Annotated in this window: 54 protein-coding genes and 1 pseudogene (1 of these 55 running past the window's edge); 23 read left to right on the top strand and 32 right to left on the bottom strand. The window is 66.1% G+C overall.

The annotated features are described in order from the left end of the window. The 3 genes from der to AWJ14_RS21240 form a co-directional block, all read right to left on the bottom strand. On the bottom strand, nt 1-469 hold the 5' portion of the coding sequence (gene der / locus AWJ14_RS21250) for a ribosome biogenesis GTPase Der (protein ID WP_066184421.1). Its footprint begins 1,031 nt before the window's first position; the window shows 469 of its 1,500 coding nt (coding positions 1-469); its start codon is at nt 467-469; the stop codon falls past the left edge of the window. A gap of 49 nt (nt 470-518) precedes the next feature. After that, the gene (locus tag AWJ14_RS21245) at nt 519-1,190 is read right to left on the bottom strand and encodes a tetratricopeptide repeat protein (protein WP_066184418.1); all 672 of its coding nucleotides are present in this window, start codon (nt 1,188-1,190) and stop codon (nt 519-521) included. A 130-nt stretch (nt 1,191-1,320) separates the two neighbouring features. Then, nucleotides 1,321-1,908, bottom strand: a complete 588-nt coding sequence (locus tag AWJ14_RS21240) for an NnrU family protein (RefSeq protein ID WP_066184416.1) — start codon at nt 1,906-1,908, stop codon at nt 1,321-1,323. A gap of 233 nt (nt 1,909-2,141) precedes the next feature. Here AWJ14_RS21240 and AWJ14_RS21235 point away from each other — a divergent pair, with 233 nt between their 5' ends. After that, nucleotides 2,142-3,191 carry a polysaccharide deacetylase family protein gene (locus AWJ14_RS21235; RefSeq protein WP_139112742.1) on the top strand — a complete coding sequence of 350 codons (1,050 nt, stop codon included), beginning with the start codon at nt 2,142-2,144 and terminating at the stop codon, nt 3,189-3,191. 61 nt (nt 3,192-3,252) lie between these two features. Here the strand turns inward: AWJ14_RS21235 and sbmA are convergent, their stop codons facing one another. Next, complete coding sequence (gene sbmA / locus AWJ14_RS21230) at nt 3,253-4,590, bottom strand: peptide antibiotic transporter SbmA (RefSeq protein WP_066184415.1); 1,338 nt, start codon at nt 4,588-4,590, stop codon at nt 3,253-3,255. A 184-nt stretch (nt 4,591-4,774) separates the two neighbouring features. Continuing rightward, a complete protein-coding gene (locus AWJ14_RS21225) occupies nt 4,775-5,974 on the bottom strand; it encodes a YbfB/YjiJ family MFS transporter (protein WP_066184412.1) in 1,200 nt (399 codons plus the stop codon). A 178-nt stretch (nt 5,975-6,152) separates the two neighbouring features. Between AWJ14_RS21225 and AWJ14_RS21220 the strand changes: the two genes are divergently transcribed. From AWJ14_RS21220 to xdhC, 5 genes are all read left to right on the top strand, one after another. Continuing rightward, a complete protein-coding gene (locus AWJ14_RS21220) occupies nt 6,153-6,926 on the top strand; it encodes a 3-hydroxybutyrate dehydrogenase (RefSeq protein ID WP_066184410.1) in 774 nt (257 codons plus the stop codon). Then, nucleotides 6,923-8,032 (top strand): patatin-like phospholipase family protein, encoded by a 1,110-nt coding sequence (locus AWJ14_RS21215; protein WP_066184407.1) that lies wholly within the window; start codon nt 6,923-6,925, stop codon nt 8,030-8,032. The genes AWJ14_RS21220 and AWJ14_RS21215 overlap by 4 nt, the downstream gene beginning before the upstream one ends. Nucleotides 8,033-8,130: 98 nt before the next feature. Beyond that, a complete protein-coding gene (gene xdhA, locus AWJ14_RS21210) occupies nt 8,131-9,615 on the top strand; it encodes a xanthine dehydrogenase small subunit (RefSeq protein WP_066184403.1) in 1,485 nt (494 codons plus the stop codon). Nucleotides 9,616-9,617: 2 nt separating this feature from the next. Continuing rightward, nucleotides 9,618-11,972 carry a xanthine dehydrogenase molybdopterin binding subunit gene (gene xdhB / locus AWJ14_RS21205; protein WP_066184398.1) on the top strand — a complete coding sequence of 785 codons (2,355 nt, stop codon included), beginning with the start codon at nt 9,618-9,620 and terminating at the stop codon, nt 11,970-11,972. Continuing rightward, entirely contained in the window at nt 11,972-12,799 is an 828-nt protein-coding gene (xdhC, locus tag AWJ14_RS21200) for a xanthine dehydrogenase accessory protein XdhC (protein ID WP_066184396.1), read from the top strand. Before xdhB ends, xdhC begins: the two co-directional genes overlap by 1 nt. Here xdhC and AWJ14_RS21195 read toward each other — a convergent pair. Then, nucleotides 12,784-14,400: a GMC family oxidoreductase gene (locus AWJ14_RS21195; protein WP_066184394.1), complete on the bottom strand. Its 1,617-nt coding sequence runs from the start codon at nt 14,398-14,400 to the stop codon at nt 12,784-12,786. The genes xdhC and AWJ14_RS21195 overlap by 16 nt on opposite strands. 203 nt (nt 14,401-14,603) lie before the next feature. Between AWJ14_RS21195 and AWJ14_RS21190 the strand changes: the two genes are divergently transcribed. Genes AWJ14_RS21190 through AWJ14_RS21180 form a run of 3 tightly spaced genes read left to right on the top strand, consistent with a single transcriptional unit; the run spans nt 14,604 to nt 17,770 of the window. Beyond that, a complete protein-coding gene (locus AWJ14_RS21190; protein WP_066184669.1) occupies nt 14,604-15,074 on the top strand; it encodes a MarR family winged helix-turn-helix transcriptional regulator in 471 nt (156 codons plus the stop codon). Nucleotides 15,075-15,130: 56 nt separating this feature from the next. Next, the gene (locus AWJ14_RS21185) at nt 15,131-16,210 is read left to right on the top strand and encodes an HlyD family secretion protein (RefSeq protein ID WP_139112741.1); all 1,080 of its coding nucleotides are present in this window, start codon (nt 15,131-15,133) and stop codon (nt 16,208-16,210) included. Between the two features lie 24 nt (nt 16,211-16,234). Beyond that, complete coding sequence (locus AWJ14_RS21180; RefSeq protein ID WP_066184383.1) at nt 16,235-17,770, top strand: DHA2 family efflux MFS transporter permease subunit; 1,536 nt, start codon at nt 16,235-16,237, stop codon at nt 17,768-17,770. Between the two features lie 16 nt (nt 17,771-17,786). Here the strand turns inward: AWJ14_RS21180 and AWJ14_RS21175 are convergent, their stop codons facing one another. The 4 genes from AWJ14_RS21175 to ugpB form a co-directional block, all read right to left on the bottom strand. Further along, nucleotides 17,787-18,809 carry a sn-glycerol-3-phosphate import ATP-binding protein UgpC gene (locus AWJ14_RS21175; RefSeq protein ID WP_066184380.1) on the bottom strand — a complete coding sequence of 341 codons (1,023 nt, stop codon included), beginning with the start codon at nt 18,807-18,809 and terminating at the stop codon, nt 17,787-17,789. Nucleotides 18,810-18,815: 6 nt separating this feature from the next. Further along, nucleotides 18,816-19,652, bottom strand: coding sequence for a sn-glycerol-3-phosphate ABC transporter permease UgpE (ugpE, locus tag AWJ14_RS21170; RefSeq protein ID WP_066184377.1), 837 nt, complete (start codon nt 19,650-19,652; stop codon nt 18,816-18,818). An 8-nt stretch (nt 19,653-19,660) separates the two neighbouring features. Continuing rightward, complete coding sequence (ugpA, locus tag AWJ14_RS21165) at nt 19,661-20,542, bottom strand: sn-glycerol-3-phosphate ABC transporter permease UgpA (RefSeq protein ID WP_066184374.1); 882 nt, start codon at nt 20,540-20,542, stop codon at nt 19,661-19,663. Between the two features lie 61 nt (nt 20,543-20,603). Beyond that, nucleotides 20,604-21,914 carry a sn-glycerol-3-phosphate ABC transporter substrate-binding protein UgpB gene (gene ugpB / locus AWJ14_RS21160; protein ID WP_066184370.1) on the bottom strand — a complete coding sequence of 437 codons (1,311 nt, stop codon included), beginning with the start codon at nt 21,912-21,914 and terminating at the stop codon, nt 20,604-20,606. A gap of 299 nt (nt 21,915-22,213) precedes the next feature. Between ugpB and AWJ14_RS21155 the strand changes: the two genes are divergently transcribed. The 3 genes from AWJ14_RS21155 to AWJ14_RS23150 all read left to right on the top strand — a co-directional run bounded on the left by AWJ14_RS21155 (nt 22,214) and on the right by AWJ14_RS23150 (nt 25,295). Further along, nucleotides 22,214-23,452, top strand: a complete 1,239-nt coding sequence (locus tag AWJ14_RS21155; protein WP_066184368.1) for a urate hydroxylase PuuD — start codon at nt 22,214-22,216, stop codon at nt 23,450-23,452. Next, on the top strand, nt 23,449-24,738 hold the full coding sequence (guaD, locus tag AWJ14_RS21150; protein ID WP_066184365.1) for a guanine deaminase: 1,290 nt from the start codon (nt 23,449-23,451) through the stop codon (nt 24,736-24,738). The genes AWJ14_RS21155 and guaD overlap by 4 nt, the downstream gene beginning before the upstream one ends. A gap of 320 nt (nt 24,739-25,058) precedes the next feature. Beyond that, entirely contained in the window at nt 25,059-25,295 is a 237-nt protein-coding gene (locus tag AWJ14_RS23150; protein ID WP_139112740.1) for a zinc ribbon domain-containing protein, read from the top strand. Nucleotides 25,296-25,332: 37 nt separating this feature from the next. Here the strand turns inward: AWJ14_RS23150 and uraH are convergent, their stop codons facing one another. From uraH to AWJ14_RS21125, 5 genes are all read right to left on the bottom strand, one after another. Continuing rightward, nucleotides 25,333-25,707 (bottom strand): hydroxyisourate hydrolase, encoded by a 375-nt coding sequence (gene uraH / locus AWJ14_RS21145; RefSeq protein WP_066184357.1) that lies wholly within the window; start codon nt 25,705-25,707, stop codon nt 25,333-25,335. Nucleotides 25,708-25,763: 56 nt separating this feature from the next. Beyond that, a complete protein-coding gene (locus AWJ14_RS21140; RefSeq protein ID WP_066184354.1) occupies nt 25,764-26,261 on the bottom strand; it encodes an ureidoglycolate lyase in 498 nt (165 codons plus the stop codon). A 6-nt stretch (nt 26,262-26,267) separates the two neighbouring features. Further along, nucleotides 26,268-26,765, bottom strand: coding sequence for a 2-oxo-4-hydroxy-4-carboxy-5-ureidoimidazoline decarboxylase (uraD, locus tag AWJ14_RS21135; protein WP_066184352.1), 498 nt, complete (start codon nt 26,763-26,765; stop codon nt 26,268-26,270). Next, on the bottom strand, nt 26,762-27,685 hold the full coding sequence (gene puuE, locus AWJ14_RS21130) for an allantoinase PuuE (protein WP_139112739.1): 924 nt from the start codon (nt 27,683-27,685) through the stop codon (nt 26,762-26,764). Before puuE ends, uraD begins: the two co-directional genes overlap by 4 nt. A gap of 97 nt (nt 27,686-27,782) precedes the next feature. Further along, nucleotides 27,783-28,979 carry an NAD(P)/FAD-dependent oxidoreductase gene (locus tag AWJ14_RS21125; RefSeq protein WP_066184349.1) on the bottom strand — a complete coding sequence of 399 codons (1,197 nt, stop codon included), beginning with the start codon at nt 28,977-28,979 and terminating at the stop codon, nt 27,783-27,785. Between AWJ14_RS21125 and mnmC2 the strand changes: the two genes are divergently transcribed. Then, entirely contained in the window at nt 28,978-29,730 is a 753-nt protein-coding gene (gene mnmC2 / locus AWJ14_RS21120; protein ID WP_066184346.1) for a tRNA (5-methylaminomethyl-2-thiouridine)(34)-methyltransferase MnmC2, read from the top strand. The two genes, AWJ14_RS21125 and mnmC2, sit on opposite strands and share 2 nt — an antisense overlap. Here mnmC2 and AWJ14_RS21115 read toward each other — a convergent pair. Continuing rightward, nucleotides 29,721-33,692 (bottom strand): PAS domain-containing hybrid sensor histidine kinase/response regulator, encoded by a 3,972-nt coding sequence (locus tag AWJ14_RS21115; protein WP_139112738.1) that lies wholly within the window; start codon nt 33,690-33,692, stop codon nt 29,721-29,723. The genes mnmC2 and AWJ14_RS21115 overlap by 10 nt on opposite strands. A gap of 264 nt (nt 33,693-33,956) precedes the next feature. On the opposite strand from AWJ14_RS21115, the gene AWJ14_RS21110 reads away from it, so the two are divergent. Beyond that, entirely contained in the window at nt 33,957-35,555 is a 1,599-nt protein-coding gene (locus AWJ14_RS21110) for a trimethylamine methyltransferase family protein (RefSeq protein WP_066184342.1), read from the top strand. On the opposite strand, the gene AWJ14_RS21105 is transcribed toward AWJ14_RS21110, so the two are convergent. Next, nucleotides 35,556-36,443 carry a DMT family transporter gene (locus AWJ14_RS21105; protein ID WP_066184340.1) on the bottom strand — a complete coding sequence of 296 codons (888 nt, stop codon included), beginning with the start codon at nt 36,441-36,443 and terminating at the stop codon, nt 35,556-35,558. A 266-nt stretch (nt 36,444-36,709) separates the two neighbouring features. On the opposite strand from AWJ14_RS21105, the gene AWJ14_RS21100 reads away from it, so the two are divergent. From AWJ14_RS21100 to AWJ14_RS21085, 4 genes are read left to right on the top strand one after another with little or no spacing between them, the layout of a single operon-like run. Then, nucleotides 36,710-38,104 (top strand): circularly permuted type 2 ATP-grasp protein, encoded by a 1,395-nt coding sequence (locus AWJ14_RS21100; RefSeq protein WP_066184665.1) that lies wholly within the window; start codon nt 36,710-36,712, stop codon nt 38,102-38,104. Nucleotide 38,105: 1 nt separating this feature from the next. Beyond that, the gene (locus AWJ14_RS21095) at nt 38,106-39,050 is read left to right on the top strand and encodes an alpha-E domain-containing protein (protein WP_066184338.1); all 945 of its coding nucleotides are present in this window, start codon (nt 38,106-38,108) and stop codon (nt 39,048-39,050) included. A gap of 4 nt (nt 39,051-39,054) precedes the next feature. Next, on the top strand, nt 39,055-39,849 hold the full coding sequence (locus AWJ14_RS21090; protein WP_066184334.1) for a transglutaminase family protein: 795 nt from the start codon (nt 39,055-39,057) through the stop codon (nt 39,847-39,849). Between the two features lie 36 nt (nt 39,850-39,885). Further along, complete coding sequence (locus AWJ14_RS21085) at nt 39,886-40,620, top strand: proteasome-type protease (protein ID WP_066184331.1); 735 nt, start codon at nt 39,886-39,888, stop codon at nt 40,618-40,620. A 49-nt stretch (nt 40,621-40,669) separates the two neighbouring features. Here AWJ14_RS21085 and ureG read toward each other — a convergent pair. From ureG to ureC, 7 genes and pseudogenes are all read right to left on the bottom strand, one after another. Continuing rightward, a pseudogene (gene ureG / locus AWJ14_RS21080) lies at nt 40,670-41,294 on the bottom strand (urease accessory protein UreG). Beyond that, on the bottom strand, nt 41,291-41,971 hold the full coding sequence (locus AWJ14_RS21075; RefSeq protein WP_066184328.1) for an urease accessory protein UreF: 681 nt from the start codon (nt 41,969-41,971) through the stop codon (nt 41,291-41,293). The pseudogene ureG and the gene AWJ14_RS21075 overlap by 4 nt, the downstream one beginning before the upstream one ends. Continuing rightward, the gene (locus tag AWJ14_RS21070; RefSeq protein ID WP_245304408.1) at nt 41,968-42,231 is read right to left on the bottom strand and encodes a DUF6434 domain-containing protein; all 264 of its coding nucleotides are present in this window, start codon (nt 42,229-42,231) and stop codon (nt 41,968-41,970) included. Before AWJ14_RS21070 ends, AWJ14_RS21075 begins: the two co-directional genes overlap by 4 nt. Further along, nucleotides 42,179-42,718, bottom strand: a complete 540-nt coding sequence (locus AWJ14_RS23035) for an urease accessory protein UreE (RefSeq protein ID WP_066184325.1) — start codon at nt 42,716-42,718, stop codon at nt 42,179-42,181. Before AWJ14_RS23035 ends, AWJ14_RS21070 begins: the two co-directional genes overlap by 53 nt. Before the next feature lie 178 nt (nt 42,719-42,896). Then, nucleotides 42,897-43,064: a hypothetical protein gene (locus AWJ14_RS22480; protein WP_171904917.1), complete on the bottom strand. Its 168-nt coding sequence runs from the start codon at nt 43,062-43,064 to the stop codon at nt 42,897-42,899. Nucleotides 43,065-43,187: 123 nt separating this feature from the next. Then, a complete protein-coding gene (locus AWJ14_RS21060; protein ID WP_083220420.1) occupies nt 43,188-43,724 on the bottom strand; it encodes a GNAT family N-acetyltransferase in 537 nt (178 codons plus the stop codon). A 7-nt stretch (nt 43,725-43,731) separates the two neighbouring features. Continuing rightward, a complete protein-coding gene (gene ureC, locus AWJ14_RS21055) occupies nt 43,732-45,441 on the bottom strand; it encodes an urease subunit alpha (RefSeq protein ID WP_066184319.1) in 1,710 nt (569 codons plus the stop codon). Between the two features lie 164 nt (nt 45,442-45,605). Between ureC and AWJ14_RS21050 the strand changes: the two genes are divergently transcribed. Beyond that, nucleotides 45,606-45,998, top strand: coding sequence for a hypothetical protein (locus tag AWJ14_RS21050; protein WP_066184316.1), 393 nt, complete (start codon nt 45,606-45,608; stop codon nt 45,996-45,998). Nucleotides 45,999-46,163: 165 nt separating this feature from the next. Continuing rightward, entirely contained in the window at nt 46,164-46,676 is a 513-nt protein-coding gene (locus AWJ14_RS21045) for a hypothetical protein (protein ID WP_066184313.1), read from the top strand. Between the two features lie 169 nt (nt 46,677-46,845). Here AWJ14_RS21045 and AWJ14_RS21040 read toward each other — a convergent pair whose 3' ends face one another. The 7 genes from AWJ14_RS21040 to AWJ14_RS21010 all read right to left on the bottom strand — a co-directional run bounded on the left by AWJ14_RS21040 (nt 46,846) and on the right by AWJ14_RS21010 (nt 50,786). Then, nucleotides 46,846-47,268 (bottom strand): lysozyme inhibitor LprI family protein, encoded by a 423-nt coding sequence (locus tag AWJ14_RS21040; protein WP_066184310.1) that lies wholly within the window; start codon nt 47,266-47,268, stop codon nt 46,846-46,848. Further along, the gene (locus AWJ14_RS21035) at nt 47,265-47,603 is read right to left on the bottom strand and encodes a hypothetical protein (protein WP_066184306.1); all 339 of its coding nucleotides are present in this window, start codon (nt 47,601-47,603) and stop codon (nt 47,265-47,267) included. The genes AWJ14_RS21040 and AWJ14_RS21035 overlap by 4 nt, the downstream gene beginning before the upstream one ends. A gap of 27 nt (nt 47,604-47,630) precedes the next feature. Continuing rightward, nucleotides 47,631-48,446: a cyclase family protein gene (locus tag AWJ14_RS21030; protein ID WP_066184301.1), complete on the bottom strand. Its 816-nt coding sequence runs from the start codon at nt 48,444-48,446 to the stop codon at nt 47,631-47,633. A 91-nt stretch (nt 48,447-48,537) separates the two neighbouring features. Beyond that, a complete protein-coding gene (locus tag AWJ14_RS21025) occupies nt 48,538-48,843 on the bottom strand; it encodes an urease subunit beta (RefSeq protein ID WP_066184298.1) in 306 nt (101 codons plus the stop codon). A gap of 26 nt (nt 48,844-48,869) precedes the next feature. Further along, nucleotides 48,870-49,460, bottom strand: coding sequence for a HupE/UreJ family protein (locus tag AWJ14_RS21020; protein WP_066184294.1), 591 nt, complete (start codon nt 49,458-49,460; stop codon nt 48,870-48,872). A 137-nt stretch (nt 49,461-49,597) separates the two neighbouring features. Then, complete coding sequence (locus AWJ14_RS21015; RefSeq protein ID WP_066184291.1) at nt 49,598-49,900, bottom strand: urease subunit gamma; 303 nt, start codon at nt 49,898-49,900, stop codon at nt 49,598-49,600. A gap of 10 nt (nt 49,901-49,910) precedes the next feature. Continuing rightward, nucleotides 49,911-50,786 carry an urease accessory protein UreD gene (locus AWJ14_RS21010; RefSeq protein WP_066184288.1) on the bottom strand — a complete coding sequence of 292 codons (876 nt, stop codon included), beginning with the start codon at nt 50,784-50,786 and terminating at the stop codon, nt 49,911-49,913. 471 nt (nt 50,787-51,257) lie between these two features. On the opposite strand from AWJ14_RS21010, the gene AWJ14_RS21005 reads away from it, so the two are divergent. Further along, nucleotides 51,258-51,527: a YMGG-like glycine zipper-containing protein gene (locus AWJ14_RS21005; RefSeq protein ID WP_066184285.1), complete on the top strand. Its 270-nt coding sequence runs from the start codon at nt 51,258-51,260 to the stop codon at nt 51,525-51,527. Nucleotides 51,528-51,752: 225 nt separating this feature from the next. Here AWJ14_RS21005 and AWJ14_RS21000 read toward each other — a convergent pair whose 3' ends face one another. Further along, complete coding sequence (locus AWJ14_RS21000; RefSeq protein ID WP_066184282.1) at nt 51,753-52,868, bottom strand: hypothetical protein; 1,116 nt, start codon at nt 52,866-52,868, stop codon at nt 51,753-51,755. Nucleotides 52,869-53,086: 218 nt separating this feature from the next. Between AWJ14_RS21000 and AWJ14_RS20995 the strand changes: the two genes are divergently transcribed. Beyond that, a complete protein-coding gene (locus tag AWJ14_RS20995; protein WP_066184280.1) occupies nt 53,087-54,277 on the top strand; it encodes a BaiN/RdsA family NAD(P)/FAD-dependent oxidoreductase in 1,191 nt (396 codons plus the stop codon). An 86-nt stretch (nt 54,278-54,363) separates the two neighbouring features. After that, nucleotides 54,364-55,010 (top strand): NAD-dependent epimerase/dehydratase family protein (locus AWJ14_RS20990; protein WP_245304406.1); only part of this gene is annotated, 647 nt, incomplete at its 3' end.

The raw sequence follows: 55,010 nt of genomic DNA, 5'->3' as shown, positions 1-55,010 counted from the left end.
CGCGCAGGTCGAGCATGCCGCCGCCGTGCTCGGCCGAGATCGGGCACGGTTCGCCGAGCCCCAGCCGGTAGGCATCGTACATGCCCGCTTCCGCGCCCTTCGATTCGGCCTTGTTGGCGACCAGCACCACCGGCTTGCCGCGCTTTCGCAAAATTTCGGCGAGCAGTTCGTCGGCGGGGGTCAGGCCCGCCTTGGCGTCGATCAGGAACAGCGCGCCGTCGGCCTCGTCCATCGCCAGTTCGCTTTGGGCGCGCATGCGGCCCTCGAGCGTGTCGGGGCCGGCCACTTCAAGACCCGCGGTGTCGATCATGCGGAAACGCAGATCCACCAGCTTGGCGTCGCCGGGGCGGCGGTCGCGGGTCACGCCCGGCGTGTCGTCGACAAGCGCCAGCTTGCGGCCGGCCAGGCGGTTGAACAGGGTCGATTTGCCGACATTGGGGCGTCCGACGATGGCGAGAGTGATGCTCATGGGTAATCCTTGCCCGCTGGCGACTTCAATGCCCCGGGCGCCGGAGCGATCAGGATGCGCCGCCCTGGGCGGCAATCATGTCGAGCATGAGGCCGGCCCGTGTCCGGATGCCGTTCGGCGTCTGGTTGTCGGCGGCGATGGCTTCGAACCAGTCGGATGCCTGCTTCAGGTCGCCTGCCTTGAAGGCGGCGAGACCGAGCGCATCGCGTGCCGAGTGGCGCGCCGGATTGCCGGCCACCGCCAGCACCTCGACCTGTGCGGAAACATCGTCATAGCTGCCGTGATCGACCAGCAGATAGGCCGCGCGCAGGCGCGCCGCATCGCGGATGGCGACCGGCTGTGCGGTGTCCTTGCCGATCTCGGAGAAGGCGGCGATCGCCGCATCGGCCTCGCCCCGGTCGGCGAGCACCGTGGCGGCCCGCATCTTGGCGAGCACCGGATAGGAGCCGTAACCGGTGGTTTCGAGATCCTTGAATTCGGCCAGCGCCGCATCGGTGTCGCCGGTGCGCGCCTTTTCCAGCGCCGCAAGGAAGACGTCGCCCGATTTGGCGGCGGTGGTTTCCGTCCAGTACTGCCAGCCGCGCAGGCCGGCGGTGGCAACGACGATGCCGATCGCCACGGCCAGGATGAAAAACCGGAACCGCTTCCACAGCGCCTTCATGTAATCCGAGCGCAGATCCTCGTTGACCTCGCGGATAAATGTCGAATTGTCGTCTGCCATGGCGTCACCGGCGCTGGCCGGTCCTCTTGAAAGCGTGCGTGAAGCGGCGTCGTGTGGGGCCTTCTAGCCGATTTTGCGGATTGTGTAAGGGGGTACGGCGCCAAAAGCGCCCGGCGCCGCCCCCTTTCGGTTACAGCCCGGGGATCGGCGCCACCCCGATCAGCCATTCGTGCAGGAACATCAGGAAGGCCACATAGAGCACCAGGCCGCCGACGACGGAGATGATGTCCCACTTGACCGGGCCTGCCACGGGGTTGGTCGTCAGGCCGGCGCGCAACCGCTTCTTCTCCGAGATCCGGTCGATGATCGCCCACACCAGGAATGCGCCGAACAGCACCACCGAGGCGAGATCGCCATTGACCAGCAGATGCGCGAGCGCCCAGATCTTGACCGCCAGCAGCATCGGGTGCTTGACGGCGGCCTTGATGCGGCCGGCGGGAACCTGCGAGGCCACCAGCAGGATCATCACGAAAACCATCAGCAGCGCCACCAGATGGCTCATCCAGACCGGCGCGACCCAGAAGACGACCGGATCCTGGCGGGCGATGTTGAAGCCCCAGACGAGGATGACGAACCCGACGATCGAGGCCACCGAATAGATGCCCTTCCAGGTGTTGAGCCCGCGCGCCTCGATCTGCGCCCGGCGAAACTCGGGCGCGAAGATGCGGACAGAGTGAACGCCCAGGAACAGCACAAGTCCGATGACTAGCCAGATCATTCCAAACCTCCATTTCGGCGTCCGGGTCGCTCCCGGCCGCGTGTCGGGGCGACCATAGCCCGGCCAGCGGCGGATGAGAAGCCGGCCGAAGCCGCAATCACCGGTTCATTCGGACGCAGGCATCAGAGCCGTGCCAGCGCGCTTTCGTCCCACCGTTCACACCCCTGCCGCATTTGCCCCCCAGGACATCAGGCCCCTGTTGCATCACGCCAAAGTCCGGATTGCCAAGCCTCATGACCGCCCCCGCGAACCCCTCCCGCCTCCCCCGTCCCGCCGTCTCCGCCCGTCCCGCACGCCGCCTGGCCAAGGCACTGCCGGCGCTTGTGCTCGGCGGATTGGCCGTGACCGCGGCGATACCTGCCGCGCAGGCGGAAAGCCGGCCCGCACAGCTGGTGATCGTGTCCTTCGACGGCGCCCATGACAATGTCATGTGGGAGCGCAGCCTGAAGATGGCGGAGAAGACCGGCGCGCATTTCACCTATTTCCTGTCCTGCACTTTCCTGATGAGCAAGGCCGAGCGGAAGGGCTACACGGCGCCCGGAAAATCGGCGGGTGCGTCCAATATCGGCTTTGCGCCGGATCACGCCGATGTCGAAAACCGGCTCAATCATATCTGGACGGCCTATCGGGCCGGCCACGAAATCGGCAGCCATGGTTGCGGGCATTTCGACGGCGGCGCCTGGACGAAAGCGCAATGGTCGCAGGAATTCGACCAGTTCGACGCCGCACTCAGGACCGCCTGGACGACCATCGGCCAGAAGGACAAGGAACCGGACGGCTGGCAGGAAATGGCCGAAAATTCCGTCAAGGGGTTCCGCGCGCCCTATCTGTCGTCCGGCGAGGGCTTGTTTGCGGCGCTCGCCGAGCATGGCTTTGCCTATGACGCAAGCACCGTCTCGCGCGGCCCGGCCGTGCCCGACACCAAGCGAAAGCCAGCCCGCTTCGCGCTGCCGCTGATCCCCGAGGGGCCGCATGAGCGCCGGGTGATCGCGATGGACTACAATCTCTTCGTCCGCCATTCCAAGGCCGAGGAAACGCCGGAGCACAAGGCGGAGTTCGAGGAACGCTCGCTCACGGCTTTCGAGGCCGCCTTCCGGGAGCAGTATGACGGCGCGCGCATCCCGCTGCAGCTCGGCTTTCATTTCGTGCCGATGAATGGCGGGGCCTACTGGGACGCGCTGGAAACGCTGCTGACCGATGTCTGCGGCAAGCCGGACGTCGAATGCGTGACCTATTCCGAAGCGCTCTCGCAGCTGAAGACTGCCAGCCGCTCGGCGACCTGACAAACACCGCTGCCCCGCAGGAAATGGAAAAGGCCGGCGACACCAGTCGCCGGCCTTGTGCCTACTGTTTTTCCTCGAAGGACTGGGTCCGCTCGGGGCCGCCCGCTCCGGGCGACGGATCGGCGGGGCTCGGCTGGATGCCGGCCGCCTGGCGTTCGAGATACTTGCGGTCGATCTCGTCGAGTTCCTCGCCGCGGAACACCGCCTCGAAGGCCCTGAGGCGCTTGTAGATGGACAAAAGGGGGATGGCCGGCGCCAGATCCTGGCCGTCGAAATTGATCAGGAACTGGAACGAGTTCGACACCTGCCCGAAGGCGGTGAGGATCTGCTGCCAGATGCCGAGCGTGATCTTGCCGGCAACGATGGTCGGCACCAGCAGGATGTCGACATAGATATTGTCGGCCTGCAGGTAGAAGCCGCGGGCGATATTGAAATACATGTAGTGGAAGTAGAGGCGGAAATAATTCTTCCGCACATTGTTGAACAGCTCGGCCACGGTCGGCGGCTGGGCGCGGTCGGGATCGTCCTCGCCATAGACCAGTTCCTTGCGGTAGGCGGCCTCGACGCGCTGGTTGCGGAATTCGAGGCCGGGCAGCTTGATGCCGACAAGGCTCAGAAGCGCGGTGCCGAAGATCGCCCAGAAGATCAGCGCCACGAACAAGGCATGCGGGATCTCGCCCACGATCGGCAGTTCGGTGACGTATTGCGACAGGCCCCACAGCACCGGAAGGAAGGCCACCAGCGTCATGATCGCGTTGACGAAGGCGACGCCGAGCCCTTCCACGATCGAGGCGAAGCGCATGGTGTCTTCCTGGACACGCTGCGAGGCGCCCTCGATGTGGCGGACGCGCGGCCAGCGCTCCATGTAGAAATCGTTCATCGCCGTGCGCCAGCGGAACACGTAATGCGAGACGAAGAAGCGGGTGACCACGAACACGCCCATCGAGACGAAGGCGATTTCGGCGAACAGGAAGGTCAGGCTGTAAAGGTCCCAGGCGGTCACCGAGCCATCGCCCTTGAGCGCTTCCTGGAAGGTGTCGAAGAACGGTCGCCGCCAGTTGTTGATGGCAACGGAAACCTGCACGCCGAAATAGGTGGTGAACAGGATGAAGATCGATCCCAGGATCGACCACATCTGCCATTTGTGCGGCGAGTAGACGAACCAGAAGGCCGCGAACAGCAGCGTCCAGACGGTGTAGAACACGTAGAACCAGAGAAATTCCGGCGTGTAGAAATAGGCAATCCCGATCACGGGTTCCTGCTCGCCGGTCGGCAGCGGAAAGCCGAGCGCGGAGCCGATCGCATCGCCCACCGTGTACCAGATCAGGATGCCGAGCGCGGCCCAGATCAGCACGGAGGAGAAGAACAGTTTCGGCCGGGGGAAGAACGATTCGAACACGGGGCGTGGATCCTCGATGGGGGCCTGCGGGAGCGGGCGCTGATTCGTCGTCAGTCGGCAGCTTACCTAGGACACCGCGGCCGATACGGCAATGCGGGCGTGCCAGGCTTCACGCCATTGTGCTTGGCAGTGACCCGCCGGCAAACGGCGCGCGGGGATATGCCGCCGCTTCAAGGCCACCGCCTCACGCAGCGCCAGCGGCGGGCGGAACGCGGCCCAGGCCAAAGATCAGGCCGGCTGCGGCCAGCAGTCCAGCCGCCGCGAGCAGGCTTGCCGAGGTGTAGGATCCCGACCGGTCGGCGAGATATCCGGCCGCAACCGGACCGATGATCTGCCCGGTGCCGAAGGCCGCGGTCATCAGCGCCAGCGCGCGACGCGGGCTTGCGCCGGCATGCGCGCGACCGGCCTGCAGCCCGAAGGCGGTGACGGCGATGAAGGTTGCGCCGAGCAGCACCGCACCTGCGACCGGTCCCCACGGAAGGCCCACCAGCACGCTCGCGGCCACCCCCAGCGCCTCGACCAGGCAGCCGAGCGCATAGACATTGACCAGGCCGATGCGCCGGACGGCGGGCATCCAGTAGGCGACCGACGGTGCCGCGGCGAGTCCGGCCAGCAGCCAGACGCCGGCCTCGAACAGCGAGGAGCCGCCGCCGCCGCGCACGATCGCCACCAGGAACGTGGCCGTGACGATGTAGCCGAAGCCGAAGATCCCGTAGGCGAGCGTGAGGGCGACCAGCGGCCTGCTCCAGACCAGCGGCGGCTCCTTGCGGGCCGGCCCCAGCCGCACCACGCCCGCCGGCAGGAGCCGGGCGACCGCGGCGATGCCACCAACGGAGAGGACCGCGGCGAGGATCCAGGCCGTGCGCCAGCCGCCTTCGGCCAGCACCAGCACCGCAAACATCAGGGCGGAGACGGCCATGCCGGAGCCGACGCCGCCGAAATGCACGGCCTGCACCTCCGTCCGCCCTGCCGCCAGGCCGTGCGACAGCACGATGGCCGTGGTGAAGATCATGGCGAAGGCGCTGGCGAGCCCGGCAAGGAAGCGGATCGTCACCAGAACGGCGAGACTGCTCGACACGCCCATGGCCAGCAGCAACAGCGCGGTCGCCGCGAGGCTCGCGAGCGCCACCCGGCGCTCGATGCCCTCGGCCCAGCCATAGGCGGCAAGCACCGCTCCGAGCAGGTAGCCCGCATAGTTGGCCGAGGCGATCCAGCCCGCTTCCGCCGGTCCGAATCCGAGGCCCGCCATCATTGCCGGCAGCACGGGCGTGTAGAAAAAGCGTCCGAGCCCCATCGCCACCGCCATCGCCACCGCGCCGGCCAAGGCCGTCCGCATCACATCGGAGCGGCTGTCGCGGGAGGAACCGGGAGACGCGCTGTGCATCGCTCAAGGCCTTCGGAACGGGGAGGATCGGGTGAAGGTGCTCTTCTCCATGGACCTGAATCGGGCGCGAGACAAGCCGCGCTCACGATCCGGATCGCGCGGTTTCACCGAATCTTGATTGGCAACTCCGCGGCAAGAACCTACTTGTGCATTGCAGCATCCACGAAAGGACAATGCCATGAAAACCGTCATCATCACCGGATCGACCAGTGGCATCGGCCTCGGCCTGGCCGAGACCTTCGCCATCGCAGGACACAATGTCGTCCTGAACGGGCTGGGCAAGAAAGACGAGATCGAGGCCACCCGCGCACGGCTCGCGGCGCTTGGCGCGGGCGACGTGATCTATCACGGCGCCAACATGCTCAAGCCCGACGAGATCGCCGACATGGTCGCGTCCACCGAGAAGAAATTCGGCCGCGTCGACGTGGTCATCCCCAATGCCGGTATCCAGCATGTCGAAAAGATCGAGGATTTCCCGCCGGAAAAATGGGACGCGATCATCGGCATCAACCTGAGTTCCGCCTTTCACCTGATCCGCGCCGCCATGCCGGTGATGAAACGCCAGAAGTTCGGCCGGATCGTCGCCATGGCCTCCGCGCACGGCCTGATCGCCTCCCCCTACAAGAGCGCCTATGTGGCGGCCAAGCACGGGCTCGTGGGCCTGATCAAGACGGTGGCGCTCGAGGGCGCGGAATTCGGCATCACCGCCAACGCCATCTGCCCGGGCTATGTGGAAACGCCGCTGGTGGCGGGCCAGATCGCCGACACGGCGAAGGCGCGCAACATGAGCGAGGAGCAGGTGATCAACGAGGTGATCCTGAAGGCGCAGCCCACCAAGCAGTTCGTCCAGGTCGGCCAGATCGCTTCGCTCGCGATGTATCTGACCTCCGATCAGGCGGCGCAGATCACCGGCGCAGCACTCTCGATCGACGGCGGCTGGACCGCGCAATGACCGGCGCGAAGCACAACGGCCAGGTGAAGGCGGACGCCGAAGGCGAGCGCATGATCAACCTGGCACTCCAGGGCGGAGGCGCGCACGGCGCCTTCACCTGGGGGGTGATCGACCGGCTGCTCGACGAGCCGGATATCGGCTTCGAGGGCATTTCCGGCACCAGCGCCGGCGCCGTCAACGCGGTGGTGCTGGCCTATGGCATGATGGAAGGCGGGCGCACCGGCGGACAGGCGGCGCTCGAGGAGTTCTGGCGCAAATCGAGCCGGGCCGGCACGGTCTGGTCCCCCATCAGCGCCTTTCCGCACAGCGCGATTCCCGGCATGGACATGCTGGCGGCAGCGGGATACGCGGCTTTCGACACCATCACCCGGACTTTCTCGCCCTATGAATTCAACCCTTTCGACGTCAATCCGCTGCGCGACCTGCTGGCCGAAAGCGTGGATTTCGAGGCCTTGCGCACGCAGTGCCAGTCGAAGCTGTTCCTGAGCGCCACCAATGTGCGCAGCGGCCGCGTCAAGGTGTTCGAGACCCGCGAGGTCGATCTTGACGTGGTGATGGCGTCGGCCTGCCTGCCGTTCCTGTTCAAGGCCGTCGAGATCGGCGGCGAGCATTACTGGGACGGCGGCTACATGGGCAATCCGGCGCTGTTTCCGTTCTTCTACAATTGCCACAGCCGCGACGTCATGATCGTCCACATCAACCCGATGGAGCGCGACGAGGTGCCCACGACCGCACCGGAAATTCTCAACCGGATCAACGAGATCTCCTTCAACTCCTCGCTGCTTGACGAGATGCGGGCGATCAATTTCGTCACCCGCCTGATCGAGCAGGACTGGCTCAAGGACGAGTACAAGGACCGGATGCGCCATATCCTGGTGCATTCGGTGCGCGCGGACGACGCCATGCGCGACCTGCCCGTCTCCTCGAAATTCGATGTGAGCTGGCCGTTCCTGACCAGTTTGCGCGACCGTGGCCGCGAGGCGGCGGACAGCTGGCTCGAAACCAACCGCGACCATATCGGCAAGGCTTCCACGGTGGATCTTGAGAGCCGGTATCTGGGGCTGCCCGGACCACGCCAGCCCGACGGGTCGCAACGGCGCGATTGACCGGGTTTTCCTGAAACAGATGAATGCAGGGGGTCCCCTTTCGCAACGCATCGGTGTGGGATAGGTTTTGTCCAAATGGTTCAAAATCAAGAGGCAGCATGGCCCCCACGCACCGCTCATTCATCCGTTTCCTGCTCAATGACCGGACGGTCGAGCTTTCAGGCTTCGCCCCGGATGCGACGCTGCTTGACTGGCTCAGGCTCGAGCAGCGGCTGACGGGCACCAAGGAAGGATGCGCGGAGGGCGATTGCGGCGCCTGCACGGTGCTGGTGGGGCGCCTCGACAACGGCGTGCTCAGTTACGAAACCGTCAATGCCTGCATCCGCTTCGTGGGCTCGCTCGACGCCACCCATGTGGTCACGATCGAGCATCTCAACCGCCCGGACGGCGAGTTGAGCGCGGTGCAGCAGGCGATGGTCGAGCATCACGGGTCGCAATGCGGCTTCTGCACGCCGGGCATCGTCGCCTCGCTGCATGCGCTGTGGCTTGCCGACCCGGAACCGTCGGAAGACGCGATCGAACGGCAGTTGCAGGGCAATCTCTGCCGCTGCACCGGCTACGAGCCGATCGTCAGGGCGGCGCTGGCGGCGGCGAAGACCATTCCCAACGAGGACAACGACCGGCTGGTGGCGGCCTATGGAAAGACCGTCGAGACGCTGACGGGTTTTGCCGACCATGCCCGGATCACGATCGACCACGCCCGCGGCCAGACCCTGATTCCGGCCGACGCCGACGACCTGGCGGCGCTCTACGCGGATCATCCGAAGGCCACCATCGTCGCGGGCTCCACCGATGTCGGATTGTGGGTGACCAAGCAGATGCGCGAGATCGCGCCGGTGATCCATGTCGGCCACCTCGAAGAGCTCAGGCAGGTCTCCTTTGACGAAGACGGCATCCGGCTCGGCGCCGGCGTGTCCTACACCGCGGCGCGCGGCGCGATCGTGTCGGCCTTTCCGCAGATGGCGGAACTGTGGGACCGGATCGGCGGCGAACAGGTGCGCAACATGGGCACCATCGGCGGCAACATCGCCAACGGATCGCCGATCGGCGACACGCCGCCGCCGCTGATCGCGCTGGGCGCCACGGTCACGCTGCGCAAGGGCGAGGCGCGGCGTACGCTGCCGCTCGAGGCCTTCTTCATCGAGTACGGCAAGCAGGACCGCGCGCCCGGCGAATTCGTCGAAAGCGTGTTCGTGCCGGCGCTGGCGGACGACGCCTATTTCGCCGTCTACAAGATCTCCAAGCGCCGCGACGAGGACATCTCGGCGGTCTGCGCGGCCTTCATGGTCAGGCTCGACGCGGAGGGGATGGTCAGCACCGCCCGGATCGCCTTCGGCGGCATGGCGGGCACCCCGAAACGCGCAGGCGGCGCGGAGAAGGCCATCACCGGACAGCCCTGGAGCTGGGACACCGTGCAACGGGCGCGCGCGGCACTTGCCGACGACTACCAGCCGCTCAGCGACTGGCGGGCGAGCGCGGAGTACCGGATGCTGTCGGCGCAGAACCTGATGATCCGTTTCTTCCTCGAAACCTGCGGCGCCCCGGCCCGCATCGAGCGCCGCCCGGCGCTGGCGGAGGCCTGAGGATGAGCCAACACCGCCCCCGCAGCAAGACCTCGATTTCCGGCGGCGCGCACACCACGCGCGCCCATGATTCCGCCCACAAGCATGTGACCGGCAGCGCAGACTATATCGACGACATGCCCGAGCCCGAGGGCACCCTGCACGGCTATCTGGGCCTGTCGGACCGCGCCCACGCGAAGATCACCTCGCTCGACCTCGATCCGGTGCGCGCCTCCGACGGCGTGGTGCTGGTGCTCACCGGCGCCGACGTGCCGGGCGTCAACGACATTTCGCCTTCGGGCCGCAATGACGAGCCGGTGCTGGCCGAAAACGAGGTGCTGTTTCACGGCCAGCCGGTGTTCGCCGTTATCGCCAGGACCCGCGACCAGGCGCGCCGTGCCGCGCGCAAGGCGAAGATCGGCTACGAGGACCTGGCCCATGTCACCGATGTGCGCGATGCGATCGACGCCGGCTATCCGCATGTCACCGATCCCTTGAAACTCGAGCGCGGCGACGTAGCCGCAGGGCTTGCCGCAGCGCCGCGGCGGCTCAAGGGCGCGATCCGCATCGGCGGCCAGGACCATTTCTATCTCGAAGGCCATATCGCCATGGCCATTCCCGGCGAGGACGACGAAGTCACCGTCTGGTCCTCGACCCAGCATCCGAGCGAGGTGCAGCACATGGTGGCGCATGCGCTCGGCACGGTGTCGAATGCGGTCACCGTGCAGGTCCGGCGCATGGGCGGCGGCTTCGGCGGCAAGGAAACCCAGAGCAACCAGTTTGCCGCGATCGCCGCCATCGCCGCCAAGAAGCTCAACCGCGCCGTCAAGATCCGGCCCGACCGCGACGACGACATGACGATCACCGGCAAGCGCCACGATTTCGTGGCCGACTACGATGTCGGCTTCGACGACAGCGGCGTGATCCAAGCGCTCGACGCGACCTTCGCCGCGCGCTGCGGCTTTTCCTCCGACCTCTCCGGGCCGGTGACGGACCGCGCGCTGTTTCACGCCGACAACTGCTATTTTTACGAAAATGTCCGGCTCGTCTCCAAGCCGATGATGACCAACACGGTTTCCAACACCGCCTTCCGCGGGTTTGGCGGGCCGCAGGGCATGCTCGGCGGCGAGCGGGTGATCGAAGAGGTGGCCTATGCGCTCGGCCGCGATCCGCTGGAAATCCGCAAGGCCAATTTCTATGGCGGGCCGGGCCGCGACCTGACCCCCTACCACCAGACGGTCAACGACAACATCATCGCGCGCGTCGTCGAGGAACTGGAGGTCTCGACCGACTACCAGGCGCGCCGCGCCGAGATCATCGATTTCAACGAGACAAGCCCGGTCGTGCGCCGCGGCATCGCGCTGACCCCGGTCAAGTTCGGGATCTCGTTTACCGCAACCTGGTACAACCAGGCCGGCGCGCTGGTGCATGTCTACCAGGACGGCTCGATCCATCTGAACCACGGCGGCACCGAGATGGGCCAGGGGCTCAACACCAAGGTGGCGCAGGTGCTGGCCGAGGAGTTCCAGGTCGATCTCGACACGATCCGGATTACCGCGACCACCACCGGCAAGGTGCCGAACACGTCCGCCACCGCCGCCTCCTCCGGCACGGACCTGAACGGCATGGCCGCCGCCAATGCGGCGCAGCAGATCAAGACCCGGCTGATCGGCTTCGCCTCCGAGAAATTCGGCGTGCCGCCCGAACAGGTGGAGTTCATCCCCAATCATGTGCGCGTCGGCAACGAACTGTTCCCGTTTCCGGATTTCATCAAGCTCGCCTATCAGGGGCGCATCCAGCTCTCGGCCGCCGGGTTCTACAAGACGCCGGACATCCACTGGGACCGCGCCAAGGGCAAGGGGCGGCCGTTCTATTACTATGCCTATGGCGCGGCGGTGTCGGAGGTCTCGGTCGACACGCTGACCGGCGAATACCAGGTCGACCGGGTCGACGTGCTCCACGACGTGGGCCGCTCGCTCAATCCGGCGCTCGACATCGGCCAGATCGAGGGCGCGTTCGTGCAGGGCATGGGCTGGCTCACCACCGAGGAACTGTGGTGGGACGACAAGGGCCGGCTCAGGACCCATGCGCCCTCGACCTACAAGATCCCGCTTGCCTCCGACCGGCCGCGGATCTTCAACGTGCGCCTCGCCGACTGGTCGGAAAACCGCGAACCCACGGTGCGCCGCTCCAAGGCGGTGGGCGAACCGCCCTTCATGCTGCCGATCTCGGTGCTCGAGGCGCTCGGCATGGCGGTGGCCTCGATCGCCGATTACCGGATCTCGCCGCGGCTCGACGCGCCGGCCACCCCCGAACGGGTGCTGATGGCGGTGGAACGCCTGAAGGCCATGGCGGAGCCGCTCGACGAGGCTGGCTGATGCGGCGGGCGGTGGCCTATGACGCCTTTGTCGGGGCCGCCGGCGCAAGCGGCTTCGTGCGGGTGCGCGTGGTGGAGGCAAAAGGCTCGACGCCGCGCGACACCGATGCCTGGATGCTGGTGGCAGAGACCGGCGCATTCGGCACCATCGGCGGCGGACGGCTCGAACTCGAGGCGATCGACCAGGCGCGGCGCATTCTCGCCGGCGCGGCGGCCGAAAACCTGGCGCTGCCGCTCGGACCGGCCATCGGGCAATGCTGCGGCGGGCATGTGACGCTGTCCTTCGAGGTGATTCCCCCTGCCCGCTTTGACGAGATTCGCGCCCAGGCCGAAGCAGAAGACGCGCGCGATCCGGAAGTCTGGCTGTTCGGCGGCGGCCATGTCGGCCGGGCGCTGGCCGCGGCGCTGCTGCTGTTGCCGGTAAAGGTGCATGTGGTCGAGACCCGCGCAGACGAGCTCGACCGCACGCCCGAGGGCGCCATCCGCCACCTCGCGGCGATGCCCGAAAGCCTGGTCACGACCATTGCGCCGGGGGGCGCGGCGGTGGTGCTCACCCACGATCATGCGCTCGATTTCCTGATCGTCACCGCAGCCCTCCAACGCGACGACCTGGCCCAGGTGGGCATGATCGGCTCGGCCACCAAGCGCGCGACCTTCGAGCACCAGTTCCTCCGCGAAGGCGGGGATCGCAATCGCCTTTCAGGCCTGACCTGCCCGATCGGACGCAAGATCGCCGACAAGCGGCCGGAGATGATCGCGGTCACGGTGGCGGCTGATATCGCAGCGGCCTTGGCCGCGTGGCAGGCGGAGCGTCAGGGCGTGTCCTGAAGCACCAGCTCCGCCGCACGCCAGCCGGTGGCGATCGCCGCCGCATTGGTGTTGCCGCTGACGAGATTCGGGAACACCGAGCAATCGACCACCCTGAGACCACCGAGCCCGTGCACGCGCAGACGCGAATTGACCACCGACCGGGCCGGGTCCGGCCCCATGCGGCAGGTGGCGACTGGGTGGTAGACCGTGCCCGAGCGGCGGCGGATGTCGTCGATCATCGCCTCGTCATCGGTGATGTCGGGTCCCGGAAGCACCTCGGCCTCGATGCATTCGGCGAGCGGGCTGGCCGCCGCCATCTTCCGCACGAAGCGGCCGGTTTCGAGCATTTCGGCGACGTCGTCGGGATGGGACAACGCATTGGGCGTGATCCTGGGCGGTTCCAGCGGATCGGCCGAGCGGATCATGATCTCGCCGCGGCTCTTCGGCCGGCAGTTCGACCAGCCGATCGAAAATCCCGGCCAGGGATCGGGATCGAGGATCGGCCTCTCGCCGGGACGCGGAATCACGGTGGAAATCGCCTGGAAATAGAGTTGCATGTTGGGCCGCGCGCGCTCGGGCGAAGTGCGGATGAAGCCGCCCGCCTGGTTGAGGCTCACCGACAGCGGGCCGTCGCGCAGCAACAGATACTGCATGCCGACCGAGAGCTTGCCCCACCAGGGCCTGAGCACCTGGTTCAGCGTCGGGCAATTGGCGCGGTAAGTGTAGTTGATGCCGACATGGTCTTCGAGATTGCGGCCGACATGGGGATTGTCCAGGCGCACCTCGACGCCGAGAGTGCGCAGGTGATCAGCCGGACCGATGCCCGAGAGCTGCAGGAGTTGCGGCGAGTTGACCGAGCCGCCGCTCAGGATCACCTCGCGCCCGGCCTTGACCGTGATCGACCTGCCGCCCTTTGTGTAGCTCACGCCGGTCACGCGGGCGCCATCGAAGGTGAGGCCGGTCACCAGCGCATTGGTGATGACGCGCAGGTTGGGCCGCTTCATCGCCGGCCGCAGGAAGGCGCGGGCCGCCGACAGCCGCCGCCCGTTGTGGATGGTGAATTCGAACTGGCCGACACCGTCCTGCGAGGCGCCGTTGAAATCCGGGTTGAGCGGCAGGCCGAGGCTCTGCGCCGCCTCGAACCATTTGCGGGTCAGCGGATGCGTGGTCCGGTCGGGCACGAACAGGTTGAGAGGGCCGCCGCGGCCGCGGATCGCCTCCTCGCCGATCACCGCGCATTCGACCGCGCGAAACGCCGCGAACATGTCGTCGGCGCCCCAGCCGGGATTGCCGGCGGCGCGCCAGTCATCGAAATCGGCGCGGTGGCCGCGCACCCAGACCATGGCGTTGATCGAGGACGAGCCGCCGAGCACGCGCCCGCGCGGCCAGTGGTCGACATTGCCGGCAAGCCCCGGATCGGGCTCGGCGCGATACATCCAGTTGACCTTCGGGTCGAAGAAGGTCTTGCCGTAGCCGAGCGGCATCTGCACGAAGAAACGGCGGTCGTCGCCGCCCGCCTCGAGCACCAACACCCGGTGCCGGCCCGAGGCCGTCAGCCGTTCGGCCAGCACGCAGCCGGACGAGCCGGCGCCAATGATGATGAAGTCCGGATTGTCCATGAAATGCTCACCGGAGGCGGAGGTGGATTGACGCGAAATGGTTGTCACATCTCGCCGCCCCGGGCAATGCACCAGACGCGCCCGACGCTGTTGAAGACGCGACACGCGCCGCTTCACCGGATCACACGAAAATGTGACAGGAATACTGACCTAAATCGTACGCACCCCTTGTTTCATGAGCATGCTCATAATATATGCCGCTCATGATAACAGTTAAAACCGACGAATTCGGCGTTCTGGTCCACGACGCCGCCCGGCTGCTGCGCAAGCGGTTCGACGCGCGTGGCGAGGAGCACGGCCTGTCCTCGGCCCAATGGCGGCTTCTGGTGAAGGTGGTGCGCCAGCGCCGCGCCACCCAGGCGCGATTGGCCGAACTCCTGGAAATCGAGCCGATCAGCGTGTCGCGGCTGGTCGACCGGATGGAACAGGGCGGCTGGGTCGAACGCTGCGCCCATGAGACCGACCGCCGCGTCAAGCTTGTGGTCCCCACCGACAAGAGCCTTGCCGCCTATTCCGCGCTCAAGGCCGCGGCCGTGGACGTCTATGACGACGCCATGACCGGCCTTGACGACCGCGAACGGCAGACCCTGATGACCGCGCTCGCCAAGGTCGTCGAAAACCTGTCCCGCGACGAAACGCAGATCCCTTGCCATCTCCTCGAGCCCCAGGCCTGACCATGAACGCCGAAGTCAAACCCAACACTGCAACCGCAAATCCCGCCGGATCGCAGATGCCGGCTCCCGTGGCCGCGCCCAAGAAGAAGCGCTCGAAGAGCCGGCGCACCCTGCTGATGCTCGCGGTGCCGGCCCTGCTCGTGGCCGCGGGTGGCTATATGTGGCTCACCGGCGGGCGCTACGAGGAAACCGAGAACGCCAATCTGCGGCTGTCGCGCATCACCATCGCCAGCGAAATCTCCGGGCGCATCGTCAGCGTCAATGTCAAGGAAAACGGGCCGGTCAAGAAGGGCGACGTGCTGTTCCAGGTCGACCCCGAGCCGCTGCAGATCGCGCTCAACCAGGCCAATGCGGCGGTCGAAAGCGCCCGGCTCGAGGTCATCCAGATGCGCGCCGCCTACACCCAGGCGGTGACGCAGGAGAAGATCGCGGCCGATGACGACGCCTATTACCAGGACAATCTCGAACGCCAGAAAGCGCTGGCCGGCAAGGGCGTGGCGACCGCCACCTCGCTCGACGACGCACGCCACACCGCGCAGAAGGCGCATCAGGACCTGATCGCGGCCGGGCAGAAGGTCGCCACCGCCAAGGCGGCGCTGGCCAACAATCTCGACGGCGACATCGACGCCCACCCGATGGTCGTGGCGGCGCTGGCCGCGCGCGACAAGGCCGCCTACAATCTCGCCGCCGCCACGGTGCGCGCGCCCGCCGACGGCCTGGTCTACCAGGCGGCCTCGTTCCGGCCGGGCGAATATGTGACGACGGGCGCCTCGCTGTTCTCGATCGTCGAAACCAGCGATCCCTGGATCGACGCCAATTTCAAGGAACCGCAGCTCGCGCACATGCAGCCCCAGCAGCCGGCGGAAGTGGTGTTCGACATCTATCCGGACCGGACCTTCCGGGCGACGGTGGATTCGATCGGCGCGGGCACGGGCGCCGAATTCTCGGTGCTGCCGGCGCAGAACGCCACCGGCAACTGGGTCAAGGTCACCCAGCGCGTGCCGGTGCGGCTGAAGCTCGACAACCCCGAAGCCAAGATCCTGGCCCGTTCGGGGCTGAGCGCCACCGTGACCGTCGACACCAAGACCAGCCGCAGCTTCGGCGATTTCTTCAGCTCCGCCAAGGCCGCGGAATAAGCCCCGGCCGGGAACCCGAACCCCATGAGCACCCCACAAGAACCCGGGCAAGACGTGCCGCACCGGGGGCTGATCACCGTTTCGATCATGCTCGCCACCATCATGCAGGTGCTCGACACGACGATCGCCAATGTCGCGCTGCCGTCGATGACCGGCGACCTCGACGCCTCGCAGGACACGATCACCTGGGTGCTGACCTCCTATATCGTGGCGGCGGCGATCATGACGCCGGTCACGGGCTGGCTCGCCGACCGGGTCGGCCGGCGCGAGCTGTTCCTGATCACCATCGTCGGCTTCACCGCCTCCTCGATGGCCTGCGGGCTTGCGCCAAGTCTCGAGACCATGGTCGCCTTCCGGCTGCTGCAGGGCGTGTTCGGCGCGGCGATCGTGCCCCTGTCGCAGACCTTCCTGCTCGACATCAACCCCAAGGAACGGCACGGCTCGGCGATGGCGATCTGGGGCGCGGGCATCATGGTCGGGCCGATCATCGGGCCGACGCTCGGCGGCTGGCTCACCGAGACGCTGAACTGGCGCTGGGTGTTCTTCATCAACCTGCCGGTCGGCATCATCGCCTTCATGGGCTGTGCGGCCTATCTGCCGGATGTGCCGCGCCGGCTGCGGCGCTTCGATTTCTTCGGCTTCGCCATGCTCTCGCTCGGCGTCGGCGCACTGCAGCTGATGCTCGACCGCGGCGGCGAGGTCGACTGGTTTTCGGCCTGGGAAATCTGGATCGAGCTGGCGCTGGCGATCACCGGTCTCTGGATCTTCGTCGTGCATGTGGCGACCGACAGGGAACCTTTCGTCGATCCCGCGATCTTCGCCGACCGCAATTTCGTGACCGGCCTGGTGCTGATCTTCGTGGTCGGCATCGTGCTTCTGGCGAGCCTGGCGCTGCTGCCGCCGATGCTGTCGCATGTGTTCGGCTATTCCACGATCACCACGGGCCTGGTGATGGCGCCGCGCGGCATCGGCACCATGATCTCGATGATCCTGGTGGGGCGGCTGGTGCGGCTCGTGGACCCGCGCTACCTCGTCATCGCCGGCCTGAGCCTGACCGCGCTGTCGCTCCATCTGATGACCGGCTTCTCGCCGCAGATGGACAGCTCTCCCGTGATCTGGACCGGGGTGATCCAGGGCCTCGGCCTGGGGCTCGTGTTCGTGCCGCTGTCGACGGTCGCCTTCGCCACGCTCGATGCCCGCTTCCGCACCGACGCGGCGAGCCTGTTCAGCCTGGTGCGCAATATCGGCTCGTCGATCGGCATCTCGGTGGTGACCATGTTCCTCACCCGCTACGTGCAGATCAATCACCAGGAACTCGGCGCATCCATCACCCAGTTCAATCCGGTTCTCAAGCAAGCCATGCCCGGCTTTGCCACCAACCCGCAGCAGCTGCAGATCCTCGACAATCTCGTCAACCAGCAGGCGCTGATGATCTCGTACAACAACGATTTCAAGCTGATGATGATGGTGACGCTGTTTGCGATCCCGCTCTCGCTGATGCTGCGCAAGCCGCGCATGCATGCCGCCGCGGCCGCACCGGCCGCCGCGCATATGGACTGAGGCGCGGACGGGGCGATCAGCCGCCGGCGCGACGCCCGTCGGGATCGAAGGTCAGGATCCGCGCCGGATCGATTTCAAGGCCGATGCGCGTGCCGGCTTCCGGCAGCGGGGTTTCGCCGTCGATGCGCACGACCAGGCTGTCGCCCGCGTCGGTCGTGCCATGCACCAGCGTTTCGGCGCCGAGCGGCTCGCAGAAGCCGACGTCGAAATCGATCAGTCCCGCGCCGGGCACGACCAGATCGATGTGTTCGGGCCTGACGCCGATGACCGCGCCGGGCGCGAGCGCTGCCCTGCCCGGCCGGATCTCCTGGCGGATCACATTCATCGGCGGCGAACCGATGAAGCCCGCCACGAACAGCGTCGCCGGATTGGCATAGACCTCGAGCGGCGCGCCGATCTGTTCGGCCACGCCCGCATTCATTACGATCATCCTATCGGCAAGCGTCATCGCCTCGACCTGGTCGTGGGTGACGTAGAGCGCGGTGATGCCGAGCTTGCGCTGCAGCGCCTTGATCTCGAGCCGCATCTGCACCCGGAGCTTGGCGTCGAGATTGGACAGCGGCTCGTCAAACAGGAACACCGCGGGCTTGCGCACGATCGCCCGCCCCATCGCCACGCGCTGGCGCTGGCCGCCCGAGAGCTGCCGCGGCTTGCGATCGAGATAGGGCTCGAGTTCGAGCATGCGCGCGGCTTCCGCCACCCGCTCGGCGATTTCGGGCTTCGGCACATTGGCGATCTTGAGGCCATAGGCCATGTTGTCGAACACGCTCATATGCGGGTAGAGCGCATAGTTCTGGAACACCATGGCAATGTCGCGCTCGCGCGGTTCGAGCTTGTTGACGACGCGGCCGCCGATGCGGATATCGCCCGAGGTGATGGTTTCGAGCCCCGCCACCATGCGCAGGAGCGTGGACTTGCCGCAGCCCGAGGGGCCGACGATGACGATGAACTCGCCGTCGGCGATCTCGGCATCGATGCCGTGGATCACCTCGGCCCGGCCATAGCTCTTGCGGATCGCTTCAAGTTTGATGTCAGCCATGAGTTCTCATTTCTCGCTTTCGACCAGGCCCTTCACGAACAGCCGCTGCATGGCGAAGACGACCAGCACCGGCGGCAGCATCGCCAGAAGCGCGGTGGCCATGATCACCGGCCATTCCACCGTCTGGTCCCCGGTCGGCAGCATCTGCTTGATGCCCATCACAACCGTGTTCATGGAGGGATCGGTGGTGATCAGCAGCGGCCAGAGATACTGGTTCCAGCCATAGATGAAGAGGATGACGAACAGCGCCGCGATGTTGGTGCGCGACATCGGCAGCAGGATGTCGATGAAGAAGCGGACCGGGCCTGCCCCGTCGACCCGGGCGGCTTCGGTCAGTTCGTCGGGGATGGTCATGAACAGCTGCCGGAACAGGAAGGTCGCGGTCGCCGAGGCAATCAGCGGCAGGATCAGGCCGGTGTAGCTGTTCAAGAGCCCGAGATTGGCCGCCACTTCATAGGTGGGGACGATGCGCACCTCTACCGGCAGCATCAGCGTCATGAAGATCAGCCAGAAGAAGAACATCCGGAAGCGGAACCGGAAATAGACGATGGCATAGGCCGACAGAATCGAGATGACGATCTTACCGATGGTGATCCCGAGCGCCATCACCAGCGAATTCAAGAGCATCCGCCAGACCGGCGCGTCGCCGCCCGACAGCAGCGCCTCGAGGTAGTTCTTGACCAGATGCGGACCCGGCAGCAGCGGCATCGGCGGCCGGACCAGGTCGGCCTGCGTAACGGTCGAGGCCACGAAGGCGATCCAGATCGGGAAACAGATCACCGCGATGCCGAGGATCAGGCCGGCATGGCTGAGCCAGGTGCCCACCCCGCGTTTTTCGACCATGCCGCTCATCAGTAGTGCACCCTGCGTTCGATGAAGCGGAACTGGACCACGGTCAGGATCGTCACCAGCACCAGAAGCACCACCGACTGCGCCGCCGAGGAGCCGAGATCCTGACCGACGAAGCCGTCGGAGAAGACCTTGTAGACCAGGATCGTGGTCGACTGTTCCGGCCCGCCCTTGGTGATGGTGTGGATCACCCCGAAGGTGTCGAAGAAGGCGTAGATCACGTTGACCACGAGCAGGAAGAAGGTGGTCGGCGACAGGAGCGGAAACACGATGGTCCAGAACCGCCGCCAGAAGCTGGCGCCGTCGATCGCCGCCGCCTCGATCACGCTTTTCGGGATCGCCTGCAGGCCCGCCAGGAAAAACAGGAAATTGTAGCTGATCTGCTTCCAGGCCGAGGCCGCCACCACCAGCGCCATGGCCTGGCCGCCGTCCAGCGTGTGGTTCCAGGTGTATCCCATCTGCCCGAGCATCCAGGCGATGATGCCGGTGAACGGGTTGAACATGAACAGCCAGAGCACGCCCGCGATTGCCGGAGCGACGGCATAGGGCCAAATCAAGAGCGTGCGGTAGGCGCCGGAGCCCTTGATGACGCGGTCGGCCAGCACCGCGAGCCAGAGCGCCAGGCTCATCGAGGAGACTGTGACGAGCACCGAAAACACCGCCGTGGTGAGAAAGGATTCCCGGTAATACCGGTTGCCGAACAGATATTCGAAATTGCCGAAGCCCACGAACCGGGTGCTCAGGCCGAAGGGGTCGGGGATGAAGGCGGACTGGTAGATCGCCTGGCCTGCGGGCCAGAAAAAGAAGACGAGCGTGACCAGCAATTGCGGCGCCACCAGAAGATAGGGCAGCCAGCGATTGTTGAAGACGACGCGCTTTTCCATGATCCACCAACCGGTAAGGATGCCCGGCGGAACATTCGTGTGTTCCGCCGGGCCGATGCTGCTAGCGGCTGGCCTGCTCGAAACGGCGGAGCAGTTCGTTGCCGCGCGTCACCGCGGTGTCGAGCGCGTCCTTGGCGGATTTCGAGCCGTTCCACACGCCTTCGAGCTCTTCATCGATGACGCCGCGGACCTGGTCGAAATTGCCGAGCCGAATGCCCTTGGAATTGGGCGTCGGCGCCTTGCCGGTCATCTGGATGATGGCGATGTCGGTGCCGGGGTTCTCGTCATAGAAACCGGAGGCCTTGGTGGCCTCATAGGCTGCCATGGTGATCGGCAGGTAGCCGGTGTCCTGGTGCCACTTGGCCTGGATCTCGGCGCTCGACAGGAAGTTGAAGAACGCCGCAACGCCCTTGTATTCCTCGGGCGTCTGGCCTTCCATGACCCACAGCGATGCGCCACCGATGATGGTGTTCTGCGGCGCGCCTTCCACGTCGCTCCAGTAAGGCAGCGGGCGGATGGCGAAGTCGAAGGTCGCTTCCTTCTTCACGCCTGCGTAACCGGCCGAGGATTCGGTGAACAGCGCGCATTCGCCGGCCCGGAACGGCGCCCCGCCCTCATTGCGACGGCCCGAATAGATAAACTTGCCGTCCTTGGCCCACTGGCCGAGCGTTTCAATGTGCTTGGTCTGGACCGGGCCGTTGAATTCGAGCTCCGTGTCGAGGCCGGCAAAGCCGTTCTCCTGAGAGGCGAAGGGCACGTTGTGATAGGCCGAGAGGTTCTCAAGCTGGATCCAGCTCTGCCAGGCGGTGGTCAACGGGCATTTCGATCCCGATTCCTTGAGCGCGTCGAGCGCGGTCCCGACCTGCTCCCAGGTCGACAGGTCCATCTCCGGGTCGAGGCCGGCGGCCTTCAGCGCGTCCTTGTTGACGTAGAGCACGGGCGTCGAAGAGTTGTAGGGCAGCGACAGCATCTGGCCGTCGGTGGTGGTGTAATAGCCGGCCACGGCGGCGAGATAGGCGGACTGGTCGAACGGCAGGCCCGACTCTTTCATGACCTCGTAGACCGGTTTGACCGCACCCTTGGCGGCCATCATCGTGGCGGTGCCGACTTCGAACACCTGCAGGATGTCCGGCTGCTGGCCGGCGCGGAATGCGGCGATGCCGGCATTCAGGGCTTCAGAATAGTTGCCCTTGGCGGTGGCGACGACGGTGTATTCGCTCTGCGACGCGTTGAACTTCGCGACCTGCTCGTCAAGAAGCTCGGCAAGGCGTCCGGTAAAGGCGTGCCAGAAATCGATCTGGGTCGCGGCGCTGGCGGGTGCAACACCCGACAATAGTGCGGCGACAACGCCGGCGGCGATGGTTTTCTTCATCTTGAACTTCCTCCCTGGATGGGAAACGCATGGAAACGAACGTAACCCGAACGGGAAACGTAACTTCAAAGCTTATAGGGGGCAATACAAAACAGGTTTGTGACAGCGGATGTGGAAAACGAACCGAAGCGAAACCAAGCTGCGCGCCCTTTCGGCAGAGCCCGACAATCCGCCTGATTGTCAGGAAAACCCATCAACTGATTTGTCGATCCCTGTCCCAAAGCGGGCTTCCCATTCGCCGTGGCTTTGCGCATCATGTGCGCCGCAACAAGAACAGGCACGACGTGCGAGGGGCGCTGATGTATGATTACCCGTTACTGTGGGAATGGCTGAGCTTTGCGGTGCGCTGGCTGCATGTGATCACGGCCATCGCCTGGATCGGATCGTCGTTCTATTTCATCGCGCTCGATCTGGGGCTGGTGCAGCGCCCGGGCCTGCCGGTGGGCGCCTATGGCGAGGAATGGCAGGTCCATGGCGGCGGCTTCTACCACATCCAGAAATATCTGGTGGCGCCGCCGAACCTGCCCGAGCACCTGACCTGGTTCAAATGGGAAAGCTATGCGACCTGGCTGTCGGGCTTCGCCATGCTGTGCGTGGTCTATTATGCCGGCGCCGAGCTCTACCTGATCGACGCCACTGTGCTCGATGTGAGCGCGCCGGTGGCGATCGCCATCTCGCTTGCCTCGATCGTGGCCGGCTGGATCATCTATGATGCATTGTGCAAGTCGCCGATCGGGCAAAGCACCACCGGACTGATGCTGGTGCTGTTTGCCGTACTGGTAGCGATGGCCTGGGGCTACACGCAGGTGTTTTCGGGCCGCGCGGCGCTTCTGCATCTGGGCGCGTTCACGGCCACCATCATGACCGCCAATGTGGCGATGATCATCATCCCCAACCAGAAGATCGTGGTGGCCGACCTCAAGGCCGGCCGGACGCCCGACCCGAAATACGGCCGCATCGCCAAGCAGCGCTCGCTGCACAACAATTACCTCACCCTGCCGGTGATCTTCCTGATGCTGTCGAACCATTATCCGCTCGCCTTCGCCACCCAGTGGAACTGGCTGATCGCGGCGCTGGTGTTCCTGATGGGCGTGACCATCCGCCACTGGTTCAACACGGTTCATGCGCGCAAGGGCAAGCCGCACTGGACCTGGGCGGCGACGGCCGCCCTGTTCCTCGCCATCATCTGGCTCTCCAGCCTGCCGCGCGCGGGCGAGCGCATGGACGAGGTGGCGCTGACGCCGCTTCAGGAGCGCTTTGCGGCGAACGCGCATTTCGAGGCGGTCACCGACACGATCATGGGCCGCTGCTCGATGTGCCATGCGGCGGAACCGCTGTGGGAAGGGCTCGCTCACGCGCCGAGGAACGTGCGCCTCGACAGCGCGTCCGAGATCGCCCGCCATGCCCGCGAGATCTACTTGCAGGCAGGCCGCAGCCATGCCATGCCACCGGGGAATGTGAGCTACATCGAACCCCAGGAGCGGGCGCTGATCGTCGCCTGGTACGAATCGGCGCTCTCAGGCGAGGCCAAACCATGACAGCAATTCTCCTGCGCGGCAGGGTGCTCAGCTTCAGATCGCGACCGCGCGACCGCGAAGACCACGCGAGCTATCTCTACGAAACCGACGGCGGGATCCTGATCGAGGCCGGCCGGATCGTGGCGGCCGGTGCCTTCACCGACATCGCCGCGCGCGCGCCGCTCGACGCCCGCATCGTCGATCACCGGCCGCTGCTGCTGATGGCGGGCTTCATCGATCCGCATATCCATTTCCCGCAGATGCAGGTGACGGCGAGCTACGCCGCCAACCTGCTCGAATGGCTCAATACCTACACTTTCGTGGAAGAGCAGAAATTTGCGGAGGAAGCGCATGCGCAGCGCTTCGCCGGGCTGTTCTTCGACGAGCTGCTGCGCCATGGCACCACCACCGCCGCGGCCTATTGCTCGGTGCACAAGGCCTCCGCCGACGCCTATTTCGCCGAAGCCGCGCGGCGCAACCTGCTGATGGTCGGCGGCAAGGTGATGATGGACCGCAACGCGCCGGAACCGCTCACCGACACCGCGCAAGCGGGCCATGACGACACGCTGGCGGTGATCGAGACCTGGCACGGCAAGGCCCGCAACCACGTGGCGATCACGCCGCGCTTCGCCATCACTTCGAGCCCCGCGCAACTCGAGGCCGCCGGCGCACTGGTGCAGAAGTTCCCGGATCTCCTGATCCAGACGCATCTGTCGGAAAACAACGACGAGATCGCCTACACGATGGAGCTCTATCCCGAGGCGAAGGACTATACCGACATCTATGCGCGCTACGGCCTGCTCAGCCGCAAGACACTGCTCGGCCATGCCATCCACCTGTCGGACCGGGAGATGGACGCGATCGCCGAGGCGGGAGCGGTGGCCGTGCACTGCCCCACCTCCAACCTGTTCCTGGGCTCTGGGCTGTTCGACCTCAAGCGCATCCGCGAGCATGGCATCCGTACCGCCATCGCCACCGATATCGGCGGCGGATCGAGCTATTCGCTGCTGCGCACGCTCGACGAGGCCTACAAGATCCAGCAATTGCGTGCCAACCGGGTGCCGCCGATCGAGAGCTTCTGGCAGGCGACCCGCGGCAATGCGGAAGCGCTCGGCCTGGTCCACAAGATCGGCACGCTCGAGCCCGGCACCGATGCCGATATCATCGCGCTCGACGCCAACGCCACCCCCGCCATGCGGCTGCGCATGGAAACGATCGGCTCGCTCGAAGAAGAACTGTTCCTGCTGCAGACGCTCGGCGACGACCGCGCGGTCAGGCATGTTTATGTGGCGGGATCGCCCGTGTGACGTCGCCGGCAAAACTTGCCCCGGCGATGTCACAATCCTGTCTTAACTTTTCGTTAATCACCTTGATGCAAGCTGTGTTTCAGCAGCGATCCAAAAGCGGGTCGTTTACAAGTCGCGTGAGCACGGATGTACTGCCACGCGGCTTTCGCTTTTTCTGGCGGTGAGCGACCGCAATTCCTCGCCTCCCAAGACGCGCTCCAAGCAGCGGTCAAGTCTGCTTTCCGGTTCCGACAGACTTCGCCTATCTAATCCTTCAGGATTTACAGTGCCATTTCCAGAATCTATGGTTTTGCAGGTTTGATTTTTGGGAACAAGATGGCATGGCGGCAATTGCATGTCCCGACTGCGGGAACACAGTGTCGGATTCCGCAGAAACTTGCCCCCATTGTGGGCGTCCGCAACCCGGCAAATCTCTTGAGCAAATAGAATCCGACAATAATTCCGCGGCTTGGGGGCTTTTGTGGCTGGCCCACGCGATCATTCTCGGCTTCTACAAGAAGAGCATCATAAAAGGGCTTCTGGCGCTGCTTTTCGGGCCGCTGATGTGGTTTTTCTAAACCCGGCGATCCTATCCCGGGTTCACGTTTCGCCTTTTCAACTGCCGCGATAGGTCGAGTAGCTGTAGGGCGAGATCAGCAGCGGCACGTGATAATGCGCGGCCGTGTCGGCGATGCCGAAGCGGATCGGGATCACGTCGAGAAAGGCCGGATCGGGCAGCTCCGCGCCGGTCGAGCGCAGATAGTCGCCCGCATGAAAGCGCAGCTCATAAATACCTTTGGCGAGATCGAAGCCCGACAGCAGCGGGCTGTCGACCCGGCCGTCATGATTGGTGCGCACGGTCTTGATCAGGTGATGCTCGTGCCCCTCCACCCGCATCAGTTCGATCACCAGGCCTTCGGCGGGACGCCCGCGGGCGGTGTCGAGCACATGCGTGGTCAGGCGGCCGGTCGGGACGGGTTGGGCGGACATCTTCGGTCTCCTTGCTCGCGTGGCCCGGTCATGCGTCCGGGGTCAGGGTGTCGCTCTCAGCCGGCCGGATCGGCCACGACATAAGGCGCGTCGTAATCGGCTTCCTCGAGATTCGTGCCGCCGCCTTCCCGGTCCATCACCAGGAAATCGCTCTGCGCGCCGACCGCGATCAGCGGATGATGCCAGACATTGGCGGCGTACTGGACGCCGATCGTGCCGGGCACGAGGAAGGCGCGCGGCTCCCCCGGCCGGCCGTCGCGATCGGGCGCGACAACCGCAATCCAGGCACGCGGCGTCAGCGGAAAGAAGGCCTGGCTGCCGAGCGGATGGCGCTCCATCATGCCGACCTGATAAGGAAAGGCGCGCGGCTGGCCGCGAAACAGCGACAGGATGGTGCGCCCGTCCTGCGCCTCCGTGTCGGCCATGGCGAGCGCGTGAAACCGTTCGGTGGTGCCGCCATTGATCAGCCGGCACTCGGCCGAAGCCGGATCGAGCACGCATCCGAACGGTGCGAAGGCCTCAGCGGTGAGCGGTTCGAGGGTGAGAGGGCGCATCGCGGCTCAGGCCTCCGGCACGATCGAGGCGATGCGGAAACCGGCGATCTTCTCGACCTCGGCGCAGGCAGTGGCGAACTCGGTGTCGACATCGTTGCCGATGCGGGTTTCGAAGGCCGCGAGAATATCGTCCTTGGTCAGCCCCTTGACCGCGATGATGAAGGGAAAGCCGAAGCGCTCCATGTAGCGGCTGTTGAGATCGGTGAAGCGGGCATGTTCGGCCGGAGTCAGCCGGTCGAGCCCGGCGCCCGCCTGTTCGGATTTCGAATCCGCCGTCAGCCCGCCCGCGATCGCAAGCTTGCCGGCCAGATCCGGGTGGGCGCGCAGCACGCCCAAGCGCTCGTCGCGGCTAGCGGCACGGAATGCCTGGCAAAGAGCGGCATGCACCGGCCCTGCGGCCAGCGGCTCGGCGATGCGGCCGGTGTCGAAGGCGCGTTCGGCGATCCAGGGCGAATGCTCGAACACGCCGCCGAGCCGGCCAACGAAACCTGCGCGGTCGGTCATACCGCGGCCTCCGGCCGGTGATGGGCGTGCCAGTGCTCGGCGATGTCGATGCGGCGGGTGACCCAGGCCTTGTCGTGCGAGCCGACATAATCGAGGAAGCGGGCGAGTGCCGCCGCGCGGCCGGGGCGGCCGACCAGGCGGCAATGCAGGCCCACCGACATCATCTTCGGACTGCCCGCCGCCCCTTCGGCCATCAGCATGTCGAAGGTGTCCTTGAGATAGGTGAAGAACTGGTCGCCCGAATTGAAGCCCTGCGGCGTGGCAAACCGCATGTCGTTGGCGTCGAGCGTGTAGGGCACGATCAGATGCGGCCCCTTCGGACCTGCGACCCAGTAGGGCAGCTCGTCGGCATAGGAATCGGCGGAATAGACGAAGCCGCCCTCCTCCATCACCAGCCGCAGCGTGTTGGACGACGGCTTGCCCTGATAGATGCCGAGCGGCCGGGAGCCGGTCACCTCGGTGTGGATGCGCACGCACTCGGCGATGTGGCGGCGTTCCTCCTCCTCGGAGAAATCCTTGTATTCGAGCCAGCGCAGACCGTGGCTCGCGATTTCCCAGTCCGCCTCGCGCATGGCCGCGACCGCCTCGGGATTGCGCTGCATGGCGAGCGCCACGCCATAGACGGTGACCGGCATGTTGCGCTCGGTGAACAGCCGCCAGAGCCGCCAGAAGCCGGCGCGGGCGCCGTATTCGTAGATCGATTCCATGTTGAGATTGCGCTGCCCCGGCCAGGGCTGCGCGCCGACGATCTCCGAGAGCAGCGACTCGGAGGCCGCATCGCCGTCGAGGATGCAGCTTTCGCCGCCTTCCTCGTAGTTGACGACGAACTGCACGGCGCAGTGGGCACCGTTTGGCCACTGCGGGTCCGGCGTCTTTCGCCCATAGCCGATCAGGTCGCGGGGATAGGGTCTCATGCGCATGAATCCATTCAATTTCCAGTGTGCCGAACGGTATCAGCCCGGCCCCAAAAGTCGAGACCCCGGTTTTGAAGAAAAACCGCAAGCTGTTGTAGCCGTTTCAGTCTCTTGCCTTGAGGGTTTTGCCGCCGCGCGCGGCCTTGGCGATATGGTGGGCGACGGTGAAGCTCTCCGGCAGGTCCGGGCCGGCCGTTCCGGTGACGGCGGCGACCACGCAATCGGCCATGCGGTGGGCGATGCCGAAGCTGGTCTTGAAGCCCCCGGCCATGGCCAGCACATTGGGCGCGCCGGGAACCGGCCCGAGCATCGGATCGGGACCGACGCCGCGCGGCCGCACCCCGGCCCAGCGCCGCAGCACCGGCGCCTCCCTGATCAGCGGGCAAAGGGCACGCGCGCGGGCGACCAGATCGTCGAGTTGCGTGTCGGTGGCCACAGGGTCGTCATAGTCGCGTTCGCTGGTCGAGCCGATGGCGACGGCTCCGTTCTCGTGGACGATCACATAGACGCCGTCATCGAACACCAGCGGCAGCTCCGGCGCGGCGCCGGCATCGAGCAATGCCGCCTGGCCCTTCACGCCGCTGCCGAGCGGCGATCCAGAGAGCCCTGCCGCCTGCGCGATCAGCGGAAAGGCATCGACACCGTTGGCAAGCGCGACATGGCCGCACCCGACCGTCGAGCCGTCCGACAGGCGCGCCGCCTTGCCCTCCGGCAGGACCCCGGTCACGGCGACGCCGAGACGCAATTCGACATTCGCCATCGCGCCGAGGCTCGCCAGCAGCGCGCCCAACAGCCCCGGCGGCGAGACCCTGGCCGAGAGCGTTTCGTGGACGACGCCGTGCGGCGCGCGCAGCATGTCGGGCCATCCGCCGATATCGGCGGCATGGCGTACTTCCCAGGCAAAGCGCGGCCCCCAGTTGGCCTGTGCATCGGCCGCGCGGGAGAGCGCCTCGGTACGCGCGCGTTCGGACGAGAGCGGCAGGATGCGGCCGCTGCGGCGATACAGACACTGCAGCCCGGTCTCGGATTCGAGCCGCGCCACCTCGTCCTCGAGGTCGATCAGCGCCTGCAGCTGGAATTGCTTCTTGTCGTTCCAGCGTTCCGGTCCATGCGGCATCAGCGCGCCCAGAAAGCCGCCGCTGGCGCCTGAACCGGGATTGCCCGCTTCGACCAGCATCACCTTGAGTCCAGCCCGGGCGGCCTTGACCGTGAGCCAGAGGCCCGCCACGCCCGCGCCCGCGACCAGCAGATCCGGCGCGGCTTGACCGCCGCCAATCCCACCGCTATCGGCAACACCCATGATCTATCCTTCCGCCTTCGACGATGACGCCGCGGGACAGGCTGCCCGGCTGTCCTGGCATGAAGGCGATATGCCTTATTCAGAGGAATTTGGCGACTTCTATTATTCCCGCGCCGACGGCCGCGCCGAATGCCGACACGTGTTTCTGGGCGGAAACGACCTGCCCGCGCGGTTCGCCGCGGCCGTGCGACCTTTCGTCATCGGCGAACTCGGCTTCGGCACGGGGCTCAATTTTCTCGAAACCTGGTCGGCCTTCGAAGCGCTGGCGCCCGAGGGGGCGCGGCTTCGCTTTCACTCGTTCGAGCTGCGCCCGCTGCCGCGCGCGGCGATCGCGCGTGCACTGTCGGCCTGGCCGGATCTGGGGGCGCGCACCGCGCTGCTGATCGCCGCCTGGCCCGACCGGCCCGCGGGCGACATCCACGTCAGCTGTGGATCCGGCATGAGGCAGGTGGAACTCACCGTGCATACCGGCGCGGCGCTCGACCGCCTCGGCACGGCGAACTTCAAGGCCGACGCCTGGTTTCTCGACGGGTTCTCGCCCGCGCGCAATCCGGACATGTGGTCGGAGGAACTGATGCGGCTGGTGGCGCGGCGCACCGCCCCGGGCGGCAGTTTCGCCACCTATTCGGCCGCGGGCTGGGTCCGGCGCAACCTCGCGGCGGCCGGATTTGCCGTGGAAAAGCGCAAGGGGCACGCCGGCAAGCGCGACATGAGCGCGGGACGCCTCGAAGCGGCGGCCGATCAGGCCTGATTGATCCGCGCGGTGACGTCGGCAGGGAGCCATTCGCGGATCTTGGCCTCGAGCTTTTCCGGGCTGATCGGCTTGGACAGGTAATCGTCCATCCCGGCCTCAAGGCAGCGGTCACGATCGCCGGCCAGCGCATGGGCGGTGACCCCGACGATCGGCGTATGACCGAGTTCGGGATCGGCTGCCTCCTCCTGGCGGATCGCGGTGGCGGCCTGGTGGCCGTTCATCACCGGCATCGACACGTCCATCAGGATCAGCGCAGGACGTTTCGTCCGCCACAGCTCGACCGCCGCCCCGCCATTGTCGGCAATCCGGTAGCGCACGCCGAGATCATCGAGGATCTGGGTGAAGACGATCTGGTTGACCTCGTTGTCCTCGGCCACGAGCAGGTCCAGCCCCTCGGCTGCGGTGAGCCGCACGTCATCCCTGGCAGGGGGCGGAAGCGGCGGTGGCGCCGCCGGCGGCACGCGGGTGGCGGCCGAACCGCCCTGCCCGACCGCCTGGACGGTGCCGGACATGCCGCGGGCTCCGACGGCTGCCTGCAGCACCTCGACGATGGTTTCGAGCAGCAGCGACGAGCGCGCCGGCTTCATCAGCGTCGCCTGCACCACGGTCTTTCGGAAATCGACTTCCGTGGCCTTGAGGTCCATCGAGGTGAGCATGACGATCGGCGGGTTTTCCGGACCGAAGGCGTCGCGGATGGCGCGCGCGGTCATCACCCCGTCCATCTCGGGCATGTGGTAATCGAGAATGACGGCATCGACCGGCACGGAGAAACGCGCCGCGGCGGCAAGCACCTCGAGCCCTTCGCGTCCGGACACCGCGGCGCAGGCGTCAAATCCCCAGGCCGTCAGCTGCTCGTGCAGGATCGCCCGGTTGACGGGATTGTCGTCGATGACAAGGATCCGCGCGCCGGTCACGTCGATCGGCGCGACGCGCGCCCGCGGCGCGGTCTGGTCGACCGGCATCGCCATGTCGACGATGAACACCGAGCCCTGGTCGACCACACTTTCAGCGCGGATCGTGCCGCCCATCAACGCCACCAGTCGCGACGTGATGGCAAGACCGAGGCCGGTGCCCTCGTGCCGGCGGGTCGAGGAATTGTCGACCTGCGAGAATTTCTCGAACACGGCCTCGAGCTTTTCCTGCGGAATGCCGATGCCGGTGTCCTCGACGCGCAGCTGCATGTCGACCATGTTGCCGTCCTTGACCGTGCCGCTCAGCTCGATCAGCACATGGCCGGATTCGGTGAACTTGATGGCGTTGCCGGCAAGATTGGTGATGATCTGGCGGATGCGCCCGACATCGCCCACCACGCGGGCCGGCAGGTCGGGAGCGATGCGGACGATGAGTTCGATGTCGCGCTCCGCTGCCCGGCTCGAGACCAGCGTCGCCACATCCTCGATCGTCTCGCGGATATCGAACGGGGCTTCGTCGAGGACGAGCTGGCCGGCGTCGATCTTCGAGAAGTCGAGGATGTCGTTGATGATCGTCAAGAGCGCGTTGCCGGACTTGACGATGATATCGGTGAAGGTGCGCTGGCGGGTGTCGAGTTCGGTTCGCGACAGCAGTTCCGCCATGCCCAGAACCCCGTTCATCGGCGTGCGGATCTCGTGGCTCATGTTTGCCAGGAATTCGGACTTGGCACGGTCGGCGATCTCGGCCTTGCCGAGCAGTTCCTCGAGTTCGGCCTCGCGCTTCTTGGCCTCCGTGATATCGGTGTAGGTGATGATCATGGTCTTGTTGGCCGAGGGCTTGGCATCGATCCTGAGCCAGCGGCCAGCCTGGCCCTGCCGTTCGAGCGACAGCGCGGTTCCGTGTTCGTGGCTGTCAGCGATCTTCGCGCGCGAGATGCGCGCCTGTTCCGCGTCGCCATAATCGCCGCGGGCTTCGCAGAAATCGAAATAGGCGCTTAGATCGCCGCCGGCCTGCGCCAGTTCGCGCGGCAGGTCCAGCATCTCGAAGAAGGCGTCGTTGGCGAACAGGATCGTGTTCTGGTTGGTCACCAGCAGACCCTGCGCCATGGCGCCCGCCGCCGCACCGAGCAATTCACTGGCACGCTCGACTTCGGCGCGGGCCGAGACCAGTTCCTGCTCGCGCTGCTTGAGTTCGGTCACGTCGAAATAGGAGATCATCCGCTTGCCTTCGGAGAGCGAGCGAACCGAATAGATCATCGTCCTGCCGTCGGCGCGGGAGAACTCGCGCGGTTCGACATAGCCCTGGCGGATTTCCTCGAGCCGGCGGGCGATATAGTCCTCGAATTCCTCCTCGGGAACCTGGTAGATGCCGTTGTGCCGGTTGACGTCGATCAGCCGCCGGAACGGGGCCTTGAGATAGGCGTCCTCGCGCCTGATCTTCCAGATCTCGAAGAACGCGCCGTTGACAAGTTCGACATTGAGGTCCTTGTCAACGATGACGACGCCCAGATGCATGGCATCGATCGCGCTTTGCAGGTCGGCCCGGATGCTCTCGGCCAGCCGGCGCGCCTCGAACACATCGCGCTCCCGCCGCTTCATTTCGCTGACGTCGAGCGTGGTGCCGAGCAGGAAGCGCCGCCCGGCGGGATCGGTGAAGGCGACCTTGCGGTCGATCAGCTTGAGCACCTCGCCCTGGGCGTTGGTGATCTCCGCATCGCTCTCGATCAACTTGTCGCCCTTCATCACCTCGACATCGGCGTCGCGCAGCGCCTGGCCGTGGCTGCCGAAGATCTCGAAATCGTCGCGGCCGAGAATTTCGGCATTGGGGATGCCGGTCAGGCCGGCATGGGCGCGGTTGACATAGGTGTAGCGATAGTCGGCGTCCTTGACGAAACTCGACACCGGCATTTCGTCGAGAATCGCCCGGAACAGCTTGTTCTCCGCGATCTTGGTTTCGAGCGCGGCCTCGCGTTCCTTGAGTTCGGTGACATCGATGCGCAGGCCCAGAATGCAGCCGTCGGCCAGCGCGCGGTTGATGATGCGGATCCAGCGCCCGTTTTTCAGCCGCTGCACATTGGCCGCGCCGAATTGGCGATGGGCGGCCGTCTGCTCGGCGATCCAGCTCGCACGCGCCTGCGGCTCGTGCTCGGCGCTGAACGTGCATGTGACCTCGAGGGCAGAATGCAGGTCCTGCCCGACCTCCAGGCGGTAGTCCGGCGCCGTCAGCGCATCCATCGCCGGATTGACGTAGATCAGCACATCGGAGGGATCGTAAAGGACGATGCCGACATCCATCCGGTCGAAGATTTCCCTGAACCGGTGGAGCATCGAACGGTCGGCCGGGTCGAGGCCCGTGCTCGCGGAGTCCGTTTCTGTCGCGCCTTCCCTGCCGGAAGCGGCCCGCTGCAGCCAGCCGCCCTCGGGCAGCGCCGTCTTCTGCCAGGGGCCGGAGCAGGTCCGGTAGCCCGGGCTTTCGGCGAGCACCCGGCCGGTCGCGTCCATCACCGCGATGGGCTCGGCAGAGGCGGCGATGGCAGCCCTGAGCAGGCGGTAGTCGCCGCGCATCGCGGTGTCATCGGACGTTGCAGGGTCGCCGGCAGCGGAAACGGCAAACACCCGCGGCGCGGGCTGTCCCTCCGGCGCGGCGGCCGACCAGTCCTGGCCGGTCTCGAAGCGGACCCCGGCGATCGGCTCGAACCGGCCGAGAATGAAGGTGCGGCCGCTCGACTGCCGCTTGCGCTGGATCCGGATCCGAAACCGCCCACCCTTGAGCGGATGGGCGAACAGGGCTACCTGGTCCTTGCCGAACACCAGGCTGCGACGTTCCTTTTCGTCGCGGTCGTTCTGTTCGGCGGAATCGAAATGATGATGGCTCTGCTGGCCGATCAGCGATGCGGGCGTGCAATCCCACAACTCCGCATAGGCCGCGTTGACCGCGACATAGCGCAGTTCGGAATCCTTGACGAAGGCCGGATTGGGGTCGCTGCCGACCAACGCGCATGCGTCCGCCAGCACGTCATCGCTTTCGCTGCTGTTCAACTCACCCACGCGGCAAACTCCCACTGATCCACGTCTGGACGCCAGTTACACCCCGCAATGTCACCTAGACGCGTTGAATAAAGTGTTAACCATGCGTCAGAACCTAGTCTTGCGCGCTTACGCGAGACTGATCCCGCGAACCAACCCTGCCGCGCATGAAAAATGCGCCTGCGGACGGCTTGCAGGACGGCGCGCTCCGGCATAGCGTCGTGCATCTGGGCGCCCCGCTGGTGGCGCCGACAGACAGCGGGATCAGGACGGGGGCAGGTTCGCATGAGCAGCTTTGACGAGATCGCACCTGCCGCCATCGAGAACACCGCGGGCGCCCCGGAACGGCGCCGGCGGGCGGGGGGCGGCCGCGGCGGAGACCGCGGCAAGGGCCGCAAGGGCCCGGCCACGCTGCGCTACCGTTCGATCCTCAACACCCAGTCGCCCTCGCTGCTCGCGACCGAGGAGGGTCTCGAGGCGATCCACGAGGCTTCGCTCACCGTGCTCGAAACCATCGGCATGGATTTCATGCTGCCCGAGGCCCGGGAACGGCTCAAGGCGGCGGGCGCGGATGTGAGCGCCGGTTCCGAGCGGGTGCGGCTCGACCGCGGGCTGGTGATGGACCTGGTCGCCAAGGCGCCCGGGCCGTTCACGCTGCATGCGCGCAACCCGGAGCGCAATATCGAGATCGGCGGGCGCAACATCGCCTTCGCGCAAGTGGCCTCCGCGCCCTACTGCTCGGACCGCGATACCGGCCGCCGGACCGGCACCCAGGAGGATTTCCGCAACCTGATCCGGCTCGCCCAGTCCTTCGACATCATCCACATGACCGGCGGCTATCCGGTCGAGCCCACGGACCTGCATGCCTCCGTGCGCCACATCGATTGCCTGTCGGATCTTGTGCGGCTCACCGACAAACCCTTCCATGCCTATTCCTTGGGCAAAGAGCGCAATCTCGATGCACTGGAGATCGTCCGCATCGGCCGCGGCATCAGCGCCGAACAGCTCGAAGCGGAGCCGTCGCTGTTCACCATCATCAATGCCTCCTCGCCGCTGCGTTACGACGCGCCGATGCTGCAGGGGATCATCGAGATGTCGGCGCGCAACCAGGTGGTGGTGGTCACGCCGTTTACGCTGGCGGGCGCGATGGCCCCGGTCACCATCGCCGGCGCGCTGGTGCAGCAGAACGCCGAGGCGCTGGCGGGCATCGCCTTCACGCAGCTGGTGCGCGCGGGCGCGCCGGTGGTCTATGGCGGGTTTACCTCCAATGTCGACATGAAGTCCGGCGCGCCGGCCTTCGGCACGCCGGAATACATGAAGGCGGTGATGGTCGGCGGCCAGCTCGCGCGGCGCTACGGCATTCCCTACCGCACCTCGAACACCTGCGCGGCCAACACGCTCGACGCCCAGTCGGCCTATGAATCGATGATGTCTCTGTGGGCCGTGGTGCAGGGCGGCGGCAATTTCATCATGCATGCGGCGGGCTGGATGGAAGGCGGGCTCACGGCCTCGTTCGAGAAATTCATTCTCGATGTCGACCTTTTGCAGATGCTGGCTGAGTTCCTGGCGCCGCTCGACACCAGCCCCGAGGCGCTGGCGCTCGACGCGATCGCCGACGTGGGACCGGGCGGCCACTATTTCGGCACCGCGCACACGCTGTCGCGCTACGAGACCGCGTTCTATTCGCCGATCCTGTCGGACTGGCGCAATTTCGAAAGTTGGAGCCTCGCCGGCCAGCCCACCACCTATGACCACGCCAACCGGGTGTGGAAGGAGACGCTCGCCAATTACGAGGCGCCGCCGCTCGACGAGGCGATCAGCGAGGAGCTTGCCGCCTTCGTCGCCCGCCGCAAGCGTGAAGGCGGCGTGCCCACGGATTTCTGATCAGGCGACGACCCGGGTCTTGCGGTTGGTGAGCCAGACGCCGACCACCACCACGAGCGTGCCGAGGATCATCGGCGCGGTCAGGTCCTCGCCGAACAGGAGCCAGCTTTCGACGGCCACAGCCGGCGGCACCAGATAGGTGAGCGAGGCGGCGCGCGAGACCTGGCCGCGGCGGATCAGGTACAGAAGCAGCATGATCGAGACCAGCGACAGGCCGAGCACGGACCAGCCCATGGCCAAGACGAATTCGAGGGTCCAGTCGATCCGCAATGGTTCGAGCGCAAGCGCGAGCGGCATGACCACCAGGAACCCGCCCACATACTGGACCGCCGCGATCGAGCGCAGGTCACCCTCCTGGAGGTGGCGCTTCTGGTAGAGCGTGCCGGAGGTAACCGAGACCATCGCCACGAGATTGACGAGAAGCGGGACCAGCACCGCCTTCATCGCCACCGCGTCGAGTGCGAGCACGCCCGGAACGATGGCGATGGCCAGGCCGGCAAAGCCGAGCACGACGCCCAGCTTCTGCTGCGGCCCCAGCCGTTCGCCGACGATGAAGGGGGCGGCAATCGCCGTCATCAGCGGCTGCAGCGCCGCAATCAGGCCGGACACCGAGGACGGCACCCCTTGCGCGATCGCCCACCAGACCCCGCCCAGATAAAAGCCGTGCAGGAACAGGCCCGAGACCAGCGAATGCATCCAGCCGGCGCGAGTCCTGGGCCAGGCGGCGCCGGCCGCAACCGCGAGCCCCGCGAACAGAAGTGCCGCCAGGGTGAAGCGCAGGCTCAGGAAGGTGAGCGGATCGGCATGGGGGCTCGCATATTTCGCCACGATCCAGCCGGTCGACCAGAGCAGGACGAAGAGGGCCGGTGCGATGCGATCGAGCGTCATGACGGGGACCTGGGGGGCAAAGGGACGACCTTGGCGAAGGTTGCTGTGCCACAGGTAGCCCCGGCCCGGAACGAGCGCAAGCCCGGGCGCCTGCCGCCCGCGCCGACCGATCCGGCGCGCCGCTCAGGGCCCGCGAGGTCCCGCCTTGCGAAAAAAATCGGCCCGCCGGGCATTTCTGCTAAATCCTGCACGGTTCTTGCTTTCTCCATCTTGATACGATCTTATGTTTTCAAAAGGGGAGCTTAAAAAAAGTGCCTTTCGATGAAATGCTGACTGAGGACAGTCTTCCGAGAGCGCCCTACACAGGGTACTTCAATTGGCATTCGGGACAGAAGATCTCCGATCTGATCAAGAAGTCCCGCGACGCCGAAAACATCTTCCGGAAGACCGGGATTACCTTCGCGGTTTACGGCAAGGAGGATTCGGCCGAGCGGCTCATTCCCTTCGACATCGTCCCGCGCATCATTTCAGGCTCCGAGTGGCGCAAGCTCGCGCAGGGCATCGAACAGCGGGTGATGGCGCTCAACGCCTTTCTCGACGACATCTACCACAAGCAGGAAATCATCAAGGCGGGCCGCGTGCCGCGGATCCTGATCGAGAAGAACGATGCCTTCCTGCCCGAGATGATCGGGATGCGGCCGCCCGGCGGCGTCTATACCCACATCATCGGCACCGACATCGTGCGCACCGGCGAAGGCCAGTTCTACGTGCTTGAGGACAATGCGCGCACCCCTTCGGGCGTGTCCTACATGCTCGAGAACCGCGAAACCATGATGCAGATGTTCCCCGAGCTGTTTCATTTGAACAAGGTGCGGCCGGTCGAGAACTATCCCAAGCTTTTGCGCCACAGCCTGGCCGCGGTCGCGCCTCCGGGCTGCACCGGCAAGCCGCGCATCGCCGTGCTGACCCCGGGCATCTTCAACTCCGCCTTCTACGAGCACGCCTATCTCGCCGACCAGATGGGCGTCGAGCTGGTGGAGGGCTCGGACCTCAGGGTGATCGACGGCAAGGTGGCGATGCGCACCACGCGCGGCTATGTGGCGATCGACGTGCTCTACCGCCGCGTCGACGACGATTTCCTCGATCCGCTGACGTTCCGGCCGGATTCGACGCTCGGTGTGCCCGGGATCATGGATGTCTACCGCGCCGGCAACATCACCATTGCCAACGCACCCGGCACCGGGATCGCCGACGACAAGGCGATCTATTCCTACATGCCGGAGATCGTCGAGTTCTACACCGGGCAGAAGCCGATCCTCGAAAATGTGCCGACCTATCGCTGCTCGGAACCCGACACGCTGGCTTACGTGCTCGACAACCTGGCAGACCTGGTGGTCAAGGAAGTGCACGGCTCGGGCGGCTACGGCATGCTGGTGGGACCGGCTGCCAGCAAGCGCGAGCGCAGCGAGTTCGCCGCCAAGCTCAAGGCCAAGCCCGGCAACTACATCGCCCAGCCGACACTGTCGCTGTCGACAGTGCCGATCCTCGTCAAGAAGGGGCTCGCGCCGCGGCATGTCGACCTGCGCCCCTTCGTGCTGGTGTCCGACAAGATCCAGATCATCCCCGGGGGGCTCACGCGGGTGGCGCTCAAGGAAGGCTCGCTCGTCGTCAATTCCAGCCAGGGAGGCGGCACCAAGGACACCTGGGTGCTGGAGGACTGAGATGCTGGGACGCACCGCAAACGGCCTTTTCTGGATGTTCCGCTATATCGAGCGCGCGGAAAACACCGCGCGCCTGATCGACGCCGGCCTGAGGATGTCGCTCACGCGCATGCACGGGCACGAGGAGGAATGGGAGTCGGTGCTGCGCAGCTCCGGCGTGTTCAGCTCCTACTCGGCAGCGAACAGCGAGGTGACCAGCGCCGACGCCGTCAACTATCTGCTGCGCGACAAGTCCAATCCGTCGAGCATTCTTTCGGCCATCGAGGCCGCGCGCAACAATGGCCGGATGGTCCGCACCGCGCTTACGCGCGAAGCCTGGGAAGCCACCAATGAGTGCTATCTCGACATCAAGGCGCAGCTCGCCCGCCGGGTCTCGGACGCGGAGATGCCCGAGATCATCAACAACATCAAGCAGCGCACCGGCCTGATCCGCGGCGCCTTCCACGGCACCATGCTGCGCAACGAGCTGTTCAACTTCTCGCGGCTCGGCACCTTCATCGAGCGCGCCGACAACACCTCGCGCATTCTCGACGTGAAATATTACGTGCTGTTGCCGGCGGTGTCCTATGTGGGTTCCTCGCTCGACAACGTGCAGTGGGAATCGATCCTGCGCTCGGTGTCGGCGCACCGCTCCTATGGCTGGGTCTATGACGACGACTACAAGCCGGCCAACATCGCCGATTTCCTGATCCTGAACGGCCGGATGCCACGCTCGCTCGCCTATTGCTACGACAAGATCGATTCCAACCTGTCCTATCTCGAACGCGAATATGGCGAACGCAGCTCCTGCCACGACATGGTGGCGGATGTGGTCGGTATGCTGCGCGGTCACGAAATCCAGGAAATCATGGACCGGGGCCTGCACGAATTCCTGCAGGATTTCATAGGCCAGAACAGCCGGATTGCAGCCGAGATCTCCGACGTCTACCGGTTCTACCAGGACTGACCCGATGCACCTGAAAATCTCCCATGTCACCGATTACGCGTATGCGCATCCCGTGCGCTACGCCCTGCAGCGGCTGCGGCTTTGCCCTCAGGACAGCCCGCTGCAAAGCGTGCGGTCCTGGACCACCGAAGTCGAAGGCGGCGTGGTGGAAGCGCGCTATATCGACCAGTTCGGCAACAAGGTGGAGCTGGTGAGCGCCAGCCGCGACACCAGCGCCATCCGGGTGGTGGCCTCGGGCGTGGTCGAGACCAGCGACAAGAGCGGCGTGCTCGGCGCGCACCGGGCCTATATGCCGCTGTGGCTCTACCAGCGCGACACGATGCTCACCAAACCCGGCAAGACCATCCGCGAGCTTGCCCGCGGCATCGACAAGGGCGAGCCGCTCGACCAGTTGCACAGCCTCAAGACCCGGCTGCACCAGACCATGGACTATGTGCCGGGTGCGACCCAAACCCACACCGCGGCGGAAGACGCGCTCGCCTCCGGCAAAGGCGTCTGCCAGGACCATGCCCAGGCCTTCGTCGCGGCGGCCCGGCTGCTCGGCTTCCCCGCGCGCTACGTCTCCGGCTACCTGATGATGCAGGAGGTGCCCGACCAGGCCGCGAGCCATGCCTGGGCGGAAGCCCATATCAAGGGGCTCGGCTGGGTCGGCTTCGATCCTGCCAACGACATCTCGCCCGACGACCGCTACGTCCACATCGCCTATGGCCTCGACTACCGCGACGCCGCCCCTATTTCTGGTATTCGCACCGGAACCGGCGAAGAACAGCTTGAGGTAAGGATAACAGTGGAGCAATAAGGCTCTGGCTGCTTCATCGGGGGCGATTCGCACACCATGACCTATTGCGTCGGACTACGCCTCAACCGGGGCCTTGTGTTCATGTCCGACACGCGGACCAATGCCGGTGTCGACAACATCTCCACCTTCCGCAAGATGCACACCTGGTGCAAGCCGGGCGACCGGCTGATCACGCTTCTGTCGGCGGGCAACCTGGCGACCACGCAGACGGTGGTGAGCATGCTCGAGGAGCACACCAAGGCCGCAAGCGAGCGCCATCCCGACATCATGGAAGCGCCGTCGATGTTCGAGGTCGCGCGTCTCGTCGGGGCGACGGTCCGCGAGGTCATCAAGACCGCGACCGATGGCGGCTACCAGAGCGAAGCCACCTTCAGCGCCACCTTCATTCTCGGCGGACAGGTGGCCGGCGGCTCGATGCGGATGTTCCTGATCTATCCCGAAGGCAATTTCATCGAGGCCACCGAGGACAATCCCTTCTTTCAGATCGGCGAGCACAAATACGGCAAGCCGATCCTGGTGCGCGCCTACGATCCGGAGATGAGCTTCGAGATGGCGACCAAGCTGCTCTATGTCTCGTTCGATTCCACGCTGAAATCGAACCTGTCTGTGGGCCTGCCGCTCGACCTGCAGTTCTACGAGCGCGACAGCCTGACCAAGGGCTACGAGAAGCGCATCCAGGCCACCGATCCCTATTACCGCAAGATCTCCGACGGCTGGTCGGACGCCTTGCGCACGGCCTTCAACAGCCTGCCGGATTTCGAGCGGGACTGATGAGCCCCGCCGCCCTCGGCGGCTTTCCACCTGCGACCGGCGTGAACGGCTATTGCACGGCGGCGGCCGGACGCAACCCGCCGTTCTGTTCGATGAAGGCCACCACGTCGGCCACGCCCTCGCCCCGGCGCAGATCGGTGAAGAGATGCGGCCGCCCGTCCCGGCCCGCGCGCGCATCGCGCTCCATCACCGAAAGATCGGCGCCGACATGGGGTGCGAGGTCCATCTTGTTGATGATGAGCAGATCGGAGCGGGTGATCGCCGGCCCGCCCTTGCGCGGGATTTCCTCGCCCTGGCACACCGAGATCACGTAGATCGTGAGGTCGGCGAGGTCTGGGGAGAAGGTGGCGGCGAGATTGTCACCGCCCGATTCGATGAAGACGATGTCGAGATCGGGGTGCTTTCTGTTCAACTGGTCGATGGCGCGCAGGTTGAGCGAGGCGTCCTCACGGATCGCCGTGTGCGGGCAGCCGCCGGTCTCCACGCCGACGATGCGGCAACGCCTGCATCCTTACCAGCGCCTCGGCGTCCTCGCGGGTGTAGATGTCGTTGGTGACGACCCCGATCGACCAGCGGTCGCGCATCGCCTTGCAGAGCTTTTCGGTGAGCGCGGTCTTGCCGGAGCCGACGGGGCCGCCGATGCCGACGCGCAAGGGTCCGTGGGGTGAGGTCATGACAAAAACAGCCTTGGTTGCAGGGTTTCGTGGCGCATGGCGGCACTGTCACAAATGAAGGCGGCGCCGCCAAGGTCGTCGAGCGTCGAGCCGGCGGCGCGCTCGCCCGCCGCATCGATCACCGGTTCGAGGTCCGAAAGCACCCTCGCCGCGCCGTCCTGCCCCAGCAGCGACAGCCTGATCGCGCATTGCAGCTGGTTGGAGACGAAGCCGTGCAGATAGGCGCAGGCGAGCAGACGCGGCTCGATCCGTTCGACCACGGCCGCGATCCGTTCAACCCCGGCCGCGGCGCCGACGGCCACCGGCAGCGGCACCTCGCCCCCCGGCAGGCGGCCGGAGGCAACCCAGTGCCTGACCGCTTCGAGGAAGGAGACGCCCTGGTTCAGCGTCTCGTCGTGGCGTTCCTGGCCGACGCAGAGCGCAAGGCAGAGACTGGCAAGATCATCGAGCGCGGCGGCGTCGCGGGCCTCGGCCTGCGCCCGGATCAGGATCACGGCATCGTTCCATGCCGCCCCGCGCGTGACCTGCACCGCGATCCAGTCCGACACTCCCGCCCGGTCGCGCACAAGGCCCGCGCGCGCGGCCTGCTCGAGGCCCGCGGAATAGGCGAAGCCGCCGATCGGGAAGACCGGCGACAACCAGCTCATCAGCCGCAGCAGCGAGGCGGACTCCGTCATGTCGCCCCCTTGCGCTTACGCCATTCCGCGACCGCGTCGCGCATCGTCGATCCGGCGTGGGATTTCATCCAGGCCATGAAGGGGCGGTCGAAGGTGAAATGATCGCCGATCCGGGACTTGAAATAGCGGCGCACAGTCTGGGTGTTCCGGTACCGCGCATCGATCACCGTGTCGTCCGTGATCGGATCGCAGTGCCAGTCGCGCCGCTCAGTCATGGCGGTGGCCATGCGGGCCATGATCGTGGCCACCAGTTTGGTCATGCGAATGGTCGTGAGGATGATGGTGATCGTGATGCGTATGCGCCGCATGGGCGCCACCATAGGCCCCGCCTTCGGGGTCGAACGGGGCTTCGACATCGCTCACGCGCGCGCCAAGTCCCACCAGCATGTCGCGGATCACGTGATCGCGCCGTATGCGAATGGCACTGGCGGAAATCTCGGCGGCGAGATGGCGGTTGCCGATCTGCCAGGCAAGCGTGAGCAGATGGGTCGCGTCCCTGCCCTCGACATGCATCAGGGCTTCGGGCCTGGCGCGCACCTCGACGATGCGGCCGTCGCTCAGCACCAGCCCGTCGCCATGGCGCAACAGGCGGGCCGCGGGAAGATCGAGAAGAAAGGCAATGGTTCCGCCGCGCACGGTGCGGTCGGAGGTCATCATCATGCGGCGGCGGTGCCGCGCGGTTTCGTCGAGCGTGATGGTCGCGGCCGGATCGCTGAACTGGCGGGTGACGGAGGTCGCGGTCAGCATGGACGCGCCCCCGTGCCAAGGACTGCCGTCAGCCCGGACACCGCCGGGCACAAGCAAGCCCGGCCCCGAATTGCCGGCGACACCCTGGCCGCAGACGCAAACCGCCCGGCCGGCATCGCACCGTCAGCGACGCGTGCGCAGGTGCGCGGGCGGCCTGCTTGGTGTTGGTCGCAGGTGCTTAGAGCTGGTCGATCAGGTCGCGGATCGCCTTTTCGCGGGTGGTGCCGCGGGCGATGAAGACATCCTCCGGGGTATGGGCGAGGCGATCGGCCTGGGTGGCAATGCTGATCGACCGTGCCGCACCGCTGAAGAAACGACGGAATCTGTTCTGGCTGGAAGTCATCATGGCAATTTTCCTTTGCTGCTAACGGCTTATAGCACGTTTTGCAGTGCAGCATTTTGCCGATTGCTTGGGGCAGCCATGCTGTTTCTGCATGGGTCGCTCGCCCGGAACTGGTGCGCAGAGTGTTCATGCCGGCTCTCCGTGGGGAACGGCCCGGGCCGGCGCCCCGACCGGACGGGTCATGGTGACGGAGGTCGGACGGTCAAAGCCCTGATGCGCGGTCCGGGCGGTGATGGCAAAGCCCAGCCGCGCGAAACTGTCCTGGTTTTCCGCAAGTTCGACCCGGGTCTGAAGCACGAGCTTCGGCCGACCGGTCTCGCGGGCGATCGCCTCCGCCGCCGCGATCAACCGGCGGGCGAGGCCCTGCCGCCGGAAGGGGGCATCGACCGCAAGCTTGCCGATATAGACCGCGTCGGCATCGAGCCGGAGGAAGAGGCAACCGGCGATCCGCGCGCCCGCCATGGCCAGTAGCAGGATCTCGGTGCGGGATTTGGCTTCGAGCTCCGCCGGCCCCATCGCCGCCAGCGACGAGGGCGGATCGATGCGCCCTTCCATATAGGCAAAGCAGCGCACGAGCAGCGCGTGCAGGCTGTCCCAATCGGCAAAATCGCCGGATGCGCGGACAATCCGGATCGGCGTTTCAGGGGCGGGCGCGATTTCCATCATGGCCTCAGAACAGGAAATAGCGCTGCGCCATCGGCAGCACGGTGGCGGGCTCGCAGGTGAGCAGTTCGCCGTCGGCGCGCACCTCGTAGGTTTCCGGATCGACCTCGATCTCGGGCAGCGCGTCGTTCAAGACCATCGAGGCCTTGGAGATGCCGCCGCGGGTGTTTTCGACGGCAAGCAGGGTCTTGGCGGTGCCGAGCTTGTGGGCGAGCCCGTCCTCGATCGCGGCCTTGCTCACGAAGGTGACGGAGGACTCGGTGCGCGCCTTGCCATAGGCGCCGAACATCGGGCGGTAATGCACCGGCTGCGGCGTCGGGATCGAGGCGTTCGGATCGCCCATGGGGGCGGCCGCGATCATGCCGCCGAGCAGCACCATGTCCGGCTTGACGCCGAAGAAGGCCGGGTTCCACAGCACCAGGTCGGCGCGCTTGCCGACCTCGATCGAGCCAATATGGCTCGACACGCCCTGGGCGATCGCCGGATTGATCGTGTATTTGGCGATGTAGCGGCGGACGCGGAAATTGTCGTTGTCGCCGGTCTCCTGCGGCAGCCGCCCGCGCTGGCGCTTCATCTTGTCGGCGGTCTGCCAGGTGCGGATGATGACCTCGCCGACGCGGCCCATGGCCTGGCTGTCCGACGCGATGATCGAGAAAGCGCCGATGTCATGGAGAATGTCCTCGGCGGCGATGGTTTCCTTGCGGATCCGGCTTTCGGCGAAGGCAATGTCCTCGGGAATGGCGCTGTCGAGGTGATGGCAGACCATCAGCATGTCGAGATGTTCGGCGATGGTGTTGACGGTGTAGGGCCGGGTCGGATTGGTCGAGGACGGCAGCACATTGGGCTTGCCGCAGACCTTGATGATGTCGGGCGCATGGCCGCCGCCGGCGCCTTCGGTGTGGAAGGCATGGATGGTGCGGCCCTTGATCGCGTCGACCGTGGTTTCGACGAAGCCGCTCTCGTTCAATGTATCGGTGTGGATCATCACCTGGATGTCGTAGGCATCGGCCACCGCCAGGCAGGTGTCGATCGCCGCCGGCGTGGTGCCCCAGTCCTCGTGGAGCTTGAGCGCGCAGGCGCCGCCCAGGATCATCTCCTCGAGTGCGGCGGGCATCGAGGCGTTGCCCTTGCCCGACAGGCCGATATTCATCGGGAAGGCATCCATGGCCTGGATCATCCGCCCCAGATGCCACGGCCCCGGCGTGCAGGTGGTGGCGAGCGTGCCGTGCGCCGGGCCGGTGCCGCCGCCGAGCATGGTGGTGAGCCCGCTCATCAGCGCTTCCTCGATCTGCTGCGGACAGATGAAGTGGATATGGCTGTCGAAACCGCCGGCGGTGAGGATCTTGCCCTCGCCGGCGATCACCTCGGTTCCGGGGCCGACGATGATGGTGACGCCCGGTTGCGTGTCCGGGTTGCCGGCCTTGCCGATGGCGGCGATGCGGCCGTCCTTCAATCCGATGTCGGCCTTGAAAATGCCGGTGTGGTCGACCACCAGCGCATTGGTGATGACGGTGTCGACGGCCCCCTCCGCGCGGGTCATCTGGCTCTGGCCCATGCCGTCGCGGATCACCTTGCCGCCGCCGAACTTCACCTCCTCGCCATAGATGGTGAAGTCCTTCTCCACCTCGATAAAGAGCTCGGTGTCGGCGAGGCGCACCTTGTCCCCGGTGGTGGGACCGTACATGGCCGCATAGGCCTGGCGCGACAGTCTGCTCATAGGATCACTCCCCGCATGTGTTGAAACCTTATCATATTGCCGCCACACAATCGCCCAGCGATGACCTTGCGGGCGGCAGCGTGAAGCCACTTTCGGGCGGTGTTGTGCGCGGGCACTCCGCGTTGCGGAAGGCCGACCCAGAACTCCGAAGGAAGGATTCGATCATGAAGAACGCTCTTGTCATCGCTGCGGCCCTCGCGCTTGGCGCCGCCCCCGCACTCGCCCAGACCGCCGTGGAGCCCACCCCAACGCCCCCCGCTGCCAAGCCCGAGACGGCGCAGACCCAAACCCAGGGCCAGGGCCAGGCGCAGCAGCCGGCGGTCAAGACCGTGAGCATTATCGATGTGACCGAACTTCCCGAACAATCCCAGGCCCAGGTGGCGGAAATCGAAAAGCAGCGCAGCACCGAGGATCTCGACCAGTTGCGCGCGTCGATCGACACCTCGCCGGCGCTCGTCAAGGCGCTGAAGGACAAGGGCGCCTCCAGCGCCGACGTGGTGGCGGCGCGTCTGAGCCAGGACGGCAACCTGACGATCGTCACCCGCAAGGAAGGCTGACGCAGCACGATCGAGCGGCGATTGCCGGGCCAAACCCGCGGACGGGGGAACCAATCGCCCCCGTTTCGCCTTATGGCTGGTGCATGCAACAAGACCGCATCCGGCCGACCGCCGCTGCCCCGGCACGGCAGGCGCCGGATGGACCCGTGCTGAAAGGAAAGAGACATGACGCCGATCGCGCCGCCCAACCACCCCCGCAAACAGGGCTTTGCCCGATTGACCGTACTTGCGGGCGTCGCCGCCCTCGGCATCGGCGCGCTGGCCGCGCCAGTCTCCGCCCAAGGCCTGTCCGATCCGGAAGCGGTGGACAGGATCATCGGCTCGGAAGTGCGCGAACAGGAAGTCAAGTCGAGCGCCGGCGACGGTCGCGTCATCGCGGCGATCGAGAAGCTCGGCGACAATCTCGACGCGGTGCGCAAGATCACCACGCTCGACCGTGTCGACATCGTCTACCTGCCGCAGGCCTCGCGTGCCGAGGGCGGTCCCGCGCCCGAGATCGCCACCAAGCTCAGCGAGCACAGCGACAGCGTCGACACCCTGCGGCACGAGCTGCAAAGCAATGCCCTGCTCTACCACGCCATCAATTCCAAGAACGTGCAGATCAGCGACGTGCTCGCCGTCGAATTCGACGCCGACGCGACCCTCGTGGTGTTTGCGGCAGCCAAGCCGTCCTCGTAACACCGAACCGCGGCGCGCGCGCTGCCCGGGCCGCTGCGTCGGCTTGCCGATAGCGGTCGCGTCCGGAAAGGGATGGGCAGGCGCCCTGCCTTTGTGCATGGGGATCCCCGGCTGGTTGGTTCCCATCTCACAAGGCAAGAAACGGGCCATTACCGCCGAAGCCCGCCTCTCAGCGTGACTCGAGCGCCTGCTTGAGCAGGTCGATGCGCTCCCGGGTCAGGCGCGCCAGGCACATGCTGCCCAGCATCGGCTGGCCGGTTCCGCCGAACATCTCGTAGGCCTCGTATTCGCACTGGGCGTCACGGAAGGCGATCCAGGCGCGCTGGGCTGCGCGCAATGCCTCCAGCGTGGTGGGCACGCCCATGGACCGGGCCTGATCGGCGACATATTCATCGCTGCTCTTGGCCGCCGCCACCACCTTGGGCCAGAGCGCGTTGAGATCCTTGTCCGCGGCCTCGAAATCGAGACCGGCGCAATAGGTCAGCTCCATCTGGGTCTGCGGATCGATGCAATTGGCTTCTTCCTGGGCGCGGGCGGGCATGGCCGCGAGCATCAGCGCGATACAGCAAAGCGGACCTGTGAACCTGATCATGAACGGCCTTTCGGGGGTTTGCGGCGCTTGACGGCAGCGCCGGCCAGTCGTTTGCGATTGGCCCGCGCGACGCGGGTCAGCGGTTTGACGGCAGCGGCCAGAACCTGGTCCGGCCGGCCGCCGCTTGCGGCCACGCCCGCCGCCGCGAGCGCGGACCTGGCGAAGGCCGGCGGTTTCTCCGACACCATCTTCCTGTCCTCGCCCTTGCCGACCGGCCACAGGCCGTGCATGCCCATCACCCGCATGCCGATCACGGCCTGGGCTTCGAGGGCGAGCAGGCCGAGCCCGGCCCAGGCGCTCCAGATGTCGGTGACGTTGGCCTTCCTGCGCGCCATGAGAGCGGATCCCTTCCGGTGTGCGGCTCAGACCATCGCCATCACGCGTGCCGGCCCGCCGGTGCCGTTGCGGTGCTTGGGCGCCCCCACGAACAGGGTTGCCCCGGTGGCGGGCAGGTCGTCGAGATTGGCGAGGTTCTCGATGCCGAAGCGGCCGCTCGGCAACCAGGAGTAATGCACCGCGAAATCGGCGGAATTGCCGGGATCGAGCGACAGCGTGTCGACGCCGATCGCGCCCGCACCCATTTCCATCAGCAGATCCGTGGCCGCCTTCGAGAAGCCGGGAAAGGCGAAATTGCCCTCGGCATCGTTGCGGAAGCTCGCATCGCCCATCTTGGCCTGCCAGCCCGAATTCATCGCCACGCAGGCGCCTTGCGGGATCTCGCCATGGGCGCTCACGAAGGCCTCGATGTCAGCGGGCTCGACCATGGCGTTGGCGTCATCGGCGGCCTTGGCCTTGATGTCAACGATGCACAGCGGGCAGATCAGGCTCTGCGGGTCGAGCTCGGCCACCGAGGTGCCGTCCTTGGAAAAGTGCAGCGGCGCATCGATATGGGTGCCGGAATGTTCGAAGATCGTCAGTTCCCAGATCTGGTAGCCGGACTTGTCGAAATTGACGTTCTCGGTGAACAGGATTCCCGGCTTGCCGTCGAAGGTGGGGAACTCGCTGTCGAGAACATAGGTGAGGTCGACCACCTTGCCGCTCGCCTCAGCCAGCGCGGGCCGGGCCGACAGGGCGCCCGCGGCGGTGGCGGCGACACCCGCGGCCGCGGAGGCGCGGAAGAAATCGCGCCGCGACAGCATCGAGGCTTTGACATTGTTGATCACACACGCGTTGCACATTGGCTGCTCCCTGTTTTGTTGATTGAGAGAATGGTCGGCGTCTGCAGTCCGGGTCGGCGGCGGATCGCATGGTCCGCCGCCGGGTGTGTCGTCAGAGTTTTCCCATCACCTTCTGCTGAAACCCGAAAACCGTGCGGCTGCCGCCAAGCGGCACGAGCGTGACATCGCGCTCCTGGCCGGGCTCGAAGCGCACCGCCGTGCCGGCCGCGATGTCCAGCCGGTGGCCGCGCGCCGCGTCGCGGTCAAAGCGCAGCGCCTCGTTGGTTTCGAAGAAATGGTAGTGACTGCCCACCTGCACCGGCCGGTCGCCGGTGTTGGCGACTTTCAGCGTCAGCCGCACGGCATCCCGGTTGAGCTCGATATCGCCGTCCAGCGTTACAATTTCACCCGGGATCATGCGCGGTCCTCCGCTTGTGTTGTCGATCAGCCGGCCACGGCCAGCGCCACCCCGGAGGCTGCGGTCGCAAGACCGGCAGCGCGGGTCAGGACGGATTTCTCATTGGCCGCCTGGAGCCGTGCGAAGCCGAGGCCGAGCGCGATGCCGGCGGCATGCAGGGCGGCGGTGGCGAGCATGAAGCCGGCGGCGAAGCTCACCGCACCGGCATCGCCCAGTTCGCCGCCATGGGCATGGCCGTGGAAGAAGGCGAAGAAGGCGACGGTCACCGCCATGCCGGCCACCGAGAACGGCAGCGCGAGGGCGACCATCAGGCCGATGAAGACGATCGAGGCGAGGATCACCGGCTCGACGAAAGGAAGCGGCAGGCCGGCGATCGCGGCGGCGAAGCCCAGCCCCATGGTGCCGACGAAGGCCGCGGGGACGGCGAGCATGGCCTTGCCCCGGAAAGAGGCCGCCCACAGACCCACCGCCACCATCACCAGAACGTGGTCGAGACCGAACAGCGGATGGGTGATGCCGGCCGCAAACGAGCCGTGTTCGGCCGGATTGAGATGGGCGAAGGCCGGGGCCGTGGCCACACCGAGCGCTGCGAGGGCAAGGGAAAGGCGTTTGATCATCTTGAAAGTCCTTTTTGTGTCAACACGGCGTCCTTCATGGGTCACGCCGACAGGATGAAAGCACGACAGGTGCGTCGCGATACTGCGCATCTGCGAAGCCCGGTGTCGAGGGGCAAATCATGGTCTCACCATAGTTTTCACCGGATCGGCTCATGCACGGTCACGAGCTTGGTGCCGTCGGGGAAGGTCGCCTCGACCTGGATGTCGTGAATCATCTCGGCGATGCCCTCCATCACCTGGTCGCGGCTGATCACATGCGCGCCGGCCTCCATCAGCTCCGCCACGGCGCGACCGTCACGGGCGCCCTCGACCACGAAATCGGTGATCAGCGCGACGGCTTCGGGGTGGTTGAGCTTGACGCCACGCTCAAGCCGCTTGCGCGCGACGATCGCGGCCATGGCGACGAACAGCTTGTCTTTTTCCCTCGGTGTCAGGTTCATGGCATCTCTTTCATATCGACCAGACTTTCGGCACACCGCCGGATGGATGGACCAGGCGGATCAATGGAACAAGGATCTTGCGCAGCTGATAGCTGTCGGTCGCCACGATCCTCGCAAGAAGCTTGCCAGTTTCGTCGGGCGCGGACCCGGCCAGGCGCATCGGCATGTGGCTCGCGCCGCCCGAAGCGCCGATCAGCTCGCGCACGGCCGCAAGCTTGGCCTCGGCTTCGGGCGCGACCATGACCAGCGTCGCCATCGCCGTGCCGCCGCCGGCGACCGCCGCCCGCCGGAGGGCCGCGGCGACATCGGGGCCGAGACGCATCTCCTCGGCATGCAGGAGCCGGCCGTCGCGGCGGATGCGCCAACGGTCGCGGAACAGCGCCTCGGTGACGGTCTCGTCCATCGCGCGGCGGCCGAACACCACCGGCTCGACCATCAACAGCCGCGATCCGACCGCCATCTCGACCTCGAAGGTCCGGGAAAGCCGCGAGCGGTCGAACAGGATGGTCTCCTGCGGCAGCCAGGCGAGCATGCTGTCGCGCCGGAGCGTGAGGCGAACCGACACCCGCGCCTCGCTCTCGCCCTGGGCCTTGTAGGTCTTTTCGCAGGCCTGGGTCGCCAGCGTCATCGACGCACCCTCGCCCGCCTCGAAGCTCCAGTCGATGAGGTCGCCGCCGGTCAGCCCGCCGGCGGTGTTGATCAGCACCGCCTCGAGCGGCATGCCTTTCGCCACCCGCGGCACCCGGAGGCGCGCAGAGCCTTCCTGGAACAACCGGTCGATCCGGCTCTCGCCCGCGGCAAACTTGACCGACAGCCGGCCGCTGCCGCGGACCCGCTGCAAGGCCACGCCGGAGGTCTCGACAGGACGGGGACATACAAAGGTCAATCGCTACCCTTTTGTTGGAAGCCGCGATCATCCGAAAAGCGCAGGCGACACGCAAGAGGCTTTTGCGCCGCGCACCGCGAAAGCCGCGTCCGGCCAGCAGCTGACCAATCGGCAGGCAGACTGCCCAAAATCCGGGCGCCGGCCGCAGGCAGGGTTACGGACGCGGCCTCCCGCCCGCAACGCCGGTCCGGGTGCATGCGGCACCTGCTCCGGGCCGGCCAATCCGCGCCATGAAACCAAATCGGCACACCTGCGTTATAGGTCCAGACGCGCTTGCAACGGATCATTCGGAATGCGCAGAAAGGAACCGCAATGTTGATTTCTATGCTTGCACTTGCAATGAGCATCGCCATGATGGCTTCGGCCATGGTTATCCTGTACAATGAGTCCACGGCCCGGAAGCAGACGACCTCCTACGAATAAGTGCGAGCAAGGTGCATCCGTTTCTGCCGATTTTTAACGGAGCCATCGATGACAAGACTCGTCCTTTCCACGCTTGCAGCCATCGCCCTTACGGCAGCAGCAGGATGCTCAACAACCGAACAGCGCGCCGCAGGCGGTGCAGCGGTCGGCGCCGGCACTGGCGCCCTGATTGCAGCCGCAACCGGCAGCAGCGGCCGGGGCGTTGCCACCGGCGCCCTGATCGGCGGAGCGGCCGGCGCCTTGATCGGCGCAGCCACCACGCCCGGCATGTGCCGCTACCGCGATGCCTATGGCCGCATCTACGAGGCGCGCTGCTAACAGGCGCGACCTCCGCCACGCCGCCCAATGCGCCCTTCCCCCGCACGTCCGGGGGAAGGGTTTTGAAATCTGCGGTCCCATCGGCAGGCAGAACCGGATCCCGGTGACGCGATGAACCGGTTTCGCGCGGCCCGTTTTCCGCATGCTGTCCGGGACCAGCCACAGAGCGCGCTGCGCACTGCCCCAGCAGGTGCTCGGCCGCCGCGCCTCACGCCCCCCAAATTCTCATTCGCCCAGAAATCCGCCGTCATAGCCGACGCTGCGCGCCGCCCCGCCGGCAAAGCGCAATGTCAGACCGTCGGCCGATGGTTCCAGCCCCACCACCCGGCCCTCGCCCGGCTCGGCCGCCACCGCGCCGATCACCTGGCGGATCACCGTTGTCCTGCCCGCGGCGAGCGCGAAGGCGGTTGGGACGCCGATCCGCGTCAGGTCGTTGTCGCGGCAGGAATCGGCATGGCCGAGCCCGGAAGCGCGCGCGTCCTCGATGCCGAGCACGCCGGTATGACGCGAGGACCAGGGCGCATAGTCCCGCCCGCCATTGCTGATCCACAGCATGGTGACCGGCAGCACATCGGTCCGCTTGAGCACGAGCACATGGTCCTGTTCCGCCACGCGGCTGACCGCCGTCCAGCCGATCGCGCGCGCGGTTTTGCCCGCAAGCTCCGCCGGCGCTTCGACGAGCGTGAGAAAATCCTCGTGGCTTTCGCCGGGCGGAAAACGCCTGAGGTCAACGCTGCCGCCACCGGCCAGCGGGAAGGCGCCGAGATCCGCCGAGCGGGCGGGATAGGCGAGGATCGAGCGGCCGCGGGCGGGATCGGACTCCAGCGCCTCGGGTGGGGTAAGGGCGGCCTGCTTGGGCGAAAACGCGAGATCTCCGCCCGCCCGCATGTGCACCATGGTGTGATGGGATGCGGAGACCGCGCCGTCTCCGTCGGAAAACACATGTTCCTGGTAGAGGAACGGATGACCGGCCACGAGCGTCAGGCGCTTGTCGAGCGTCGCGCCCATTACCCGCTGCCTGAGCCGGAACAGCATACTCGACCGGCCCTCCCCGTGGCTGGTCTCGACATGATCCCAGGCGCTGTTGGCGGGCCAGCCATGGGACGGCGCCGCTTCGAGATCGTTGCGTCCGAACGGCGCGCAGAAGAAATCGCCCGACAGATGCTGCACATTGGGCGCGGTGCCGGCCGGGAAATCGGCCGTGGGATCATCGGCCCAGGGCGCGCGGTGGAGCGGCGACAGCCGGCGTGCGCCGTCGCGGATCGTCAGGGCGGCAAGATGGCCGACGATGTCATCGAGGGTGACGGATACGGGATCGAGATCGATCGCATGAAGCGGCATGGCGGGCTCCGGTTGCTGGCCTTTCCCTTCCTACAGGCCCAGCCGCGACGTGCGCAACGGGGGTGCTGCCCGCGAGGCCCTGCAGTGGGCCTGGCAGGGTTGGCCCAGGCGCAGAGCGCGCACCACAGTGTTTGTTGCGGCCGGACCAATCTGCTATGGCGTGCGCTCCGCGGATGCACCGGCGGAAGAGCCGAGGAGATCCGAGCCCTGGAGACAACATGCCCTTACTCAACACGACCGATGTGATGGTGCTCGGCGCGGGGGCGGCCGGGATGATCTGCGCCGTCGAGGCCGGACGCCGCGGCCGCTCGGTCACGGTGATCGACCATGCCCGGGCTCCGGGCGAGAAGATCCGCATTTCCGGCGGCGGCCGCTGCAACTTTACCAATCTCTATTGCGGGCCTGCGAATTTCCTCTCCGGCAACCGGCATTTCGCGATCTCCGCGCTCCGCTCCTTCACCCAGCACGATTTCATCGACCGGGTCAAAGCCCACGGCATCGCCTTTCACGAAAAGACGCTCGGACAATTGTTCTGCGACGGCTCGGCGCGCGAGATCGTCGCCATGCTGACCGGCGAGATGGCCGAGGCCGGGGTGAGGCTCGAACTCGCCACGCAGATCACCGGCGTCAACCGGTCGGAGGCAGGGTTCGAGATCCGCACCGAAAGCGGCGACTGGCTGGCGGACCGGCTGGTGGTGGCGACCGGCGGCAAATCTGTCCCGAAGATGGGCGCGACGGGGATCGGCTACGACATCGCCCGCCAGTTCGGCCATCCCGTGACCGAAACGCGGGCCGGGCTCGTGCCCTTCACCTGGGCGTCGAACATGCATGAAAGCTGGGGCGCGCTGTCGGGCGTCTCGCTCGAGGTGCATGCCGCCTGCAACGGCGCGGGCTTCGACGAGGCGATGCTGTTCACCCATCGCGGACTGTCGGGACCGGCAATGCTGCAGGTCTCCTCCTATTGGCGCGAAGGCGACACCGTGACGATCGATCTCGCCCCCGGCATCGATGTCGGCGCCTATCTCAAGGCCGAACGCGGCGCACGCCCCAAGGCCTCGGTCTGGACGGTCCTGACCGATCTCCTGCCCAAGCGGCTGGCGCTGCAGCTCGACACCCGCACAGGCCCGGTCCCGCCACGAATCGCCGACATGAGCAATGCCGATCTCGATGAGGTGGTGGCGGCGATCCGCGCCTTCGAGGTGGTGCCCGGCGGCACCGAAGGCTACCGCACCGCGGAGGTGACGCTCGGCGGCGTCGACACCGACGCCATTCACCAGAAGACCATGGAGAGCCGGCTCGTGCCGGGGCTGCATTTCGTCGGCGAGGTGCTGGACGTCACCGGCCATCTCGGCGGCCACAATTTCCAGTGGGCCTGGTCGTCCGGCGTCGCCGCCGGGCGTGCGGCCTGAACTTCACCGCGCCACGCGCACACGGCGCGCTTGCGGGCAACCGAACCGCCCCGGCCGCGGGCAGGAAAACCGAGGAGGAGACAACAATGCGCATCTTGTTCACCGGAGGCTCCGGCAAGGCCGGACGGCATGTGGTGCCCTATCTCGTCGACCAGGGCCACCGGGTGGTCAATGTCGATCTCACGCCGCTCGACCATCCAGGCGTCGACAACCTCACCGCGGACATCACCGACTCGGGCCAGATGTTCAACGTCATGACCAGCTATGCCGATTTCGACGAGCTGGAACCGGGCACCGGCGTGCCGAAGTTCGATGCGGTGGTGCATTTCGCCGCCGTGCCGCGGATCCTGATCCGCCCCGACAACGAGACCTTCCGCATCAACACCGTGGGCACCTACAACGTGATCGAAGCGGCGGTGAAGCTCGGCATCAAGAAGATCGTCATCGCCTCGTCGGAAACGACCTATGGCGTCTGTTTCGCCGATGGCGAAGTCAGCCCCGCCTCGCTGCCGGTGGAAGAGGACATGGACGTCAATCCGATGGATTCCTACGGGCTGTCCAAGGTCGTCAACGAGCAGACCGCGCGCGCCTTCCAGCGCCGCTCGGGCTTCGACATCTATGCGCTCCGGATCGGCAATGTGATGGAGCCGCACGAATATGACCGTTTTCCCGGCTTCTTCGCCCAGCCCGAAGTGCGCCGCCGCAACATCTTCTGCTACATCGACGCACGCGA

It is taken from the genome of Parahoeflea olei (assembly GCF_001703635.1).
GTDB lineage: Bacteria > Pseudomonadota > Alphaproteobacteria > Rhizobiales > Rhizobiaceae > Hoeflea > Hoeflea olei.
This window is presented reverse-complemented; position numbering and strand designations above follow the sequence as displayed.

What these genes read in the sequence shown, in the direction of transcription:
- AWJ14_RS21245 (WP_066184418.1), bottom strand. Translation starts at nt 1,190, where the DNA reads ATGGCAGACGACAATTCGACATTTATCCGCGAGGTCAACGAGGATCTG.
- AWJ14_RS21240 (WP_066184416.1), bottom strand. Translation starts at nt 1,908, where the DNA reads ATGATCTGGCTAGTCATCGGACTTGTGCTGTTCCTGGGCGTTCACTCT.
- AWJ14_RS21235 (WP_139112742.1), top strand. Translation starts at nt 2,142, where the DNA reads ATGACCGCCCCCGCGAACCCCTCCCGCCTCCCCCGTCCCGCCGTCTCC.
- AWJ14_RS21225 (WP_066184412.1), bottom strand. Translation starts at nt 5,974, where the DNA reads ATGCACAGCGCGTCTCCCGGTTCCTCCCGCGACAGCCGCTCCGATGTG.
- AWJ14_RS21220 (WP_066184410.1), top strand. Translation starts at nt 6,153, where the DNA reads ATGAAAACCGTCATCATCACCGGATCGACCAGTGGCATCGGCCTCGGC.
- AWJ14_RS21215 (WP_066184407.1), top strand. Translation starts at nt 6,923, where the DNA reads ATGACCGGCGCGAAGCACAACGGCCAGGTGAAGGCGGACGCCGAAGGC.
- xdhA (WP_066184403.1), top strand. Translation starts at nt 8,131, where the DNA reads ATGGCCCCCACGCACCGCTCATTCATCCGTTTCCTGCTCAATGACCGG.
- xdhB (WP_066184398.1), top strand. Translation starts at nt 9,618, where the DNA reads ATGAGCCAACACCGCCCCCGCAGCAAGACCTCGATTTCCGGCGGCGCG.
- xdhC (WP_066184396.1), top strand. Translation starts at nt 11,972, where the DNA reads ATGCGGCGGGCGGTGGCCTATGACGCCTTTGTCGGGGCCGCCGGCGCA.
- AWJ14_RS21195 (WP_066184394.1), bottom strand. Translation starts at nt 14,400, where the DNA reads ATGGACAATCCGGACTTCATCATCATTGGCGCCGGCTCGTCCGGCTGC.
- AWJ14_RS21190 (WP_066184669.1), top strand. Translation starts at nt 14,604, where the DNA reads ATGATAACAGTTAAAACCGACGAATTCGGCGTTCTGGTCCACGACGCC.
- AWJ14_RS21185 (WP_139112741.1), top strand. Translation starts at nt 15,131, where the DNA reads ATGCCGGCTCCCGTGGCCGCGCCCAAGAAGAAGCGCTCGAAGAGCCGG.
- AWJ14_RS21180 (WP_066184383.1), top strand. Translation starts at nt 16,235, where the DNA reads ATGAGCACCCCACAAGAACCCGGGCAAGACGTGCCGCACCGGGGGCTG.
- AWJ14_RS21175 (WP_066184380.1), bottom strand. Translation starts at nt 18,809, where the DNA reads ATGGCTGACATCAAACTTGAAGCGATCCGCAAGAGCTATGGCCGGGCC.
- ugpE (WP_066184377.1), bottom strand. Translation starts at nt 19,652, where the DNA reads ATGGTCGAAAAACGCGGGGTGGGCACCTGGCTCAGCCATGCCGGCCTG.
- ugpA (WP_066184374.1), bottom strand. Translation starts at nt 20,542, where the DNA reads ATGGAAAAGCGCGTCGTCTTCAACAATCGCTGGCTGCCCTATCTTCTG.
- ugpB (WP_066184370.1), bottom strand. Translation starts at nt 21,914, where the DNA reads ATGAAGAAAACCATCGCCGCCGGCGTTGTCGCCGCACTATTGTCGGGT.
- AWJ14_RS21155 (WP_066184368.1), top strand. Translation starts at nt 22,214, where the DNA reads ATGTATGATTACCCGTTACTGTGGGAATGGCTGAGCTTTGCGGTGCGC.
- guaD (WP_066184365.1), top strand. Translation starts at nt 23,449, where the DNA reads ATGACAGCAATTCTCCTGCGCGGCAGGGTGCTCAGCTTCAGATCGCGA.
- AWJ14_RS23150 (WP_139112740.1), top strand. Translation starts at nt 25,059, where the DNA reads ATGGCGGCAATTGCATGTCCCGACTGCGGGAACACAGTGTCGGATTCC.
- uraH (WP_066184357.1), bottom strand. Translation starts at nt 25,707, where the DNA reads ATGTCCGCCCAACCCGTCCCGACCGGCCGCCTGACCACGCATGTGCTC.
- AWJ14_RS21140 (WP_066184354.1), bottom strand. Translation starts at nt 26,261, where the DNA reads ATGCGCCCTCTCACCCTCGAACCGCTCACCGCTGAGGCCTTCGCACCG.
- uraD (WP_066184352.1), bottom strand. Translation starts at nt 26,765, where the DNA reads ATGACCGACCGCGCAGGTTTCGTTGGCCGGCTCGGCGGCGTGTTCGAG.
- puuE (WP_139112739.1), bottom strand. Translation starts at nt 27,685, where the DNA reads ATGCGCATGAGACCCTATCCCCGCGACCTGATCGGCTATGGGCGAAAG.
- mnmC2 (WP_066184346.1), top strand. Translation starts at nt 28,978, where the DNA reads ATGATCTATCCTTCCGCCTTCGACGATGACGCCGCGGGACAGGCTGCC.
- AWJ14_RS21125 (WP_066184349.1), bottom strand. Translation starts at nt 28,979, where the DNA reads ATGGGTGTTGCCGATAGCGGTGGGATTGGCGGCGGTCAAGCCGCGCCG.
- AWJ14_RS21110 (WP_066184342.1), top strand. Translation starts at nt 33,957, where the DNA reads ATGAGCAGCTTTGACGAGATCGCACCTGCCGCCATCGAGAACACCGCG.
- AWJ14_RS21105 (WP_066184340.1), bottom strand. Translation starts at nt 36,443, where the DNA reads ATGACGCTCGATCGCATCGCACCGGCCCTCTTCGTCCTGCTCTGGTCG.
- AWJ14_RS21100 (WP_066184665.1), top strand. Translation starts at nt 36,710, where the DNA reads ATGCTGACTGAGGACAGTCTTCCGAGAGCGCCCTACACAGGGTACTTC.
- AWJ14_RS21095 (WP_066184338.1), top strand. Translation starts at nt 38,106, where the DNA reads ATGCTGGGACGCACCGCAAACGGCCTTTTCTGGATGTTCCGCTATATC.
- AWJ14_RS21090 (WP_066184334.1), top strand. Translation starts at nt 39,055, where the DNA reads ATGCACCTGAAAATCTCCCATGTCACCGATTACGCGTATGCGCATCCC.
- AWJ14_RS21085 (WP_066184331.1), top strand. Translation starts at nt 39,886, where the DNA reads ATGACCTATTGCGTCGGACTACGCCTCAACCGGGGCCTTGTGTTCATG.
- AWJ14_RS21075 (WP_066184328.1), bottom strand. Translation starts at nt 41,971, where the DNA reads ATGACGGAGTCCGCCTCGCTGCTGCGGCTGATGAGCTGGTTGTCGCCG.
- AWJ14_RS21070 (WP_245304408.1), bottom strand. Translation starts at nt 42,231, where the DNA reads ATGACCAAACTGGTGGCCACGATCATGGCCCGCATGGCCACCGCCATG.
- AWJ14_RS23035 (WP_066184325.1), bottom strand. Translation starts at nt 42,718, where the DNA reads ATGCTGACCGCGACCTCCGTCACCCGCCAGTTCAGCGATCCGGCCGCG.
- AWJ14_RS22480 (WP_171904917.1), bottom strand. Translation starts at nt 43,064, where the DNA reads ATGATGACTTCCAGCCAGAACAGATTCCGTCGTTTCTTCAGCGGTGCG.
- AWJ14_RS21060 (WP_083220420.1), bottom strand. Translation starts at nt 43,724, where the DNA reads ATGGAAATCGCGCCCGCCCCTGAAACGCCGATCCGGATTGTCCGCGCA.
- ureC (WP_066184319.1), bottom strand. Translation starts at nt 45,441, where the DNA reads ATGAGCAGACTGTCGCGCCAGGCCTATGCGGCCATGTACGGTCCCACC.
- AWJ14_RS21050 (WP_066184316.1), top strand. Translation starts at nt 45,606, where the DNA reads ATGAAGAACGCTCTTGTCATCGCTGCGGCCCTCGCGCTTGGCGCCGCC.
- AWJ14_RS21045 (WP_066184313.1), top strand. Translation starts at nt 46,164, where the DNA reads ATGACGCCGATCGCGCCGCCCAACCACCCCCGCAAACAGGGCTTTGCC.
- AWJ14_RS21040 (WP_066184310.1), bottom strand. Translation starts at nt 47,268, where the DNA reads ATGATCAGGTTCACAGGTCCGCTTTGCTGTATCGCGCTGATGCTCGCG.
- AWJ14_RS21035 (WP_066184306.1), bottom strand. Translation starts at nt 47,603, where the DNA reads ATGGCGCGCAGGAAGGCCAACGTCACCGACATCTGGAGCGCCTGGGCC.
- AWJ14_RS21030 (WP_066184301.1), bottom strand. Translation starts at nt 48,446, where the DNA reads ATGTGCAACGCGTGTGTGATCAACAATGTCAAAGCCTCGATGCTGTCG.
- AWJ14_RS21025 (WP_066184298.1), bottom strand. Translation starts at nt 48,843, where the DNA reads ATGATCCCGGGTGAAATTGTAACGCTGGACGGCGATATCGAGCTCAAC.
- AWJ14_RS21020 (WP_066184294.1), bottom strand. Translation starts at nt 49,460, where the DNA reads ATGATCAAACGCCTTTCCCTTGCCCTCGCAGCGCTCGGTGTGGCCACG.
- AWJ14_RS21015 (WP_066184291.1), bottom strand. Translation starts at nt 49,900, where the DNA reads ATGAACCTGACACCGAGGGAAAAAGACAAGCTGTTCGTCGCCATGGCC.
- AWJ14_RS21005 (WP_066184285.1), top strand. Translation starts at nt 51,258, where the DNA reads ATGACAAGACTCGTCCTTTCCACGCTTGCAGCCATCGCCCTTACGGCA.
- AWJ14_RS21000 (WP_066184282.1), bottom strand. Translation starts at nt 52,868, where the DNA reads ATGCCGCTTCATGCGATCGATCTCGATCCCGTATCCGTCACCCTCGAT.
- AWJ14_RS20995 (WP_066184280.1), top strand. Translation starts at nt 53,087, where the DNA reads ATGCCCTTACTCAACACGACCGATGTGATGGTGCTCGGCGCGGGGGCG.